Below are 55092 nucleotides of genomic sequence, written 5' to 3' on the forward strand. Positions count from 1 at the left end.
AGAGCTCGTACTGGCCGTCACGCTTGGAAAGCTCATAATCGGGCAGCCGGAAGCCTTCCAGCCAGGCGAGGAATTCCGGCTCGAAAATCTGCTTGCGGCCGTAGAAATTGTTGCCGGCCAGCCAGATCATTTCCTTCTTGGAGAAGCGCAAGGTGCGGGCATGGTCGAGCTGTTCGCGCAGCTCGCCTTCATCGATCTCGTCGGCGAGGCGGACCGAAGTCGTCCGATTGATCAGCGAGAAGGTGGTGTCGACCTTGGGGTACATGCCCCAGATCATCTGCAGCATCAAAAGCTTGTAGAAGTCGGTGTCGAGCAGGCTGCGCACGATCGGGTCGAGCTTCCAGGTGTGGTTATAGACACGCCGCGCAATATCGGTCTTTGCCATGCTTGCTGCCGCCTTCGCTGCCTGCCACCCACAATCGCGACAGGCCTCATAGCATCGAATTGGCAAAAACGCTGCCCGCTTTCAGGCTGGCCCGACAAAAAGAAAGCCCTGCATGCGGCTATGTGGGTTTGCCGCCCATCACCTTGAGCGCGGGACGTTTGCGGCGGGTGACGAGGCGGCCCGCAACCGGGGCGTCGGCGCGGCCGTCATCCCCGGCCTTCTCGGCAAACAGCCAGTCGATGAACACCTGCACGATCGGCGTCCCCCGCATTTCGTTGCGGCAAACGACATAGAAATCGTCGACCGCCGGCACCGACAGGCTGAACGGCGCGACCAGCATGCCCCTGGCCAGCAGCGCGCTTGCCGTCACCGAGTCGCCCAGCGCCACGCCATGGCCATGGACGGCGGCTTCCGCCGTCATGCGTGCATCGCCGAGATGATGGCGCCGGCCGCGCTCCAGGTCCAGCGCGTCGGCGGCGGCCAGCCAGGTGTGCCACTCGCGGCCATCGTCGCCATGCAGCAAGACATGGTCGGCGAGGTCGCGAACATTGCGGATCGGCCGGTTGTTGATCAGCGTCGGGCTGACCACCGGGAACAGCTCCAGGCCCGACCATTTGCGCATCCAGCAATCGGCCCAGCTGCCATCGCCATAATGCACGCAGACATCGATATGCGGCGCCCGGATATCCTTGGGATCGTTGGAGGGAATGAGCTTCAGCTGGATGTCGGGATATTGCGCGGTGAAGCTGCCCAGCCTCGGCGTCATCCACAAGAGCAGCAACGCAGGCACGCAGGACACCGACAGCGCGCCGCTGCTTGCCGGCCGCGTCAGCCGTTGGGTGGCGGCGGCGATACCGTCGAAGGCGACCGATACCGCCGGCAAAAGTTCGGCGCCGTGCGGGGTCAGCTTGACCCGCTGGCCGACGCGCTCGAACAGCCTAACGCCAAGCGATTGCTCCAGCGCCTTGATCTGGTGGCTGACGGCTCCGTGCGTGACATTCAGTTCGCTCGCCGCCTTGGTCAGCGAGGCATGGCGGGCCGTGGCCTCGAAGGCGCGCAGCGGGTTGAGAGGGGGCAGGCGCTTGGCCATGGATGCTCGGCTTTATTGTGAGATTTTCTCACAGGAACCACCCTAACAATATCAATTGCTTTTTCAAAGCGGCTGCCGGACACTTTGATCCGGAACAACATCAAGACGTGAAATCTGCAGACAGCCAGCGGGACAGCCGGCCCGGCCGGATGACGGTCGGTTCGCCCGAAGTCACCGCCGGCACCACTGCATCAGCCGAGGAGGAGCGGATATGGGATACGATCGCGGCAAGCTCGATGCGCTGCGTCGCAAATATGGCGAGAGCCATGGCGGCGAGATGTTCGACCCGAAATTCCGCAAGGTCGCCGACAAGATCTTTTCCAAGAGCGGCACGCGGCTGGCGCCCTATTCCGGCATCCCGACTTTCCTTGCCGCGCCCTACCGCGAAATCGCAGCGGACAATCCGGACTTCGGCGACCTGCAGGTGGCGATAACAGGCGTGCCGATGGATCTCGGCGTCACCAACCGGCCGGGCTCGCGCTTCGGGCCGCGCGCCTTGCGGGCGATCGAGCGCATCGGCCCCTACAATCATGTGCTGGAATGCGCGCCGACGCATGAACTCAGGGTCGCCGACATCGGCGACGTTCCGTTCCAGAGCCGCTACCGGCTGGAGACCAGCCACGAGGATATCGAGCGGCGCATCAACCAGATCGTCGGCGCCGGGGTCATCCCGTTGTCGGTCGGCGGCGACCATTCGATCACCCACCCGATCCTGAAGGCGGTCGGCAAGAAGGCGCCGGTCGGCCTGATCCACATCGACGCCCATTGCGACACCAGCGGCCTGTTCGACCTGACCAAATTCCACCATGGGGGCCCGTTCCGCAACGCGGTGCTGGACGGCGTGCTCGATCCGACGCGCACCATCCAGATCGGCATCCGCGGCTCGGCCGAATATCTGTGGGAATTCACCTACGAGTCCGGGATGACCGTGGTCCATGCCGAGGAAGTGACCGGTCTCGGCATTCCCGCCATCATCGAGAAGGCGCGCAGAATAGTCGGTGACGGCCCGACCTATGTGTCCTTCGACATCGACAGCGTCGATCCCGCCTTCGCACCGGGCACCGGCACGCCGGAAGTCGGCGGGCTGACGACGCGCGAAGTGCTCGAACTGCTGCGCGGCCTCAAGGGTCTCAACATTGTCGGTGGCGATGTCGTCGAGGTGGCGCCGCAATATGACGCCACCACCAACACGGCGCACGCCGGCGCGCAGGTGCTGTTCGAGATCCTGAGCCTGATGGTGTTCAGCCCGGCAGTATCAGGCAAGGGGGCCTGACAGAGAAAGGCGGCCGCCGCACTGGAGCCGGCGGCCGACCCAAACAATCAAAAGCTTCCAGAAGGGGAATGACAATGACAATCCACCGCAAATCATCCATCGCCGCCGTTCTGCTCGTGGGGTTAGCCGGCTTCGCCACGCAAGCCGCCAATGCCGACGCGCTGGCCGACATCACCAAGGCCGGCACCATCAATGTCGGCGTCTTCGCCGACTTCCCGCCTTTCTCCTCGGCCAGTGCCGACATGAGCCTCAAGGGCTATGACATGGATGTGGCGCAGTACATCGCCGACACGCTCAAGGTGAAGCTCAACACCGTTGCCGTCACCGGCCAGAACCGCATCCCCTATTTGAACGACCATCGCGTCGACATCCTGATGAGCGTCGGCTACTCGAAAGAGCGCGAGCAGGTCATCGACTTCGCCGCTGCTTACGCGCCCTATTACATCGCGGTGATCGGTCCGGCGGCAATGCCAGTCAAAGGCAAGGAAGATCTCGGCGGCAAGTCGATCGCCGTCAATCGCGGCACGCTGGAAGACACCTCGCTCACCGAGGCAGCACCGGCCTCGGCGGACATCAAGCGTTTCGACAACTACAATTCAGTGATCCAGGCCTTCATCTCAGGCCAGACCCAATTGATGGTCGTCGGCAACGATGTCGGCGCGCAGGTGCTGGCCAAGCAGGATGCGCTGAAGCCGGAGCAGAAGTTTCAGCTTCTGACCTCGCCTTCGCATATCGGCCTCAACAAGAATGAGGATGCCCTCAAGAAGGCGGTCAACGACGCCATTGCCAAGATGCTGGCCGACGGCAAGCTTGACGAAAGCTCGAAGGCCTGGCTGAAGACGCCGCTCAATCCCGACAACCTCAAGGATTGAGTTGCCGTGGCCTTCGGCTGGCTTCCAGGTGCCGTGGCCGACATCGCGCACGGCGCGGCGACGACGATCCTTTTGATCGCGGTCACCACGCTTGCGGGCACGCTGCTCAGCATCCTCGGTGCCGCCGGGCGACGAAGCGGCCCCGCGCTGCTGCGCCGGGCCATCGGCTGGTATGTCGAGGTGATGCGCAACACGCCGTTCCTGGTGCAGCTCTTCTTCATCTTCTTCGGCCTGCCGAGCCTCGGCATCAGGCTCGATCCGATCCTGGCCGCCATGCTGGCGATGACGCTCAACATGGCCGCCTACACGATCGAGATCGTCGGCGCCGGCCTTGACGCGGTGCCGCACGGGCAGACGGAAGCGGCCCTGGCGCTCGGGCTGAGGCCACGGCAGGTGTTCATCAAGATCGTGCTGCCGCAGGCGCTCAAGATCATCTATCCCGCGCTGACCAGCCAGATCGTCATCATGATGCTGGAATCAGCCGTGGTGTCGCAGATCGCGGTGCGCGAGCTGACCTATGAGGCCGACATGCTGCAGGCGCGCACTTTCCGTTCTTTCGAGACGTATTTCGTCGTGACGCTGGTCTATCTCTTGATGTCGATGGCCTTGCGGCGGCTGCTGGTTGCAGGCGGCCGCCGCGCGCTCGGAGCTGGCGTGTCATGATCGAATTCACCCTCTGGGACATCGTGCGCAACCTTCTGCTTGCCGCGCGCTGGACGGTGCTTTTGTCGCTGGCCGCCTTCGTCGGCGGCGCGGTGGTCGGAATGGCGGTGCTGTTCCTGAGGATCGCCAAGAATAAATGGAGCCGACGCGTTGCCTCCGGCTACATCGCCTTGTTCCAGGGGACGCCGGTCTTGATGCAGCTGTTCCTGATGTTCTTCGGCCTGCCGATGCTTGGTCTGCGCATCGAGCCGTGGACGGCGGCGGTGCTCGGCCTCACCTTCTTCGCCAGCGCCTATCTGGCCGAAATCTGGCGCTCTGGCGTCGATGCGCTGCCATTGGGCCAATGGGATGCCGGCGCCAGCCTCGGCCTGCACTATCTGCAGGAGCTCAGGCTGATCATCCTGCCGCAGGCGTTCGCGATCACCCGCGCGCCGACGGTCGGTTTCCTGGTGCAGCTGATCAAGTCGACCGCGCTGACCTCGATCATCGGCTTCGAGGAGCTGGTGCGAACCTCAAACGCCATCAACAACGCCACCTTCGAACCGTTCAAGGTCTATGGGCTGGTGGCGCTGATCTTCTTCGCCCTATGCTTTCCGCTGACGCAGTATGCGCGACGGCTCGAACAACGAGCGGCGGCTCGATGAGCCGAGAGCATGTTGCGCTGGCCAACATCGACGGCGGCCGCAAACTCCCGGTGCCTAGCGTTCGAACGCCTCTTGAAGGTCATTTGATCTGCTGGATGCTCAGCTTTCGACCGACGAGGACCCTTGCCCCTCGCCACTTCCAAATCCTCACGGACGAACGCGGATGATCGTCTTCCCAGTGCGTCGCCCGGTAGGGTTGAAGGCGGCGACGGCATCGTTGAGGGTCGAAACGTTGCCGATGTTCGTCCGCAGTCGTCCGTCCCGCACCCGCTGGACGATCTCGCTCAGTTGGGCACGATCGGACTCGACAACGAAGTCGACCGCCAGGCCGTCGGCAGGCCGCGCCTCTGTCGATCCGACGACGGACACCAGTGTTCCTCCGGCTCGAATCAGGCCGGCGGACCGCTTCCCGATTTCCCCGCCGATCACATCGAACACGAGAGCGACTTCGCCCACGTCTTCGAGGGCGTCGTTCTCGAGGTCGACGAACTCATTCGCGCCAAAGTCGAGCACCGTCTGACGGTCGGCGGCGCGTCCGGTGCCGATGACGTAGGCGCCCGCCTCTCGTGCAAGTTGCGTCACCATCGACCCGACCGCGCCGGCCGCACCGTGCGCGAGGACGCTCTGCCCCGCCTGAAGCCGGCCATGCTGGAAGAGTCCCTGCCACGCGGTGAGACCCGAGATCGGCAGGCTTGCGCCCACCGTGAAGTCGACGTCGCCCGGCAGCGGCGCGAGGTTGCGTGCTTCCATGGCTACATACTCCGCGAGCGTGCCGTCGCGATGCCAGTCGGCGAGGCCGAATACTCTCTGACCTACCGACAGTCCCGTTGTGCCGTACCCGAGTGCGATGACAACTCCGGCCAGCTCGTGCCCAAGGATCGACGGTGTTCGGTCAAGGCCGCGGCGGTCGGTCCAGGTCGAGGGCCATGCCAGCTCGGTCGGGACGAATCCCGAAGCATGAACCTGAACGACGACATCGTTTATCGCTGGCTGCGGCTCAGGCCGCTCCACCAGCTTCATCCCGGCCGTTCCCGCAGCCTGGTCCGTCACCACAATTGCCTTCATGATACTTCTCCTCGGTCATTTGTCTCTTGGTGGAAACGTTTGCCGCTTGGGAACCGTTCAATATCTTATGCCAGGGCCTTCTCTTAGCGGGCGTCCGTGGTCCGGTCTGAAGGCGTCGTTTTAATGGGCGGCAATGTTAGGACATGCCGGAAGGCTGGCAACCGGCCACCGGGTTCAATGTCCGAACGCGCCTGACGGCACGATGCGGTCGCGGCGCAGCCAGCGGGCAAGAAGCAGCGCTGCCACCACGGCCAGCCCCGAAGACAGGCCGATCCAGATGCCGACGCCGTGGAAGGCGAAATGGAAGGCGAGCAGCACGCCGAGCGGCAGGCCGACACCCCAATAGCCGATCGCGGCATAGATCATCGGGACCTTGGTGTCGTGCAGGCCGCGCAGCATGCCGGCGGCAACCGCCTGCGCGCCGTCGAAGACCTGGAACAGGGCAGCGAAAACCAGGAACGAACCGGCTAGCGCGATCACCCTGGCATTGGCGGGATTGCCAAGGTCGATGAAGGCGCTGATCAGGAGATGCGGCCAAAGCACCATCACCAGCCCCATCAGCGCCATGAAGGAAACGCCGATGACGAAGGCGGTCCAGCCGGCACGCGACACACCTTCGGGATTGCCGGCGCCATGGGCAAGCCCGACCCGCACCGTCACCGCTTGGTTGAGGCCGAGCGGCACCATGAAGGAAATCGAGGCGATCTGGATGGCGATGGCGTGCGCGGCCAGCGAATCCGCGTCGATCAGGCCCATCAGCAGGGCGGCGGCATTGAAGATCGTCACCTCGAAGGCAAGGATGCCGGCGATCGGCAGGCCGAGCCGCAGCAGGCCCTTGAAGCGCGGCCAGTCGGATCGCCAGAAGCGGCCGAACAGGTGATAGCGCCGGAATTTTTTCTCCCACATCACCACGACAGCCATGCCGGCGAACATCAGCGTTGAGGACAGCGAGGTCGCAAGGCCCGAGCCGGCGATGCCCATGGCCGGAACACCGAGATTGCCGAACATGAACACCCAGTTGGCGAACACGTTGAAGGCCACGGCGACGAAGACGATGACCAGCGCCCAGCCCGGCCGCTCCAGCGCCGAGATGAACGAGCGCAGCACGATGTAGCCGTAGAAGGGCAGCACCGCCCACTCCAGCCAGCGCAGGTAAATGCCGGCCTGGCGCGCCAGCGCCGGCTCTTGGCCCATGGCCAGCAGGATGGCCTCGCCGTGCCACAGCACGAGCCAGATCGGGACCGAGATCAGGATCGCCAACCACAGGCCCTGGCGCACGGTGCGGCGCAGGTCACGTACGGAATAGCGGCGGCGGCCAAGCTCGGTGGCGATCATCGGCGAGGTCGCCAGCATCAGGCCGAGGCCGAAGATCAGCGGCATGAAATACAGGTTGGCGCCGAGCGCGCCGCTGGCCAGCGTGTCCGCGCCGAGGCGGCCCATCATCATGACGTCAGTGGCGGTCATCGCCGTCTGGCCGAGATTGGTCAGCACCATCGGCCAGGCCAGCGCCAGCGTCGCCCTGATTTCCTGACGCCAAAGATTTTCCGGCGCGCGAGCGCCGGCTTCGATCGCGGACATTGTCCTGCTCTTTCAAGGTTGCGGCGCGTCGGCAAAGAGCCGGAAGCCGCATTGCAAACGGCAAAACCTTCGGTTTCGCGCGTTTGCGCCGTCTCTTGAACGAAATGCGACATGAAGGCAAGGGAGGGGCGCGAGAACAGATTGAGCCAGCGCCATTGCCGGGAGGCGTCGCCTCGTTCCCTTGCCGGCCCGGGCTGCTCCGGATTAAAACGTCGGCGGCGGGCGAATTACGGGAGGCAGGATGGCGTTCAGACGCAGAAAGAACACGGCGGCGATCCCGCGCACGGCGCCTTCCTTCGAGCATATCGTCACCGAGGCGAGCGACAGTTTCCTGTGGCGGCTGGACGACTATCCCTGGGAGCGCAACGTCTGGAACTTCCATCCGGAATACGAGATCCACCTGCTGCGGAAATCCTCCGGCGTGGTCCTGGTCGGCGACCATATTGGCGAGTTCGGGCCGGGCTACCTCACCATCGTCGGTGGCGGCCTGCCGCATGACTGGGTCACCGCGGTGCAGCCAGGCGAATTGATCGAGGGTCGCGACATCGTGCTGCAATTCGATGCCGAGCGGCTGCGAGGATCGGCTGACATGCTGCCGGAATTGCGCGAACTGGAGCCGTTCCTGAAACGGTCGCTGCGCGGCATGGTCTTCCACGGCGGGACCGCGCTTGAAGGCGCCGCGCTGATGGAGCGGATGGGTACGGTGCATGGGCTGGCCCGGTTCTGCCTGTTCCTCGAACTGGTCGACCTGCTGGCCCGGACCGATGAGTATGAGCTGTTGTCGTCACCGAACTTCCAGCCGGTTCTCGATGCCGCCTCGCTCGACATCATCCAGCGCACGCTGACCTATCTGTTTCAGCATTTCGCGGAGGATCTGAAGCTGCCTGACGTGGCCGAGCTGGCCGGCATGAGCGAAAGCACCTTCTCGCGGTTCTTCCAGAAGAACACCGGCAATTCCTTCAGCGACCATCTTGCCAAGCTCAGGCTGTGGCAGGCGTGCAAGCTCCTGGCTGATACCGATGTGCCGATCACCGACATCTGTTTCCAGGTCGGCTACATGAACATCTCCAACTTCAACCGCGCGTTCCTGCGCAAGCACAAGATGACGCCGTCATCCTATCGCAAGCTGTCGCGGCAGCGTCTGGCGATGCGCGCATAAGCGCATCCTGAATCACCCTTTTGGACCAGATCGATACTCGTGTGACGCGTCCCCTATGTGGGTGCCGTTTTTTGCGCTGCACAATGCATAAAAGTACAGGTCTGCTGCAACGGGGCTTCTAGCTTGGCCCATCGCAACTGCGCATTTTGGCGACGGGTGGCATGTCGTCCGGGCGATGGTGAGGATCGCGCAACCCGATGACCTGCGTTTCCTGCGACGTATTCCTGGAGGAGAAAAAGATCATGAAACCAGTTCGGCTCGCTGCCAGCCTTGGCGCAGCTTTCGTGCTTTCCGCTACCGTTTCAACCCTAGCCTTGGCGCAGGCGCCGGTCTGCTCGGCACCGGTCAAGGTGCTGGCGCAGCCACGCGACGGCCTGACGCTTCTGGAGGACTCAAAGGCCGAGTTCGAGAAGCTCTCCGGCGCGAGCTTCAAGATCGATTATCTCAACGAGAACGATCGCCGCGCCAAGTCGCGCGCGGACGCGTCCACAGTCGGCAACTACAACGTCTACTATGTCGATGAAGCAAATGTGGCGCTTTTCGCCTCGTCGAAGTGGATCGTGCCGCTGACCGATTTTTATCCGGCCGACTACGACTATGCCGACTTCGACCCGGGCCGCCAGAAGGTCGCCACCTATGACGGCAAGGTCTGGTTCGCGCCGCTGACCGGCGGCGGCGACCTGATGGTCTACCGCAAGGACGTGCTGGAGGCCGCCGGCATCCAGCCGCCCAAGACGCTGGACGAGCTGATCGCCGACGTGCCGAAGCTGACCAATGCCGACAAGGGCATGTATGGCATCGCGCTGCGCGGCGCACGCGGGTCGGGCGCAAATGTCTGGCGCTGGATGCCGTTCTTCAAGGCCTATGGCGGCAAGTGGTTCGACGGCGACAGGCCGGCCTTCAATTCCGAGGCCGCGGTCAAGGCGACCGAGACCTATCTGAAGCTGTTCAAGGATTCGGCTCCCGGCACGCAGACCGGCAGCTGGGACGAATCGACCGGCGCCTTCCTGTCGGGCCAGGTCGCGATCCTCGTCGAATCGACGCCGCTTTCGGGCATGGCGGTCGATCCGAAAACCTCGCAAGTGGTCGGCAAGATCGGCTTCCTGCCGCCGCCCTCGCCACTTCCCGGCGGCGGTTACGGCCATGGCCTCGCCATCGCGGCGAAGGCCAATGCCGACGACGCTTCGAAGAAATGCGCCGGCCTGTTCATCGCCTGGGCGACGTCGAAGGAAAACGAGAAGCGCCGGCTCGACGCCCACCAGTTCGGTGAGCTGAACCGCACCAGCATCCTGTCCAGCAAGGAGTTCGCCGATATCTACGGCGCCGATCTCGGCCAGGCGCTTGCCGAAACAGGCAAGGTGACGGCGGTGAACTTCTGGCAGGATCCACGCTGGCCGGATCTCGGCGACCGCTGGGGCATCATCCTCGAGGAATTGATCGCCGGCACGCGCACCGACGTCAAGGGCAGCCTCAACGAGCTCGAGGCCTATGCCAATGAGCTGGTGAAGAAGTAGGTCCCTCCCTCTTGCGGCGCGCGGTTCGCGGCAGTCTCGGGACCGCCGGAACCTGTGCGTCGCAGGAGGGCCTGCCCGTCATGTCCAGATATCAGAGACACAGCAAGGCCTGAGACCAATGCCTCGACGTTCATCCCTGCCGGTCACCTTTGTCGTGCCGACGCTGGTCATTCTGCTGATCCTGTCGATGGTGCCGACGCTCTACGCGATCATCATCGCCCTGCAGAACCGCGAGCTGAGCTCGACGGCCTATTCCTGGGTCTGGTTCTCGAACTTCTTTGATCTGTTCTCCGACCGCCGCTTCCTCAACGCCGTCTGGGTGTCGGTGAAGTGGGAGGTGGTCACCGTCGTGGCAACGATGGTGGTGGCGGTCGGGCTCGGCGTGCTGATGTTCGAGGCCGCCTCGCCGCGCCTGCGCAATCTCTACTGCCTGCTGTTCATCATCCCGGTGCTGCTGCCGCGCGTCTCGGCCGCCTTCGTCTGGAAGTTCGCCTACCATCCCCTCTACGGCATCGCCACCTACCCCTACCGGCTCATTACCGGCGGCTTGATCTTCGACCCGCTGTCCAAGCCCGCGACGGCGCTGTTCGCGGTGGCTTCGGTCGACGTCTGGCAATGGGGCCTGTTCTTCGCCGTCATCGTGCTGAAGCTGTTGGAGACCTTGCCGCCGCAGCCGATCGAGGCGGCCCGACTCGACCACGCCCGGCGCTGGCAGATCCACGCCTACGTCACCTTGCCGATGCTGAAGGCGCCGCTGATCAGCCTGATGTTCGTCAAGATGATCGAGTCGCTGCGCTCCTTCGACCTGATCTATGTGATGACCCGCGGCGGGCCGGGCGTGGCAACCGAAACGCTCGACATGTACGCCTTCTCGCAAGGCTTCATCGAGTCCGGCAAGGTCTCCTACGCCTCGGCGATGGCCGTGCTGATGATGATCGCCACCGTCATCACCTTCACGATGCTGTGGAAGCGGGTGCAGGCATGAGGCCCGGCCGCATCATCGCCAAGGCCGTCCTAGCCTTCGCCGGCTTCCTCGCGGTATTCCCGCTGCTGTGGACGGCGCTCAATTCGCTGAAGAACAGCGTCGACATCATCACCCGCGTTCCCCGCCTCGTGTTCACGCCGACGCTTGCCAACATCAGCTACATCCTTGGCCGCGACAGCGTCATCACGGGCCTCTACAATTCGGTCGTCGCCTGCGGCACGGCCGTGCTGATCGGCGTCGTGCTTGGCCTGCCCGCGGCCTACGCGGTGGCGCGCTATCCCAACCGCTGGGCCGGCGATATCCAGTTCTTCGTGCTGTCGCTGCGTTTCCTACCGCCGGTGGCGGTGGCGATCCCGCTGATGGTGATCTGGCTGCAGCTCGGCCTCTACGACACTTTGCCGGCTTTGATCGTCACCTATTCCCTGCTCACCATCTCGGTGATTATGTGGCTGGCCATCCCAGCCTTCCAGGCCGTGCCGAAGGAAGTCGAGGAAGCCGCCTTTGTTGACGGGTACGGCGCTTACGCGGTGTTCTGGCGGATCGCGCTGCCCGTGGCTGCCCGTTCGCTGATCGGCGCGATTGCCTTCAGCTTCGTGCTGGTCTGGAACGAGTTCCTGATCGCGCTGATGCTGTCGAGTTCCAATGCCAAGACCTTGCCGATCGTCGCCTCCGAACTCTCCCAGCAAGGCATGAACGTGCCGTGGGGGATTTTGAACGCCTCGGTCGTGCTCCTGTCGCTGCCGCCGCTGCTTTTCCTCGGCGTGCTCAGCGGTTTCCTGAATTCCATTTTCCGGCAAAAAAAGACTTGAAGTGAGGACGACCCGATGCGGGCTTTGGTACTTGAGAAAAAAGGCGAACTGTCGCTGCGCGAGATCGCGTTGCCGCTCGATGTCGGACCCGACGACGTCAGGATCGCCATCCACACGGTCGGCGTCTGCGGCAGCGACGTGCACTATTACACCCATGGCGCCATCGGCAGCTATGTCGTGCGGGCGCCGATGGTGCTCGGCCACGAGGCCGCCGGCACAATCGTCGAGGTCGGCGCTAATGTCAGGAGTTTGAAAGTCGGCGACCGCGTCTGCATGGAGCCCGGCGTGCCGAACCTGTCGTCGCGCGCGACAAAACTCGGCATCTACAATGTCGACCCGGACGTCACTTTCTGGGCGACGCCGCCGGTGCACGGCATTCTTGCTCCCTTTGCCGTGCACCCGGCGGCTTTCACCTACAGTCTGCCCGACAATGTCTCCTTCGCCGAGGGCGCCATGGTCGAGCCCTTCGCCATCGGCATGCAGGCGGCAAGCCGTGCCCGCATCATTCCGGGCGATGTCGCCGTCGTCGTCGGCTGCGGCCCGATCGGCATCATGATCGCGCTTGCCGCCCTTGCCGGCGGCTGTTCGAAAGTGCTGATTTCCGACTTTTCCGCGCCCAAGCTGACGATCGCAGCGCAATATGCCGGCATCGTGCCGGTCAATATCGGCGAGCAGTCGCTTGTCGACGCCGTCGCGGCGGCGACCGACAATTGGGGCGCCGACATCGTCTTCGAGGCGAGCGGGAGCCCCAAGGCCTTCGCCGACCTGTTCGATGTCGTGCGGCCAGGTGGCGCGGTGGTGCTGGTCGGGCTGCCGGTGGAGCCGGTGGCCCTCAACGTACCGGCGGCGATCTCGAAGGAAGTGCGCATCGAGACGGTGTTCCGCTATGCCAACATTTTCGACCGCGCCCTGCAGCTCATCGCCTCCGGCAAGGTCGACCTCAAGCCGCTGATCACCGGCACCTATGATTTCGCCGACAGCATCAAGGCGTTCGAACGAGCCGCCGAAGGCAACCCGCAGGACGTCAAGCTGCAGATCCTGCTTACAGGCGAAAAGGGCTGACCATGTCCGCGATTGTTTGCTCCCATGTCGACAAGGCCTATGGCGCCACCACGGTCATCCGCGATCTCAACCTCAGCATCGAAGAGCACGAATTCGTCGTCTTCCTAGGCCCGTCCGGCTGCGGCAAGTCGACCTTGCTCAGGATGCTGGCGGGTCTGGAGGACATCAGCGGCGGCGAGGTCTCGATCGGCGGCAAGGTGGTCAACGACCTCGATCCGGGGGATCGCGGCATCGCCATGGTGTTCCAGAACTACGCGCTCTATCCGCACATGACGATCTTCGACAACATCGCCTTCGGGCTGCGGCGCCAGAAGGTGCCGGCGGCCGAGATCCGCAAGCGGGTCGAAGCGGTGTCGGGGACGCTGGGGCTCGACCCTTATCTCGGCCGCAAGCCAGCCGAACTTTCCGGCGGCCAGCAGCAGCGCGTGGCGATCGCCCGGGCCATGATCAAGACGCCCAAGGTGTTCCTGTTCGACGAGCCGTTGTCCAATCTCGACGCCAAATTGCGCAACCATATGCGCGTCGAGATCGCGCGGCTGCACCAGTCGCTGAAGACCACCACCGTCTATGTCACCCACGACCAGCTGGAGGCGATGACGCTTGCCGACCGCATCGTGCTGCTCAAGGACGGCGTCATCGAGCAGATCGGCTCGCCAGCGGAAATCTACCGGCGGCCGGGCAATATTTTCGTGGCCGGCTTCATCGGCACGCCGAACATGAATTTTGCCGATGTGACGGTCGCCCGCGCCGGCAACGGCTGGACGCTGACCGGCGCCGGAACGGTGCTTTCGATAGACGGGGCGGGTTTTCATCTCCAGCCGGGCGATCGCGCCGTGCTGGGCATCCGCCCGCCGGACCTGAAGACGGCCGGCGCCGGCGCCGCCGGCATATTGCAAGGCACTGCCGATCTCATCGAATTCCATGGCAATGACGCGCTGGTGACCTTCGGCTCCGGCGGCAAGGAGATCAGCGCACTGGTTCCGGCACGCGAATGCCCGGTGCTGCATGCGCCCGTCCGCTATACGTTCGAGGAGGAAGCGATCCACCTGTTCGACGCGACATCGGGCGCGTCCCTGCGCAAGCAGTAGAGCGCTGAGACCTACCGGATGGCGTCGAGCACCTGCCGCTGCCGGTGCATTTCCAGGAAAATGCGGTAGTCGCGATCGAAGCGGGCGCCGGCCGCCGGGTTGGCGGCGCGTGTCTTGCCGCCCTGCTGCATGGCAAGGCAGGCGGCGTTGAGGTCGGGGAACAGCCCGGCGGCGGTCGCCGCCACCATGCCGGTGCCGAGCAGCACCGCCTCGTCGGCCAGCGGCTCGACCACCGTGCAGCCGGTGGCGTCGGCATAGAGCTCCATCAGAAGCGGGTTCTTGGTGTGGCCGCCGGTGACGTGCAGCGTGTCGATCAGGTAGCCGTTCTCGTTCAGCGCCTCCAGCACATGGCGCACGCCGAGCGCGATGCCGACGGCGGTGCGCCAGTAGAGCTTGCACAGGCTGTCGAACGACGAATCCAGCGTCAAACCGCTGACGACGCCGACGGCGTGTGGGTCGGCCAGCGGCGAGCGGTTGCCGTGGAAATCCGGCAGGACATGCAGCCGCGCGGCAAGGTTCTCGCCCTCGGCGGCGCGCAGTTCGGCGACGCGCCCGGCAATCCTGGCATGCATGGCCGCGTTCGGCTCGCCGCCGGCGCCGTGCCAGCGGATGATGTGGTCGAGCAGCGCCCCGGTCGCCGACTGGCCGCCTTCCGATAGCCACAGCTTCGGCAGCGCGGCGCCGTAGTAAGGGCCCCAGACGCCGGCGAAAGGCTGCGGGTCGGGCGACATCGCCATGACGCAGGAGGACGTGCCGGCGATCAGCGCCAGATGGCGGCCGATATTCTGGTCGTCGCCGGCAAAACCGCCGAGCACGCCAAGCGCCCCGGCATAGGCATCGATGACGCCTGCGCCCACGCGGCAGTTTTCGGTCAGGCCGAGTTCCGCCGCTGCCTGCGCTGTCAACGGGCCGATATCGGCGCCGACCGGGCTTGCCTTTTCGGGCAGATTGCCATGGTCAAAAAGGTCGTCGAGGCGGACGAGTTCGAAGAAATCGCGCTGCCATGCGCTGTCCTGGTGCGCCAGATAGGTCCACTTCGCTGTCAGCGTGCATTGCGAGCGGGCCAGCGAGCCCGTTGCCTGCCAGGTCAGGAAATCGGCCAGGTCGAACAGATAGCCGGCTTCATTCCATGTCTTCGGTACATTTCGCTTCAGCCACATCAGCTTCGGCGTCGCCATCTCGGGCGACATGACGCCGCCTATATAATTCAGCACCTCGTGGCCGCTCGCCGTGCATTCGTCGGCTTCGGCGATGGCGCGGTGATCGAGCCAGACAATGGTGTCCCAGCGCTTGTCGCCGGTGGTCGACACACTGAGCTGGCCGCCTTGCCTGTCCCGCACGACCAGAGAACAGGTGGCATCGAAGGAGATGCCGGCGATATCCCCGGCGGCGACGCCGGCCTTTTCCCGCGCGGCACGCACGGCGGTGCAGACGGCGGACCAGATATCGCGCGAATCGTGCTCGGCATGATCCGGCTTCGGCTGGTTCATGGCGATCGGCCGCTCGGCACGGCCGAGCAAGGTGCCACTGGCGTCGAGAATGCCCGCGCGAGCGCTCCCGGTGCCGACATCGACCGCGCAGACAAACTGTTTCGTCAAGATGCTCTAACTCTCGCTCCCAGGCCTGCAATCAGATCGGGCAATTGCAGCATGTCAGCGAATATAAAGTCCGGTTCGGTCGACGCAAGCCGCGCTTTCAATCCCGGATTGCCGGCGTGCGCGCCGCCGGTAAAGGCAAGGACGCGCATGCCTGCCGCGCGTGCGGCGGCGATACCGGCCGGGCTGTCCTCGATGACGAGACATCTGCGCGGATGGGCTCGCATGGTTGCGGCGGCGTGGAGGAAAAGGTCGGGCGCCGGCTTCCCCTTGGCAACCATGGCCGCGCTGAACAGATGCGGCTCCATCAGCGTCAGCAGACCGGTGACGTCGAGCGCGTAACGAATGCGTTCCAGCGTGCCGGAAGAGGCGACGCAGTACGGCAGGCCGAGCTTCGGCAGCATCTCCTTGACGCCGGGGATCGGCTTCAGCTCCTCGCGAAACTTTCGCATGAGGTCGACGCGCATGGCGGTGAGATGCTGATCGGTGATCTCCAGGCCGAAGTCGCGGCCAAGGATCTCACGCACGCTCTTCATGCTCTTGCCTAGGAAATACTCGTAGGCAGCGTCCTCGCCGAGACTGCCGCCGGCGAGTTCGATCATGCCGAGCAGCGCCGAGACGGAGAGCGCCTCGCTGTCGACCAGCACGCCGTCGCAGTCGAAGATGACCAGTTCAGGCGTCATGATGCCGGCTGGCTCTCAGAGCTTGCCGGCGAGGTAGCGCGTCAGCGTGGCGCGCGTGCCATCGGCCCAGAGCACGTTGAGCGCGTGGGCGAAGGCCTCGACGAAGGCGGCGGCGCGGCCGACGTCGCCATAGATATCGTCCATCTCAAGCCACGCGGCGGGCGCGTCCTTTGCCGCCTTCGCCGTTACCTTCAGCCGGTCCCAGCTCGGGTCGTTGGGCTCGATGACGGCGCCGCTGTCCGTCGCGCCGAAGCAGTAGCGGCACCAAAGGGCCGATTCCAGCGCCAGTCCGGCAACGCCTTTGCCGGTCTTCAGCCGGTCGGCGATGGTCGGGATGATGAATTTCGGCTGGCGATTGGACCCGTCGAGGCAGAGCCGGCGCACCGTGTCGCCGATCTTGGGATTGGAGAAGCGCTTCTCGATGAGCTGGTAATAGTCTTCCAGCACCGTGTCCGGCACCGGCGGCACGGTCGGGATGATCTCGTCGTGCTCGAGCTTGTCGAGGAACCCGCGCACCAGCGGCTCCTGCATCGCCTCATGCACGAAGTGGATGTCCATCAGCCCGGCCGGATAGGCGATGGTGGCGTGGCCGCCATTGAGGATGCGGATCTTCATCAGCTCATAGGGCGCAACATCCTTGACGAACTGCACGCCGACCTTTTCCAGCGCCGGGCGGCCATCGGTGAAATGGTCTTCCAGCACCCATTGCCGGAACGGCTCGCAGAACACCGGCCAATTGTCCTCGAGGCCAAAATCGTCGGCGAGGATCTTGCGCTCGCGGTCGCTGGTGGCCGGCGTGATGCGGTCGACCATGGCGTTCGGGAAGGCGACGGTCTCGCTGACCCAGCTCGCCAGATCCTCGTCGATCACGCGGGCAAGGCCGATAACACCATCCGACGTGACATGGCCGTTGTGGGGAATGTTGTCGCAGGACATCACGGTGAACGGCACGATACCATCCTGGCGGCGTCGCACCAGCCCGGCCAGGATAATGCCGAACACGGTTTTCGGTGTGGCGCCCGGCTGCGCGTCGGCGACGATGTCGGGATGGGTCGGGTTGAAGACGCCGGAGGCCGGGTCGATGAAATAGCCGCCTTCGGTGATGGTCAGCGAAACGATCCTGATCGCCGGATCAGCCAGCCGATCGATGATGGCGGCGGCATCTCCCGGCATCAGGAAATCGATCATCGCGCCGGTGACGCGGGCGCTCATATGGCCCTCGTCCTGCTCGACCACTGTGGTCAGCCAATCCTGCTCTTCAAGCTTGCCGCGGCCGATCTTCTCGCCGTCGAACACGCCGGCGCCGACCAGCGCCCAATCATGACCGATGCCCTGACCGAACAGGTCGTCGAGATAGACGGCCTGGTGCGAGCGGTGAAAATTGCCGACACCGAAATGCACGATGCCGGCTTTCAGCGCCGAGCGGTCATAGTTCGGACCTGCGACCTTGGGCGGAAGCCTGACGAGGCTCGAGGACGAGAGTTTCACGGTCATCTGCTTTACCCTTTGGCCGATTTGCAGCCCGACTGTTTCGCCTCCTTCGGGAGGGCGAGGATGAGGGCCGCACCTGGTGTTCCAGCATGCGGCCCCTCACCCGCCCCCGCGGCACCTTCTCCGGAGGAAAGAAAGAGGCGCCGTCCCCCTCAATCGTTCTTTTCAACTCATCCATTGGCCGCCATCGACATTGTAGGTCTGGGCGACGATGTATTCGGCCTCGTCACTGGCGAGGAACACGGCCATGCCGGCGAGGTCTTCCGGCTTGCCCATGCGGCCGTAAGGCACGCCTTCGCCGACCAGCCGCTTTTTCTCGCCCTTCGGCCGGTTCTCGTATTTGGCGAACAAGGCATCGACTTCGTCCCACATGTCGCTGTCGACGACGCCGGGCGCGATGCCGTTGACGTTGATGCGGTGCTTGATCAGATCGAGCCCGGCCGACTGGGTCAGCGAGATGACCGCGGCCTTGGTGGCGCAATAGACCGCGACCAGCGGCTCGCCGCGACGCCCGGCCTGGCTTGCCATGTTGATGATCCTGCCGCCCTTGCCCCGCGCGATCATCGACCGGGCGGCTGCCTGCAGCATGAACAGCGTGCCCGCGACATTGACGGAGAAAAGCTTTTCATAGCTCGCCCGAGATATCTCCACGATCGGGGCCAGGTCGAACAAAGCGGCGTTGTTGATCAGGATGTCGAGACCGCCCGCCTTGTCCTCCACCGCCTTCACCGCCGCATCGATGGATGCCTGGTCGGTGACGTCGAGTTTCACGGCATAGGCGTTGTCGCCGATCGCGGCGGCCGTCTTCTGCGCTGCTTCAAGGTTGATATCGGCGATCGCGACAGTGGCGCCCTCGCGCACATAGGCTTCGGCGAAAGCCCTGCCGATGCCTCGCGCCGATCCCGTGACCAGCGCCGATTTGCCTTGCAGCCTCACTGTCCCATCCTCACTGGCCCACCCTCACTGGGCCATCGCCTTGCCGTCAGCGCCGAAGCGATGCAGCTTGGCCTTGTCAGGGGTGAGATAGATCGTGTCGCCATGGCGGACCGCCAGTTCGCCGTCGGCGCGCACCGTCAGCGGCCCGACGCCGTCGGCTTGAACGTGCAGGAACGTGTCGGAGCCCAGATGCTCGGCCACGCCGACCGTCGCCTTCCAGTCGCCCGCCGTGGTCGATATCTGCATATGTTCGGGCCGGATGCCGATGGTCTTGGCGGTGTATTTGCCAGCCGGCGCGCCTTCGATCAGGTTCATCTTGGGCGAGCCGATGAAGCCGGCGACGAACAGGTTCTTCGGCGTCTTGTAGAGTTCCATCGGCGAGCCAACCTGCTCGATATTGCCGGCGTTGAGCACGACGATCTTGTCAGCCATGGTCATCGCCTCGACCTGATCGTGGGTGACGTAGATCATCGTGGTTTTCAGCTGATGGTGCAGTTCGCTGATCTCCAGCCGCATGGTGCCGCGCAGTGCCGCGTCGAGGTTGGACAGCGGTTCGTCGAACAGGAAGGCCGAGGGCTGGCGCACAATGGCGCGGCCGATGGCGACGCGCTGGCGCTGGCCGCCGGAGAGCTGGCCGGGGCGGCGTTCGAGGTAGTTGGTAAGGTTGAGCACGCGCGCCGCGTCCTTCACCTTCCTGTCGATGGTCGCCTGGTCCTCGCCCGCCATCTTCAGCGGGAAAGCGATGTTCTTGGCCACCGTCATATGCGGGTAGAGCGCGTAGGACTGGAACACCATGGCAAGCTTGCGCTTGGCCGGCGCCTCGCCGGTGACGTCGCGGCCATCGATGTTGATGGTGCCGCCGCTGGTGTCCTCAAGGCCAGCGATCAGCCTGAGCAGCGTGGACTTGCCGCAACCCGACGGGCCGACGAAGACGACGAACTCGCCGTTTTCGATCACCAGGTCGAGGCCGGGGATGATGGACGTCGAACCAAAGGACTTGGAGACGTTCTTGAGCGTGATGTTTCCCATGGTTTCCTCCCCGAGGGCTGTTTTTCGCCGATTGCTTCAGGCAATTTCCGTCACTTCACCGCGCCAAATGTCAGGCCGCGCACCAGCTGCTTCTGGCTGAACCAGCCCATGATCAGGATCGGCGCGATGGCGAGGGTCGAGGCGGCCGAAAGCTTGGCCCAGAACAGGCCTTGCGGGCTGGAGAAGGAGCTGATGAAGGCGGTGAGTGGGGCGGCTTCCGTGGTGGTCAGCCGGATCGTCCAGAACGCCTCGTTCCAGGCCAGGATGATGTTGAGCAGCATGGTCGAAGCAATGCCCGGCACCGCCATCGGCGTCAGCACGTACCAGATTTCACCCCACAAGGATGCGCCGTCCATACGCGAGGCTTCCAGGATTTCGCCTGGGATTTCGCGGAAGTAGGTGTAGAGCATCCACACCACGATCGGCAGGTTGATCAGCATCAGCATGATCATCAGGCCGATGCGCGAGTCGAGCAGGCCGAGATTGCGGAAGATCAGGTAGATCGGGAACAGCACGGCGACTGCCGGCATCATCTTGGTGGACAGCATCCACATCAATATGTCCTTGGTCCGCTTGGTCGGCGAAAACGCCATCGACCATGCCGCCGGAATGGCGACCAACAGCGCCAGGATGGTCGAGCCGACAGAAAGCAGCACCGAGTTCAGGAAGAACTTGAAGTAACCGCTCTGCGCCTGGACCTCGGCATAGCTCTCGAAAGTCCCGGACGGGATCAGGTTGAAGCCCTGGATTGCCTCCTGTTCCGACTTGAACGAGGTGATGATCGTATAGAGGATCGGAAAGAAGATCAGCAGCGCGACGGTCCAGGCGGCAATTGTCGCGATTGTCTTGTGCTGGGTGGTGACTGAGCGTGCCATCGTATCCTCCCTTACTTGTCCAGGTTCTTGCCGACGGCGCGCATGGCGAAGAAGGCGACGATGTTGGCGAGAATGACGGCGATCACACCGCCCGCGGATGCCTGGCCGATTTTGAATTCCAGCAACGCCTTCTGGTAGACGAGGAAGGGCAGGTTGGTGGAGGCGTATCCAGGGCCGCCATTGGTGGTGACCAGGATCTCGGCGTAGACCGAGAGCAGGAAGATCGTCTGGATCAGGATGACGACGGTGATCGCCCGCGACATGTGCGGCAGCGTCAGATAGATGAAGCGGCTGATGAAGCCGGCGCCGTCCATCTCGGCGGCTTCCTTCTGCTCGCCGTCGAGCGACTGCAGCGCGGTCAAGAGGATCAATGTCGCGAAAGGCAGCCACTGCCAGGCGACGATGATGATGATCGCCGTCATCGGATGCTGGCCGAACCAGTCGATCGGCTGTGCTCCGAAGAAGCGCGCTATGTCGGCGAACACGCCATATTGCGGGTGCATGATCATGTTCTTCCACACCAATGCGGCCACCGGCGGCATGACGAAGAACGGCGAGATGACGAGGATGCGCACGATCCCCTGGCCCCACATCGGCTGATCGATGAGCAACGCCAGCAGGATGCCGCCGATCACCGTGATCAGCAGCACGCTGACCACCAGGACAAGCGTGTTGAGGATCGACTGCAGGAAGGCCGGATTGGAATAGAACAGCGCGTAGTTGGATAAGCCGACGAACCCGTCGCGCATTGGGTTGAGCGGATTGTACTGCTGGAAGGAGAACCAGATCGTGATGACCAGCGGCACGATCATCCAGACGAACAGCAGCACCACGGAAGGCGCCATCATGAATCGGGCAAGCGAACGGGTCTGCTGAGTAGCCATGACGGTCACCCTTCAAGGATCAGGCTGAATTTTCACAGGCTCTGGAAAGGCGGCCGCCCGAACTGGGTTTCGGGCGGCCGGTGCCGGTCGAGGAGGTGACCGGCGTTCGGCACCGGGAGGAGCCTTACTTGATGTAGCCGCCCTCGGTCATCGCCGCGGTGGAGGCGTCCTGGGCCTGCTTCAGCGCATCGTCGACGCTCGACTGGCCGGCAAGAGCCGCCGAGAAGAGCTGGCCGACGGTGGTGCCAAGGCCCTGGAATTCAGGGATGGCGACAAACTGCACGCCGACATAAGGCACCGGCTTGACGGTCGGATGCGTCGGGTCGGCGGCATTGATGGAGTCCAGGGTCATCTTGGCGAACGGAGCCGCCTTCTGGTACTCGGGATTGGCGTAGAGCGAGGAACGCGTGCCCGGAGGCACGTTTGCCCAGCCTTCCTTCGACGCGACGAGCTCGGCATAGTGCTTGCTGGTCGCCCAGGACACGAACTTCTCGGCGGCGTCGGCCTTCTGCGTGCCGGCCGGGATCGCCAGCGACCACGCCCACAGCCAGTTGCCCCGCTTGCCCAAGCCATTATCCGGCGCCAGGGCATAGCCGACCTTGTCGGCGACGGTAGAGTTCTTCGGGTCGGAGACGAAGGAGGCGGCGACGGTGGCGTCGATCCACATGCCGCACTTGCCCTGCTGGAAGAGCGCCAGGTTCTCGTTGAAGCCGTTGGACGAGGCGCCCTCGGGACCGTCGGCCTTCATCAGGTCGACATAGAACTGCAGCGTCTTCTTCCATTCCGGCTGGTCGAACTGCGGCTTCCAGTTCTCGTCGAACCAGCGGGCGCCGAAGGAGTTCGACATGGCGGTCAGGAAGGCCATGTTCTCGCCCCAGCCGGCCTTGCCGCGCAGGCAGACGCCGTTCACGCCATTGGCGCGGTCGGTCATCTTGTCGGCCGCCTGCTTGATGAAATCCCAGGTCGGGGCGTCGGGCATTTTCAGCCCAGCCTTCTCCATCAGGTCCTTGCGGTACATGACGAAGGAGCTCTCGCCGTAGAAGGGCGCGGCATAGAGCTTGCCATCGACCGAAAGGCCGCCGGCAATTGCCGGGATGATGTCCTTGGCGTCATAGTCGTCGCCGAGCTTGTCGAGCGGCAGGAGCCAGCTCTGCTTGGCCCAGATCGGAACCTCGTAGGTGCCGATGGTCATCACGTCATACTGGCCACCTTTGGTGGCGATGTCGGTGGTGACGCGCTCGCGCAGCACGTTCTCTTCGAGCGTGACCCAGTTGAGCTGGATGTCCGGGTTAGCCTTGGTGAAGTCGTCGGTCAGCTTCTGCATGCGGACCATATCGCCATTGTTGACGGTGGCGATGGTGATGGATTCGGCGTGTGCGGCGAACGCAAGCGTGCTGGCCGACAACAAGCCCAGGGTGAGCGTGCGAAGTTTCATCAAATTCCTCCCATAAACCAAGTTGAGCATTTGCCTTGGTTGTGAGCAATTACTCACTTAGTCTTAATTATGTCAAGCCGGATTCGATGCTGCAGCGCAGCACACGGCCGGCGAATGGGGCGGAGGTTCGGCGACAGGGCTCGGGTTGCCGCCGTCTGGAGTCCAGGCGGCGGGGCCAAAGCCTCTCGAACGGGATGTCGTTTGTTGCCCCGGTCTGACGTCAGCTTATGTGCCGGTCAGCAGGCGATCTCGGCCAGCAGCCAGTCGCGGAAGGCGCGGATCTTGGGCACGTTGCGGCGCGCCTCGGGGTAGACCAGCCAGTAGGCGTGCCCGTCGTCGCCGACCAGCTCGAATGGCTGGATCAGCCGGCCGTCGGCGAGTTCGGCCTTGAACAGCGCCCGGGTCAGGATCGCCACGCCATGGCCCGATATGGCCGCGTTGGCTTCATAGGCCTGCGCGCCCATGCTGCTGCCGGGCCGCCTGGCAAGGTCGTGGCTGTGCACGCCGGCGGCCTCGAACCATTGCGTCCACCAGATATCGCTGGGATCGAGGATCGGCAGCTTGAGCAGGTCGGCCGGTTCGTTGATGCCGCCGACGCTCGCAGCGAGCTTCGGGCTCAGCATGGGCGTGAAATCGGCATCGAGCAGCTTGTGGGCTTCCAGCCCCGGCCATTTGCCGCCGCCAGAACGAATGGCGAGGTCGACATCCTCGCGGGCGAAATCCGTCAGCCGGCTCGACGTGTCGAGCCGCACGGCAAGCGAGGGATGCGCGATCTGGAATGCGCCCAGATGGTGCGCCAGCCAGTTCGAGGCAAAAGTCAGCACCGTGGTGACGCACAACAACCCGTCCGCCCCGCCGCGCGCGGCGGCATAGGCCTGGCTAAGAATGGCAAAGGCCTCGCTGACCGCCGGCGCCAGGCGCTGGCCGGCTTCGGTCAGTTCGATCTGCCGCGGCCGGCGCAGGAACAGCGGAGCGCCGACGCGCTCCTCCAGCACCTTGATTTGATAGCTGACCGCCGCTTGCGTCATGGCGAGTTCGCCGGCGGCCTTGGTGAAGGAAAGATGCCGCGCCACCGCCTCGAACACCCGGATCGCCTGTAACGGCGGCAGCTGCGAAACCTGCGGCGCGCTGAGATCAGGCATAAAGCCTCCTTATGGATCGTTATCGACGTTCGATTGGCAAAAGCGGCCGGCAAGGCCGACATTCATCCTCAACCCGTCATTCGGGTTCAAGATAACGAAGGTTGACGATCATGACCATGGCGCAGCAAAAATGCACTCCCGCCCCCGATCATCGCTGGATTTCGTGGCTTGCGGACGGATTCGGCTGGTTCGCGACCCGAAAAAGGGCGCATCTCGACGTCAGGGACCTGTCGCCGCATCTGCAGCGCGACCTCGGTTTCCTCGATGGCAACGACCCTTTCGGCCGGCACCAATAGCCTTGCTGGCTTTATCGCGAAGCCGTCAGATACTGGCTAGCAGGGCGGCCGCCGTCCGCTCGTCGGTGATGAGCCCGTTGACCAGCCGTCGGTTGACCGCCGCCAGGATGCCGGGCAGCTTGCGCTCCCCCATGGCGAGCGCGATCACCAGCGACTTCTCCCGCGACGGCAGCGCCGCCGACGACACCCGGTCATTGGTGATGCCGTCGATCATGCGGCCCTCGCGGTCGAACACCCAGCCAACGATTTCAGCGACGCCGCCGGCCTTCTGCAAGGCTTTCAGTTCGCTTTCGGAAATGAAGCCATCCTCGTAGAGCGGCGCCTTCGGGCCGAGGTCGCCGATACCGATGAAGGTGACGTCGGCCTCCGCCGCAAGCACCAGTGTCGGCTGGATCATCGGCTGGTTGAGCAGCATCTCGCGCTCCTGCGGCGAAGAGGCGATGACCGGCAGCGGCATCGGGAAGGACCGCGCCTTGACCCTGTCCGCCATGGTGAAGATGACGTTGTAGAAGGCAGCGGACCCGTCCGGCGAGATGTTGCCGGTCAAGGACACCACCTTGTGCTGCGGGCATTCCATCGGCGGCAATTGTTCGATCGCCGCCTTCAGCGTCCGTCCGGTGCCGATGCCCATGACGATCGGCGTCGGCGACCGCAGCCGCCGCTCGATCTCGGCGGCCGCCGCTTCGGCGATGCCGATGGTGGTGGAAGATGAATTGGGATCGCTCGGCACCACCTCGACCAGGTCGAGCGCGAAGCGCGATTTCAGCCGTGCAGCGAGATCAAGGCAGTTGGCGATCGGATGATCGACGCGGACCTTGATCAGGCCTTCCGACACCGCCAGCGACACCAGACGCTGCGCCGTCTGCCTCGATATGCCGAGCGTAGCGGCGATCTGGTCCTGTGTGTTGCCGGCAACATAATAGAGCCAGCCGGCGCGCGCCGCGTCGTCCAGCCTGTTGCTGCCGCCATCCTGCCGGGTATTCACGTCCTGCCTCCCCAAACCGCCAATCATCAGGCGGTCGTATCAGTTTCGCAGGGAATGACCGCCTGCGCAATTGTCAATCTAAAGAGCGAATGCTTGCGCCGAAGCAGCGGTGATTTCTCCGCAAACATCCTATCGGAGAAAGCGTCGCGGGTCCGTTTCCCCATCTGAAGGCATGTTCAATGGCCGCCAAAGGTTTATCTCGCGGCGCAAACCCTTTAAGGGATCGAAAAAAGGAGCGCTGCATGACACCGAAGGCGGTTTTCTGGGACATGGACGGGACGCTGGTCGACAGCGAACCGCTGCATGAGGCAGCCCTCATCGCAGCGATGCGCAATGCCGGCCTCACGCCGCCAGCCGATCTGCACGAACGCGTGCTCGGCGTCGCCGCCTGGCCGGTCTACGAAATGATGCGCGACGAGTTCGGGCTGCAACTGCCCTTCGACGAATGGATCGTTCACAAATACGAGCATTACCTGCCGCTGGTCGAGGGGCTGAAGCCGCGCCCAGGCGCCATCGAGATCTTCAAGGAGTTGCGCGCGCTCGGCGTGCAGCAGGCGGTGGTCTCAAACTCGGATCGGATGATCGTCGACGCCAATCTGCATATGGTCGGGCTGACCTACCCCGGCATGAAGACGATCAGCCGCAACGATGTGCGGGAGGGCAAGCCGCACGCGGAGCCTTTCCTTCGCGCCGCCTATCTGGCAGACGTCGATCCCGCGCACGCCGTCGCGGTCGACGACAGCTGGCCGGGCGCCATGGCGGGCCTGGCGGCGGGAATGAAGACGATCTTCTGGCCTGAAAAGCCGATGGAAGGACCGCCCGGCGCCATTGTCATCAACAGCGCCGGGGAATTGCGGGCTCAGCTCGGACTGTAGCGTTCAGTTCCGGTACACCGGCTCCTGCTCGTCGAGGATCGCCTTCAACTCGGCGAGATGACGTTCGGCCTGGCCGGGATAGTTGTCCATCTCGCTCGCCGCCTTCTCGGCGATCGCGTCGGACAGGGTGCGCAGCGGCCGGCCCGTCCACAGGGCCTTGATGTAGGTCTCGGCGGCACGCTCGAAATAGAACATGCGGTTGAAGGCGTCGGCGACGGTGTCGCCGATGACCAGCACGCCATGGTTGCCCATCACCATCACCTTGACCTTGGGGTCGGCGAGAAGCTGCGAGCAGCGCTCGCCCTCTTCCTCGAAGGCCAGTCCGCCATAATGGGCGTCGACGACGTGACGGTTGAAGAACATCGCCGAATTCTGGTCGATCGGCGGCAGCGTCGAGTCGGCAAGCGAGGCCAGCACGGTGGCGTGGATCGAATGGACGTGCATGACGCAGCGCGCGTGCGGCACGTTGCGATGGACGGCGCCGTGCAGGCCCCATGCCGTGGGGTCGGGTGCATTCGGCCCGGAAAGCGTCTCGGGGTCGTTGGCGTCGATCTCGATCAGGTCGCTCGCCTTGATGCGCGAGAAATGCACCTGGTTCGGGTTCATCAGGAACCTGGTGCCGTCGTCGTTGACCGCCAGCGAGAAATGGTTGGCCACCGCCTCATGCATGTTGAGCCGCGCCGTCCAGCGGAAGGCGCAGGCGAGATCGACGCGCTCTTCGTAGAATGGCAGGTTGGTGAGCGTTTCCTTCTGCAGGCGGGCGATGCTCATCGAAAATATCCTCCGGTTTGGCCCAGAATGCCGCGCGCCGCTGGTGCCCGCAACCGCTTTCGCTTGGTGCAGAAGGCCAGTTATGCCGCGGTGCTTGCGGCGCCAACGGTTCGCAGTCCGCCGTGCTCGATGATGAAATCGATTACCTCCCGCAGGCCCTTGCCGCGCGAAAGATCGGTGAAGCCGAACGGCCGCTTGCCGCGCATGCGGCCGGCGTCGCTCTCCATGACGTCGAGATTGACGTTCACATAGGGCGCAAGATCGCTTTTGTTGATGACCAGGAAATCGGACCGCGTGATCGCCGGGCCGCCTTTGCGCGGAATTTCTTCGCCCTGGCAGACCGAGATGACGTACAGCGTGAGATCCGCAAGGTCCGGCGAGAAGGTGGCGGCAAGGTTGTCGCCACCGGATTCGATGAAGATGATGTCGAGGTCGGGAAACTTGCGGTTGAGCTCGGCGATCGCCTGCAGATTGATCGAGGCATCCTCACGGATGGCGGTGTGCGGGCAGCCGCCGGTCTCGACGCCGACGATACGGTCCTCCGGCAGCGCCTGCAGCCGGGCCAGCATCATGGCGTCCTCCCTGGTGTAGATGTCGTTGGTGACGACGGCGATGGAGAACTCGTCGCGCAGCGCCTTGCAGAGTTTTTCGGTGAGCGTCGTCTTGCCGGAACCGACGGGGCCGCCAATGCCGATACGAAGGGGGCCGTTGGGTTGTGTCATGTCGGAAACTCCGTGATGGCAAGGACTGCGAAGCCGAGCCCGATCAACAGGCAGAGCGGCGAATAGAAACTGGAATCGAGCCGAGCGAAAGGCTGTTGCGGCGCCAGCCGGCGCCACCAGGGCGTGAAACCGGCAATGCCGCGCCCCAGGAACACCAGTCCGATCAGCATCGCGGTAGCCGCGAGGCCCTGCTTGGGAAACGGCGAGGCAAAGAAACCGATGAGCGCCAGCGGCCACAGCGTTGCCAGGCCGAGGCAGGCGGCAACGGCGAAACTGGCGAACGGCGTCGGCATTTCGTTGACGCAGCGAAAGCCGACGACAGCGTGGGCGCAGGACGCCGCGTCCCTGCCCGGCCAGACGCCGCCTATGCCCCAATAGACATGCAGTGCCGTGATCAGCAGCAGGACGAAGGAGAGGACGAAGGCGAGGAGGATCATGAGCGGAACAATCGCGAATACTGGGTTTCGTGCTTCATGGCCATGACGTCGGAGACGAAGGCGCAGCCGCCGAGGTCGTCCAATGTCGAGCGGGACGCGCGGGCAGCGGTCGAGAGCGCCAGCGGCTCGAAACCCGCGAGCAGCGTCGTCGCCTCGTTCTGGCCGATCATGCCGAGCCGGATCGCGGCCTGGACGAGGTTGGAGAAGAAGGCTTGCGCGAAGGCGCACAGCGCGTCCTCAAGCGCGATGCCATTGCCGCCGGCCACGGCTCCGACGGCCACGCAATAGGCGCAATCGGCCGGCAAGCGCTCCAGCACGGCAGTGGGCCAGGCGGCGGCTGCTTTGAGGAAGGCCGCGCCTTGCAGCATGGTCTCGGCGTGGCGTTCGCGCGAGCCGGCCAGTGCCTCGGCCAGTGCGACAACCTCGGCCAGATCGCCACCTTCACGGGCGCGGCGCCAGCTTTCGGCGAACAGCACGGCATCGTTCCAGCCCGAGCCCATCTCGACCAGCGCCTCCAGCCAGCCGGCAAGGCCGGCGGCATTGGTCACCAGCCCATCTTGCACCGCGCGCTCGAGGCCATGGCTGTAGGCAAAGCCGCCGACCGGAAAGGCCGGCGACAGCCACGCCATCAGCCGTAGCAGGGCGATGCCGGACGGCTGGTCAGTCATGATCATGGTGGTGATCGTGCGAATGCGCGTGGCTGTGCGCATGCGCTTCGCTATGGCTGTGCGCATGCGCATGGCCGTGATCATGCCCGCCGGAATAGGCGCCGCGCACCGGCTTGAACGGCTGGGAGACGTCGCGCACCGTGGCGCCTAGCCCCTCCAGCATCGCCTTGATGACGTGGTCGCGCAGGATGAGGATACGGTGCGCCTCGATGCCGGCGGCGAGATGGCGGTTGCCGATATGCCAGGCGAGTTCGGCGAGATGCACGGCGTCGCGGGCGCGGATGTCATAGACCTCTTCGGGCGCCGCGATGATCTCGATATGGCCGCCATCCTCCAGCACCAGCCGGTCGCCATCGTTCAGAGCGACAGGCTCGGGCAGGTCGACCAGCACCTTGCTGCCGTCGGCAAGTTCGATAGCGCGGCGGCGCAGATGCCGCTCGTCATGGGCGAGAACGGCACGGCCGGACGGCGCGGTGGTTGCGGCCGTGCCGGCGGGCAATACGGAGACGGCGCGCGGGAATTTGGTGAAGTCGGTGTTGAGGTTGAGCTTCATTTCATGGAACCTCCATCAGAGCGCCGCGCGTCCCCTTAGACGTGCAAAGGACGCTCTAACACGTTTGAACCTATGCATCGTGCTTTCCGAAAATCGATTCCGATTTTCGGGCCGATGCATTGGCTTGCGCCCGGGTCCGGGCCGGCCGCGCCAGAAGGCGATCGAAATAGCTATTGACGCGCTCGGAGTCGATCGGGAAACGGCCGGCACGCGCCCAGCCGCCCATGTCGCCGAGCAGCACGTCGACGGCGGAAAACCGGTCGCCGAGCGCGAACGGCTTGTCGCCGAGCCGGCGCTCCAGCGCCTTGACCTCCGTGGCGAAGTCAAAGGCCGCGGCAGGACCGACATCGACCCGCACCTCCCTGGGCAGGAGGAAACGGTGGCGCAATTTGTTCCACAGCGGCGCCTCGAACTCGCTCTGGGCAAAATGCATCCAGGAATCCATTTCGGCGCGGCCAGCGAGACCGGGATTGGCGCCCATACCTTTATCGGCGTGCTTGTCGGCGAGATAGACGCAGATCGCCGCCGAATCCGTCACCGTCAATTCACCGTCTATGAGGATCGGCACCTTGCCCGACGGATTGAGCGCATAGGCTTCGGGCGAGCGCAGCTTGACCTCGACGAACTCATAGGGCTGGCCGAGTTCCTCCAGCATCCAGAGGACGCGACTGACCCGGGATCCGCGCGATCCGACGGCCTTGTACATCGTTGAACCCTGCCTTTCCCGAGCAGCCTAGTGCATCCGCGGCCGTCATACGATCGTGTCGAAGAGCCGCAGGATGAACGATATCTGGTAGATCAGCGCTGCCGCGACGAAGGCGATGTGGAACCGGCGGTCGCGCACCAGGATCGCGACGACGCACAGCACGACGAAGACCGGCGTGCGGAACAGATACTCGCTGCCGAAGCGGGCGAAATGCTCAGGCCCCTTCAGCAAAGTGTCGACCACGTCGAGCAGGTAGGTCGCCGCCAGCAGGCCGAAGAACCAGGCGCGGCGCGAATAGAAGAAATCCTCGTAGCTGGTGTAGTCCAGCATCGAATCCGGAAACAGCAGCGCGCAGAGCAGGAACAGGGTGATCGCGTAGAAAATGATGAACAGGTACTTGCCGAAGGTCCATGTTTCGATGGTGTAGAGGCCGAACTCCCACCACCAGAAATGCACCAGCATCAACAGCACCGAGGCGACCCAGGCCAGATGCACCGTGTAGAGCCGGTATTGGCCGGGATGCTGGACAATGCGCGCCACCCCCGACAGCAGGCGCGCGACGCCAAGCCCGATCACCATGCCCATGACGATGCGAATATGCGGGAAAATGTCGTGGGCGGAGGCTATTTGCTGGTCCATAGATAGCTAATAATGCTCTCGATGCTATGAAAAAGCTCTAGCGGACCACGTGGTGCTATTCGCGAATAAGCTGATCCGATGACCACGGCGTGCCGGGAAAATAGTCATGGTCGAGAATTTCCCTGATCGAATACGGACAGTCCGCGGGGAAATTGCCCTCCCTCAGGCCGGTCTCGTCCGCCGCCTTCAATCTCGCTATTTTGAATTCTCGTCCGAGCCGCCGTCCCGGATAGGCTTTCAAGCTAGGGCTTTCATCGAGCAGATCTTCGATCTGAAATCGCTGCTCGCGGATGGTCAGCAACCATCCAGCTTTGCGCCTTTCGGCCTGAAATTCCCATTTGAGCAAATGCAGGAGCAAGGTGCCAAGTCTACTCGCAATTTCTCTTTTGTCGCTCCGCCCCAAGCTCTCGATCTCCTCCGCCAGGTTATCGCGATCGAGGTCTGAGAGGCGACCTTCGCGCAACAGCGCGCCTTGCTCGGCGCACCACTGAGCATAATCGGCCTCATAGGGCGTCAATTGCTGTTTTCGAAAAATCTTGTTCATTTAAGTGATATTGCTCTCAAAGCACGTAATTTCCAAGCCAGACGGAAAAGGTAGACCCTTATCCGAACCCTTCGGCGCAACATTCCGCTGCCGCAGTTGACGAAGCGCATGCGCTTTCATGGCAGTTCATTGCCCATTCATGAATTTCAGCGGAACGTCTCAAAACAGAAAGTACCTTTGCGCCATCGGCAGCACGGTCGCTGGCTCGCAGGTCAAGAGTTCGCCATCGGCGCGAACGTCGTAGGTTTCCGGATCGACCTCGATATGCGGCGTGGCGTCGTTGAGCACCATCGAGTGCTTGCCGATGCCGCCGCGCGTGTTTTCGACGGCGACGAACTGCTTGTCGACGCCGAGCCGGCCGTGCAAACCGGACTCGAGCGCGGCCTTCGAAACGAAGGTCACCGACGAATTGGTCCGGGCTTTGCCATAGGCGCCGAACATCGGCCGGTAGTGCATCGGCTGCGGCGTCGGGATCGAGGCGTTGGGGTCGCCCATCGGGGCGGCCGCGATCATGCCGCCGATCAGCACCATGTCCGGCTTGACGCCGAAGAAGGCCGGGTTCCACAGCACCAGATCGGCGCGTTTGCCGACCGCGATCGAGCCGATGTCCTTCGACAGGCCGTGCGCGATGGCCGGATTGATGGTGTATTTGGCGATGTAGCGGCGGACGCGGAAATTGTCGTTGTCGCCCGTCTCCTGAGGCAATGACCCGCGCTGACGCTTCATCTTGTCGGCCGTCTGCCAGGTGCGGATCGCCACCTCGCCGACCCGGCCCATGGCCTGGCTGTCCGACGAGATGATCGAGAAGGCGCCGATGTCGTGCAGGATGTCCTCGGCCGCGATGGTCTCCTTGCGGATGCGGCTTTCGGCAAAGGCGATGTCCTCGGGGATCGACGGCGACAGGTGGTGGCAGACCATCAGCATGTCGAGATGCTCGGCGAGCGTGTTGACTGTGTAGGGCCGCGTCGGGTTTGTCGAGGACGGGATGACGTTGGGCAGGCCGCAGACCTTGATGATATCAGGCGCATGGCCGCCACCGGCGCCCTCGGTGTGGAAGGCATGGATGGTGCGGCCCTTGATCGCCGCCACCGTGTTCTCGACAAAGCCGCTCTCGTTGAGCGTGTCGGTGTGGATCATCACCTGGACATCGTAATCGTCGGCCACCGACAGGCAGCAGTCGATCGCCGCCGGCGTCGTGCCCCAGTCCTCGTGCAGCTTGAGCGAGCAGGCGCCGCCCAGCACCATCTCCTCGAGCGCGGCCGGCAGCGAGGCATTGCCCTTGCCCGACAGGCCGATATTCATCGGGAAGGCGTCGAAGGACTGGATCATGCGTGCCATGTGCCACGGCCCCGGTGTGCAGGTCGTTGCCAGCGTGCCATGCGCCGGACCGGTCCCGCCGCCGAGCATGGTGGTGATGCCCGACATAAGCGCTTCCTCGATCTGCTGCGGGCAGATGAAGTGGATATGCGCGTCGAAGCCGCCCGGGGTCAGGATCTTGCCCTCGCCGGCGATGATTTCCGTGCCGGGGCCGATGATGATGGTGACGCCGTCCTGCGTGTCCGGATTGCCGGCCTTGCCGATGGCCGCGATGCGGCCATCCCTTAAACCTATATCGGCCTTGAAAATGCCGGCGCTGGCATCGATCACCAGCGCATTGGTGATGACGGTGTCGACCGCACCTTGGGCACGGGAAACCTGGCTCTGACCCATGCCGTCGCGAATGACCTTGCCGCCGCCGAATTTCACCTCCTCGCCATGGATGGTGAAATCCTTCTCGACCTCGATGAAGAGTTCGGTGTCGGCAAGCCGCACCTTGTCGCCGACCGTCGGGCCATACATCTGGGCGTAGGCGGCACGCGTTAGTCTGGCCATCAGCGATTGCTCCCGAAATGCGGTGTTGGTAAAGCCGGGCTGCACATTGCCGCCCTCCAATGGTCACGCAATGACCCGCTGGGCGACACCTTCCGGACCCATTTGGCGGTTGAGGTGGAAGGGTCACCCCAAAACGACCGTTTGCCAAATCGATGGAAGGAAAATCCATGCGCAAAGCGATAATTCTTGCAGCCGCCGCCAGCCTGATGCTGGCGGGTGCCGCCAGCGCCCAGCAGCAGCCCGCGCAACAGCCCGCCCCGACTACGCCGGCTCCAGCCGCGCCCGGCGGTCAGCAGGCCGCGCCGGCGATCCAGAGCGTCAACGTGATCGACATCAGCGAGTTGCCGAAGGACACCCAGACGCAGGTCAACCAGGTCATTGCCCAGCGTGGCGATGCCGGCCTGCAGAAATTGCGCAGTTCGATCGATGCCACCCCCAAGGTGAAATCCGCCCTCCAGGCCAAGGGCATGACGTCGGCCCAGGTGGTCGCGGCCAGCATGGAGCCGAACGGCGCGCTGACCCTGATCACCAAGAAAGCCAGCTGACGAACCGGCGCGGCGGGCCGGTATCCGGTCCGCCCACCGAACCGGAGAGGGAACCGTGACAGGGCTGGGGACGTTTCGTTTCAAAGGCCTTGAAGCAAACTGCGAAAGCGAACGATGACCCTCACCACCCTGCCCGATCCCCGATGCCATGCGCGATGGTTGCATGTCATTGCCGCGGCTGCGTTTCTGGCGGCGAGTGTCCCGCGGGCGGCGCTCAACGCGCAGGGCCTGGAAAGTCCCGAGACCGTCGACCGCATCGTCGGATCGCAAGTTAACCAGGAAGAGGCCAAGACGACCGCTGAAATCGGAAAAGTCAGTTCGGCGATCGACCGCACGCGCGAAAACATCAGCACGGTGCGCAAGACGTCCAAGCTCGACAAGGTCGATATCGTGTTCCTCACCGACGCGGCGCGCAGCGAAGGCGGCCCGCCGCCAGCCATCGAGAACAAGGTTCGGCAGCATCAGGACGATGTCACTGAGCTGCGCAAGGAGATCGAGGCCAACGCCCTGCTTTTCAATGCCCTCGATTCGCGGCGCGTCCTTGCACAGGACGTTCTCGCCGTGGAGTTCGACGATCCGGGAAAGATCGTCATCTATGCGGCCGCCAAGCCCTCGGGCTGAGCCCCACGCAGCGCTTGCGCGCGCTGGCCTTGCCGGCCACGCATAAGAAGCCCTCACAGCTTGCCCATCACCTTCTGCTGGAAGCCATGGATTTCACGCTTGCCGCCAAGCGGCACCAGCGTGACGTCCCGTTCCTGCCCCGGCTCGAAGCGCGTTGCGGTGCCGGCGGCGATGTCGAGGCGCATGCCGCGCGCCCGTTCACGATCGAATTTCAGCGCCTCATTGGTTTCGTAGAAATGATAGTGGCTGCCGACCTGGACCGGTCGGTCCCCACTGTTGGCCACTTTCAGGATGACGGTCGGCAGACCCTTGTTGAGCTCGATGTCGCCTTGAACGGGGATGATTTCGCCTGGGATCATGGGTCCTCACACGACGCCGAAGGCGAGGCCGATGCCGATCGCCGCGCAGGCGGCGCCCATGACGCGGGCCACGCCGCGGGACCTCATGCCGAGGCCAAGCCCGACGGCGATGCCGATCGCATGGAGCAGCACGGTGGCGACGGCAAAACCGGCCATATATTCGAGGCCGCCGGCATTTTCCGGCACGTCCGTGCCATGGGCATGGCCGTGCAACAGCGCGAACAGGCCGATGATGGCGACACCGGCCGAAACAGGCAGATCGACCGCCAGCGCCACCAGCAGGCCGAGCGCCACGACGGAGGCCAGTATACCCGGCTCGACGAAGGGCAGCGGCACATGGGCCGTGCCCAGGGCCGCGCCACCGAGCATGACGCCGACGAACGCCGCCGGCCAGACCCAGATCGCCTTACCGCCCTTGAGGGCCGCCCACAGACCGACGGCGAGCATCACCGTCATATGGTCGAGGCCCGACAGCGGATGCGTGAAGCCGGCCATGGCGGAGGAGGTCGTGCCGATGCCGACATGGGCGTAGGCAGGCATCGCCGCGGCCACGAGCAGGATCGCCGAGAGGCACAGGCGTTTGACAGGGATCATCTAACTTGCCTTTCGTTTTGCGGTGTCAGGCGGCCTTGCGGGGGCCGCAGCCCTCGGCCTTGAGCACGCGTTTGGTCGAAGCCGGATGTTTCTTCAGCATCGCGGCGGGGCGGATCGGCCGGGCCGTAAAATTGCCGCCGCAGTTCGGGCAGACGCCGCCAAGCACGCTTTCGACGCAGCCGGCGCAAAAGGTGCACTCGAAAGTGCAGATCCGCGCATCCGTCGCTTCCGGCGGCAGGTCCTTGTCACAGCATTCACAGTTCGGGCGCAGTTCAAGCATGTCTCTCTCCTCACCGGATCGGGTCGTGCACGGTCACCAGCTTGGTGCCGTCGGGAAAGGTCGCTTCCACCTGTACGTCATGGATCATCTCGGCAATGCCTTCCATCACCTGCGCGCGGCTGACGACATGGGCGCCGGCCTCCATCAGCTCGGCCACCGGGCGGCCATCGCGGGCGCCCTCGACGACGAAATCGGTGATCAGCGCGATCGCTTCCGGATGATTGAGCTTGACGCCGCGCTCCAGCCGCTTGCGCGCCACGATCGCCGCCATGGCGATCAGCAGCTTGTCCTTTTCCCTTGGCGTCAGGTTCATGCGTCTTCCTGAAGTGATGCGGACACAGTCACAGTGACCATAATTTGGGCAGCCCCGCTTTTCCGTTGAGCAATCCGACGAGCGGGACCAGCCGCTGGCGCAGCTGGTAGCCGTCCTCGGCGTAAAGCCTCGCAAGAAGCTTGCCAGATGTCTTCACGGTCCAGACGCTGGCGCCACCCCGGTCGCCAATGATCTCCCTGGCCTGGTCGAGCAGGGCTTCCGCGCGCGGCGACACCAGCAGCAGCGTAGCCACGGCGATCGCGCCATTTGCTATCGCCGGACGGGCCATGATGTCGGCGATATCAGGTCCGATGCGGAAATCCTCGGCGTGGATGAGGGTTCCTTCCCTGCGGATACGCCAGCGGTCGCGAAAAGTGCCCTGTGTGGCACGTTCGCCCATGGCCAGGCGGCCGAAGACGGCCGCTTCCAGCACCAGCGCCTCGGCCCCCGCGGCAAGCTCGACGTCCAACGTACGGACAAACGCGGCGCGATCGAAGACGATGGTTTCCTGCGGCAGCCAGGCGATGCTGCCGTTCTCTCCGACGGTCAGCCTGACCCGGACTTCGGCATGGTCCGATGCGGCGCGATAGACTTTTTCGCAGGCCTGGGTCGTTATCCCCGCGCTGGCATGCGGGCCGACATCGACATCCCAGCCGAGGCGGTCGCCGCCGGTCAGCCCGCCGGCGGTGTTGATCAGGACGGCCTCCAGCGGGCCGGCCGAAACATACGGCAGCCTTATCTTGGCGGAGCCGTCCTGATAGAGGCGCCGCAGCCGCGTGCGGCCGTCAATGCTGGCGCAACCTAGCCGCGCCTTGCCCGCCGCGCGCTGGGCCAGCTGACCTGAAAACCTGGTATTTTCGATCGTATCCACGCCGTCAGGTTAAGCACTGTGGCGCTTTTGTCGACATATAGCTTGTTGCTTGATGGCGTTTCCGTTTCTATAGAGGGAACCACCTTGGTACGGTCAGGCGACGCTTGGCGGAGGGATAAGGCGAAGATCGCGGCCTGATATCGAGGACAAGAAGGCGCCGTTCAGTTGGCGTCGGGAAACGACACAGTGGGGAAGAAACCGAATGGCTGACCAGCTGGCAGCGGACATCATCGAGAAGATCAAGGCCCATGCCGAGCCGGGCGGCGAGGAAATCACCACCACAACCGAATTGACGGCGCTCGGCATCCATTCGCTGGAGCTGACCGAGATCATCTTCGACCTCGAGGAGCAATATGGCATCGAGATCGAGATGAACACGGTCGACGCCTGGAGCAACCTGAAGAACGTCGGCGACATGGTCGAGGCCGTTCGCGCGCTGATCGCGAAAAAAGCCTGACCGAATGCTGAAGCGCGTCGTCATTACCGGCATCGGTGGACTGTGCGGATTGGGCACCGATGCGCAGGCAATCTGGGCCGAGATGCGGGCCGGCCGGTCGGCGATTGGCCCGATCGACAACCCCTTCCTGCACGACCTGAAGGTCAAGACCGGCTGCGAAATCAAAGCCCTGCCGGATCACGGCATCGAGCGCAAGCAACTGGTGTCGATGGATCGCTTCAGCCTGCTGGCGGTGCTAGCGGCGAAAGAAGCCATGCGGCAGTCCGGATTGGTCCCGCATGCGGACAACACCTATCGGATGGGAACCATTGTCGGTGTTGGCGTCTGCGGCTTCGAGACCGTCGAGGAGAATTATCGCGCCATCCTGCTCGAGGGCAAGAATCGCGCCGGTATCTTCACCGTTCCAAGAGTGATGCCGGGCGCCGCCGCCGGTCAGGTCAGCATGCATCTGGGTTTGCGCGGACCGGTGTTCGGCGTCACTTCGGCCTGTTCGTCGGCCAATCATGCCATCGCATCGGCGGTCGACCAGATCAGGCTCGGGCGCGCCGACGTGATGGTGGCCGGGGGCACCGATGCGCCGCTCGTGTGGGGCGTGCTGAAGGGCTGGGAGGCGCTGCGTGTGCTTTCGCCCGACACATGCAGGCCGTTCTCGGCCGACCGCCAGGGGCTGGTGCTGGGCGAAGGCGCCGGCATGGCGGTTCTGGAAAGCTACGACCATGCGATGGCACGCGGCGCCACCATTTTGGCTGAAATCGCCGGCGCCGGCCTTTCGGCCGATGCCTCCGATATCGTCGCGCCGACCGTCGAGGGGCCGGAAGCGGCGATGCGCTTCTGCCTGGCGGATGCCGGGCTCAATCCCGAAGACATCGACTACCTTAACGCGCACGGCACCGGCACCAAGGCCAACGACCAGATCGAAACCCTCGCGATCAAGCGCGTCTTCGGCGACCATGCGCGCGCGCTATCCGTCTCCTCGACCAAGTCGATGCACGCGCATTGCCTCGGCGCCTCGGGCGGGCTGGAGATGATCGCCTGCGTCATGGCGATCCGCGAAGGCGTCGTGCCGCCAACGGCGAATTACCGCGAGGCCGATCCCGACTGCGATCTCGACGTGACGCCGAATGTCGCGCGCGAGCGCAAGGTGCGCGCCGCCATCAGCAATGGCTTTGCCTTTGGCGGCACCAATGCCGTGCTGGCCTTCAAGGCAATCTGACCCCGGGCGGTTACCACCGGCCGGGCGGTCACCACCTGGCCGCGCGGTCACCACCGTTCGCGCGGTCCGAATTGGGTGACTGTCCGTGCGTGGTGAAAGCGGCGCCGCCATATTGATCCGGCCTCGCCGCAGCCCTAATTCTTGGCCGACCCGCCAATATCGCGCCGCTTGGTGCGCATCCCCCCGATCAGGAGTTCCCGATGGCCGACCTGTCCGCCTTTCCGATCGCAAGCCGCTGGCCGGCCAAGCATCCGGACCAGATCCAGCTCTATTCGGCAACGACGCCGAACGGCGTGAAGATCTCGATCGCGCTGGAGGAAATCGGCCTGCCCTATGAGCCGCACCTGATCAACATCGGCAAGAACGAGAGCTGGACCCCGGAATTCCTGTCGCTCAATCCCAACGGCAAGATCCCGGCGATCATCGATCCCGACGGACCGGACGGTGCGCCGATCGGCCTGTTCGAATCCGGTGCGATCCTGCTCTACCTGGCGGAAAAGACCGGCCTGCTCATGCCTGTCGACGCGGCGCGGCGCTACGAGACGATCCAGTGGGTCTTCTTCCAGATGGCGGCGATTGGGCCGATGTTCGGCCAGGTCGGGTTCTTCCACAAATTCGCCGGCCGCGAGATCGCCGACAAGCGGCCGCTGGAGCGCTACCGCGACGAATCGCGCCGCCTGCTCGGCGTTCTCGACGTCAGGCTGAAGGGCCGCAAGTGGATCATGGACAATGACTACACCATCGCCGACATCTCGCTGCTCGGCTGGGTGCGCAACCTGATCGGCTTCTACGAAGCCCGCGATCTGGTCGGCTTCGACGATTTCGCCAATCTGGCAGCCTGGCTGGAGCGAGGCCTGGCGCGGCCGGCGGTGCAGAAAGGCCTGACCATTCCGGCGCGAGGCTGAACCCGTCAGCCCACGGGAAGAGCGGCCTACTTTGCTTTCGCCTTGGGTCCGCCCCTGCCGACCACGGAGGCGGCAAGGGATGCCACGCCACGCGCCGTGGCCACGACCGCGCCAGCGGCGACATTGGCCGCGGTGCGAACCTTCGAGCCGCCGCCTGCTTTCGAGCCGCCGGCCACGGCCGGCTTCTTCGCCTGGGCGGGCTTGGCGGCCGATTTCGGCGTGGCCGCTTTCGACCCTGGCACGACTTTTTTCGGCGCCGCCTTGCCGAAGGCCTTCGCATCCTTGGAGCGCTGGGCGATCGCCGGGCCAGCCCCGGCCGTCGACCGCGGCGCTCTCGGTTGTGCTGACTTGCCCCTGGCGGGCTTTTTTGCGTTTGTTGCCATCGGACGGAATCCCTCTTCTGGCATGATTGCCTGATCGGGATAACGCGTTGTAAGTCTTAAGGTTCCCGCCGAAAAATACTGAAAATTAACCGGGTTGACCAAAGACCAGGTCGGCCGCCCGGCGCCGCGCAAGCACGCGTTCGATGTTGGGCATGTCGTTGGAGGCGATCCAGGCGCGCGCATCCGCGTCGGAACGTCCATGCTCGTGCCAGCGTTCCATCAGGCGGCGTTCGAGCTCGTTGCGCGGCACGTCGACGAAGATCGAGAAATCGAACAGCGGCGCCAGGCGCGACCACGGCTCCTCGTCGAGCAGCAGGTAATTGCCTTCCACCAGGATGAACTTGGTCTCGGCGCCGACAATCGCCGCGGCGGCGCGCGACAATTCCATGCCGCGGTCGAACACCGGAATGGCAATCTCGGCCTCGCCGGCGCGGATGCGCTTCAAAAGCGTCTCGAAGCCGCCAAAGTCGAACGTGTCGGGCGCGCCCTTTCGCGCCCGCAGACCGCGCCGCTCGAGCACGATGTCGTCATAGTGGAAGCCGTCCATGGGCACGACCTCCACCGCGCCTTCCGGCAAAAGGTCATGCAGGCTTGCCGACAGTGTCGACTTGCCGGCGCCCGGCGGCCCGGCAATGGCGACGATGAAGCGATTTGCCTTGCCGGCACGCTTGAAGATGGTGGCGGCGAGGTGGGCGATTTCGGACATTTTTCGGCTCCTTCCGCGGATTTTGGACGCATCTTGTCGGCGGTCGCTTGAAATTTCAAACCGCGATTTGCACGATTTAGAGCGACCGGTTGTGGAGTCAGCAGTGGCGACTGCGATTAGTCCCTTGCGGCTTTGTCTTCAGCGCGCCGCTGGCTGGCCGATACGCAGAAATTCGCTATCGAACGGGACCTCCGATGCCGCGGCGCCAGCCAACCGCAGGTGGCCACCCGCCGTGGTGATCGCGCGCGGAGGCCCGCCACCCGACAGGGGCAACGCACCGATGACATGGCGGAACGAGACGCGATCCTGGCCGAGCGCGAACGCGGTCGCCACGCCCTCGCGCTTCAGCCAGTTGTCGCCCAGCGAGGCGGCGTGGCCGACCGCGGTGCGCCCATCCTCGATGCCGAGCACGCCGAGATGGCGGCCGCTCCACGGCGCGTAGTCGCGCCCGCCATTGCTGAACCAAAGCATGGTAACAGGCAGTTCGGCCGGGTTCTTCAGCACCAGCACCAGATCGTCCTCGGCCTGGCGCGCCAGCGCGGTCCAGCCCGGCCCGCCATGGTCGGCCTCGACCAGGGTGAGGAAATCCTCGCGCCGGTCATCCATGCGGTAATCCGCCAGATCGAGCGTGCCGCCGCCGGCAGCGGGGAAATGCCCGAGGTCCGAAGACCGACCGGGGTAGGCCAGCATGAAGCGGCCGCGCGCGGGGTCCGGCTCCAGCGGATCGGCTGGCGTGGCGGCAAACCGCTTCGGCGAGAAAGCCAGCCTGCCGCCGCCTTTCATTGCCGTCATCGGGTGATGGGCGACCGAGATCGCGCCGGACCCGCCGGAAAACACATGTTCCTGGTAGAGAAAAGGATGGTCGTCGCGCAGCGTGAAAATCTTGTCGACGCTGGCGCCCATCACCTTGTGGCGCAGCCGGAAAACCGCGCGCCAGCCGCCATCCGTGGCGCCGCTGTCGACCACATCCCAGGCGCTGTTGGCCGGCCAGCCATGCAGCGGCGCCTCCTCGACATCGCTGCGCGAAAACGGCGCGCACAGAAAGTCGCCGGAGAGCCGGACGGTGCCCCGCGGCAGGTCTGGAGGCAGCGTCTCGCCCGCGTCGACCCAGGGTGCGCGGTGCAGCGGCTTCAATCGGCGCGCGCCGCTCTCGATGATCATGTCGGCGATGTGGCCGACCGTGAGGTCGAGCGAAACCGAAATGCCCTTGGCGTTGATCGTGACTGTATCCATGGCTCTCTCACCCGAATCCGAAGGGTGCCAAGAAGAACCCGTTCGGCGCACCGCGCAAGCGCGCGGGCGCGTATTTTGCATCGGTTTCGCGCTCGCTTCGTCGGAAAATGCCAGCCCTATTGCCGCTTGTAGTCCCGCACCGGCGATTTCGTCCCGTCGGTATAGGTCACCTGCACCGACATCGAGGTCACGCCTTCGGCGACCTTGAAATAGGGCTGGAAATCATCGGGGATGGCGTAGGGATCCCTGGCATTGCAGGGCGGCATGGGAAGGGTCTTGTCGAGCGCGGCACCATTCAGGCTGTAATGCACTTCCTTGATGGCGCAGCGGTAGGACAGCATCTGCGTGAAATAGACCAGCCCATGATTGCCGCTGGCGTCGAAGGCGATCCATGAGGTCCAGAACTGGTCGAGGATCTGCTTGTTGCCCTGTTGCAGGGCGGCATCCGGGTCGAAGCCTATGTCGAACGGGCCTGTCTCGCGCCCCCTGATGTCGAGGTATTTGATCGCGATCGTGGTCTGCGCCGTGCTGTCGGGCAATTCGAAGCTCGGATTGGGCATCGGCTTGCCGGTTCGCTGGTCGTTGAGCGCCAGCAGGCCGGTGTCGGTGAAGGGACCGCTGCCGCCAAGACGCCAGGATATCGCGGTCGCCGGCTCGGGCAGCGAAATGGTCATCGACCAGCCCTGGTTGGAACGCATCGGCGTCAGCGACGGCGCAAAGCGGGCGGGGTCGAGCACGTCGCCAAGGGCCGCCAGCCGGCCGCGGCCGCGGTCCAGCCAGTCGGCAAGCTGGGTCTGGTCGACGAAATATCCGAGCAGCCCGCCATCCTTCTCGTAAGAGACGAACTTGGTCAGCGCCTGGGCTTCGCTGCGCTTATCGGCCAGCGTCTGGCTGCCGAGCCGATCCTCCGAGAACTCCTGCGCCAACAGGAAATAGGCCGGCGCATAGTCCGGATTGGCCACGATGAAGGCGTTGAGCTTGTCGAGCCGCTGGGTATCGTCGAACTGCAGCAGGTGGACGAGCTTGATCGATGGCGCCTTGGCTTTCTCCGCGAGCTGGCCGAACACCTCGCGGGCGCCGGCCTTGCCATCCTGGACCCGCAGAAGTGTGGCAAAGCGCGTATAGGGGTCGATGGCGTCGACATCGAAGCCGGCAAAGGCGAGGTAGGAGCGCCGCGCGTTGAGCATGTCGCCCGAGAGCTCGTAGACGCGGGCATTGTGGTAGAACTCGTCCGGCCGCTTCGGCTCGGCGATGGCGCCGCCTTGCGCGGCCAAGGTGGCAAACCCCTTGGCTATCGTGTCGATCGAGGCGGCGATCTGCTCAGTCGTCGCCTGAAGCTTTTCGGCCTGGGCCACTTGCTGCTGCTGGCCGCCCACGAGTGTCTCGGTGGTTTGCTTGACCGCTTCGACGGTCCTTTGCGTCGCGGCGCCTTGGGCCGCTTGCTGCTGCTGGGCGGAGGCGATCTGATCGGTTTTCTGGGCAACCGTGTCGGTCGATTTCTTGACCTCTTCGACGGTCTTCTGGGTTTGCGTGACCGTCTGCTCGATCCTGGCCACCTTTTCGGCGACGATGCCCATCGACTGCTGCAGTTGCGCGACCGCCGGCACCAGGCTGGCGATGATGCCGTTCTGCGAATTGGTCTCCTTCTGCACGGCGTAGACGCCGCCGGCAACCGCCGCCGCACTGGTGGCGAACACCAGCGCCGGCAGCGCCTTGGCCGCCAGCACGAGCCTGAGCACGATGGCAATGGCGATGATGACGGCCGCGATCGAGGCAGCCAGCGCGATATAGGCGGCGAACGGCGCCAGCGGGTTGAGGATGTCGGAAACGGCGCCGCCGATGAAGGCGATGCTGCCGGCCCATTTGCCGGTGCGGCTGAGCGACGCCCTGATCAATGACGGCGCGGCGCCAGCCCCAATGTCAGCCATTTTGCGAGCCCCCCTGCCGCCAGATGCCACGCTCCTTCCCACGGGAAACGCTGCTTTGGCAAGGAAAGACAGGAAACGGGCGATTTCGGGGCGGTGGCAAGGCCTGGTTCCTCTTCCCCGCTTTGGCGGGTGGGGAAACAGGTCGCGCCGGCACTCGACATTCCCGGGGCTAACCGGCATTAACCAAATGGACGCACCCGCCGCGTTACGTTAGCTTCGCCTTATCTCAGCAACAGCATCGCCAGAACAGTCCAGCCCTTGTCCTTGCCGCGTCTCTTTCCGCTCTTCCAGAAAATCCTGGCTGTCCTGGCCCTGGCGGCCCTGACGGCCGGCTGCTCGACCACGGCCCCGCCCGACAGCGTTCTGGCCGTGCCGGCGCCGCCGCAGAAATACGCGGCCATCGTCGTCGACGGAAAGAGCGGCAAGCAGCTGTTCGAGGTCAATTCGACGGCGCAGCGTTATCCGGCCTCGCTGACCAAGATGATGACGCTCTATCTGCTGTTCGAGGCGATGGAGACCGGCCGCGTCACCAAGGAAACGCAGATCCCGGTTTCCGACCACGCCGCCTCGCAGCCGCCGACCAAGATGCGTTTCCGGCGCGGGGAGACGATCGATGTCGATTCCGCCGTCCGCGCCATCGTCGTCAAATCGGCCAATGACGTGGCGGTGGCGGTGGGCGAATATCTCGGCGGCTCTGAAGACCAGTTCGCCGCCATGATGACATCCAAGGCGCGCCAGCTCGGCATGAGCAGCACCACCTTCCGCAACGCATCGGGCCTGCCCGACGACGGCCAGATGACGACCGCCCACGACATGGCGGTGCTCGGCATGTCGCTGCAGCGGCGCTTCCCGCAGCACTTCCATTATTTCTCCGAAAGCGACTTCATGTTTCGCGGCCGGCTGGTGCGCGGCCATAATGACATGCTCGGCCGCGTGCGCGGCGTGAACGGCATCAAGACAGGCTATATCAGGGCTTCCGGCTTCAACATCGTCACCTCCTACGATGCCGACGGCCGCCAGCTGATCGTGGTGGTGATGGGCGCCGACAGTGCCCGCCAGCGCAACGACCATGTCGAAGCGCTGATCCAGCGCAGCCTGTCGCCCACCATGGCCGACACCAAGACCAGGCTGATGTTCGCCGAACAGCAGTGAAGTGAGGCGTGATCCGCGCAGCGGACAAAAAGCCACTTGCCTGGCTTTTTGAACGATGAACGGTGAAGACACGGTCCGCCCTTGGGCGGACGCCGACCCAAGTCGTGCCTTGGTCACTGTAAAAACCTCACAGCCGGCTACCATCTTGCGACTGTCACGCAATCGTGCGGAAGACGTGGCATAGGCTGCGAAATCCGACAGTGGATAAGCGCCGTCGCCTCAGCGTATCCTAACTTACAGCGCAGGAGCCCATCATGAGCACCGTTCCCAAGGCATCCGAGCAGAAGTCGGCCGACAATGAGAACGACAGCGGCGGCGAATATTTCGAGGCGCCGACCACGCAAGAGGATTTGCACGAGGTTTCCGACGAGCATTTCGACACGCCCGAAGTGCCGGACTCCGAACCGTCAGGCCCCGGCGCATCACGGCTGAAGCCGAAGAAAAAGCCATCGGCGATCTCGGGCCGCAAATTCCGCAAGCGCGACCTTGTGCGCATCGACACGCTGCGCCCGAGCCTCGCCGACCGCATTCATTCGGACCACCCCGACCTGCCCAAGGGCGCGCGCATCAGCCGCGAGGAGCTCGGCCGCTACCGCATGCGCTACATGGAGGAGCTCTTACAGCAGGAGCACGGCGAATTCTCCGAGCTCGACCGCCAGGTGGTGGAATCGATCGCCCGGCAGGACACGATCTCGGAGAACAGTGAAGAAGAATTCGAGGAGCACCGCTCCTTCGCCGACCGCGTTTCCGACAACATGGCCGCATTCGGCGGCAGCTGGTGGTTCCTGATCTCGTTCGCCAGTGTGCTCCTGGTGTGGATCGGCATCAACCTGATCGCGGGCATGGCGGGCGCCTTCGACCCCTACCCCTTCATCCTGCTCAACCTGCTGCTCTCCTGCATCGCCGCCGTCCAGGCGCCGATCATCATGATGAGCCAGAGACGGACGGAGGCCAAGGATCGGCTGCGCTCCTTCAACGACTACCGCGTCAACCTCAAGGCCGAACTGGAAGTCCGCCACCTGCACGAAAAGCTCGACTACCTCATCTCGCGGCAATGGACGCGGCTGGCCGAGATGCAGCAGATGCAGCTCGATGCCATGCATGAGCTGGCGAGCGCCAAGAAGGCAAAGCGGGCGGTGCGCGGGCGGCGGGCGGTGAAGAGCCCGGTAGAGCAGTGAAGGGGTGAGGAGTGGTCCGTGTAGCGGACGAAAAGCCAACTGCTTGGCCTTTCGAGCTTCGAACGCCCTGAGCCTGCGAAGAGCAGGATGCCGTACGCGAGGCCCAGACGCATCAAGCCAAGTTCGCAACGCCGCCAATTGCCCGTTGAAGCCCGCGCCCGCTTCCGCTAAGAAGCCGTGACTTGCCGGTTCGGCCGGCTGGTTCGTTTTCCGGGCTCTTCGCCTTGAAAGCACCCGTAGCTCAGCTGGATAGAGCGCTGCCCTCCGAAGGCAGAGGTCACAGGTTCGAATCCTGTCGGGTGCGCCATGCTTCCAAGGGTCCGTTCCGGACACATAGGTTACGGTTTATACCGGAGACATGGGTAACACTTCTGACCCGAACGGGTTTTGGAGCCAGACTTGGCCACAACCACCACCAGACGTGTCCTGATTACCGGCGCCGGCGCGGCTGACGGCATCGGCTTTGCCATTGCGCGGCAGTTTGGCCGGGCCGGGCATGCGGTTTTCCTGACCGGCGCCAGCGCGCGGGTGCTGGAGCGCGCTGGCGAGCTTCGCGGCGATGGCGTCGATGCCACGGCCGCGGTCGCCGATCTTACCATCGCGACGGAGGTGGAGCGGCTGCGGGCCGAGGTCGGCGCTGTCGCTATCCTGGTCAACAATGCCGGCATGGGATCGCTGGCGTCGCCGTCCGTGGACAAGACGTTCCTGGCGATGAGCGAGGCCGAGTGGGACCGGGGCATCGAGACCAGCCTGAAGACCGCGTTTCTCGTCACCAGGGCGTTTCTGCCGGCGATGGTCGAAACGGGGTATGGGCGCATCGTCAACGTCGCGTCGGTGACCGGGCCGCTGGTATCCTACCAGGGCACCGCCGCCTATTCCGCGGCGAAGGCCGGCATGGTCGGCCTGACCCGGACATTGGCGCTGGAAGCGGCGCGCCACGGGGTCACCGCCAATGCCGTCGCGCCCGGCTGGATCGAAACCGGCGCGTCGAGCGAGGCGGAGCGGATGGCGGCCCTGCATGCGCCGCCGGGCCGCGCCGGCCGGCCCGACGAGGTCGCGGCGGCGGTCGTGTTCCTGGCTTCCGAGAGCGCCAGCTATGTCAACGGCGCCTTGCTGGTGGTCGATGGCGGCAACAGCCTTGAAGAACGCAAGGGATAGACGGCGCGGCCAGTCTCATGCCCTGGCGGATTTCACCTTGGCGCAACTCCTTCCACCGTAATGAGGTGTAACCTCTATCTCGTGAGAAATTTCCCCGCCGCCACTTGGCCGCTGGCACCGTCACTTGACTCAACCATCAGCCTGCACTAATCATAAGTCATGACTGTTGATAGCGCACAGCTTGCCGCCCTGGGCGATCCGACCCGAAGGCAGATTTTCGAGCTGATCGCGGAGCGTCCGCGCTCGGTGGCGGAGGTCACGCGGCAGGTCAGCGTGTCGCAGTCCGCGGTGTCGCAGCATCTCAAGGTGCTTCGCGACTCGCGGCTGGTGCGCGCGGAGCCGAAGGGCGCCAGCAACGTCTACCACATCGATCCGCACGGGCTTGGTCAGATGCGCGCCTGGCTCGACCGGTTCTGGAGCAAGACGCTCGCGGCCTACAAGCTGGCCGTCGAGACCCCACCAGAGGAGTGACCATGAACACCCAGATCCCCATCGCCTCCGTGAAACAATCCGTCGTCGTCGAGGCGCCGATCGAGCGCGCCTTCAAGGTCTTCACCGAGGATTTCGGCAGTTTCAAACCGCCCGAGCATAACCTGCTTGCAGCCCAGATCGCCGAGACGGTGTTCGAGCCTCGCGTCGGCGGCCACGTCTATGACCGCGGCGTCGACGGCAGCGAGTGCCGCTGGGCGCGCGTGCTGGCCTATGAGCCCCCCAACCGCGTGCTCCTGAGCTGGGACATCAGCCCGCACTGGCGCATCGAGACCGATCCGGCCAAGACCAGCGAGTGGGAAGTGCGGTTCACCGCCGAAACGGCTGGGCGTACCCGCGTCGAGATCGAGCACCGCAACCTGGAGCGCCATGGCCAGGGCTGGGAAGGTGTGCGCGACAGCGTCGCCGGCGATCAGGGCTGGCCGCTTTACCTGCAGCGCTATGCCGATCTGGTTGCTCGGCAGGCCTGATCGCGGTTCAAAGGCGCTTCGCCGCCTGGGTGGTCAGGGCGCCACGCCCCTGCACGCCCAGGCGACATTGGCGAACGACCTCGGGCCGTCCGGTCGCCCGGCCTGATAGGCATCGCGGACGGCAGCCTCGGTGCGCTCGCGCTCGGCTGCCTCCAGCGTGGTCACGTATTTGCCGAGCGAGCCCTCGCCGGCTGAAATCGGCGTCCAGTAATCGGCGAAGTCCTGGTAATCCATACGGATCATCAGCTCGGTTTCGGTCACGTCGGCCAGCCCCTGCTCGATGAAGGTCCGCTTCATTTCGCCGGGCTGCATCATCGGCTGGAAGCAATAGCGGCCGCGCAGCTGGCGCCCGCTCTCGCTGAGCGCGGCGACCGTGTCGATCATCATGCGCATGCCCGCCATGCCGCCGAGATGGTCCCACACCACGGCCGCGACCACGCCGCCCGGCCGCGTCACCCGGCGCATTTCGGCAACCGCCTTGCCGGCTTCCGGCACGAAGTGAAGCACCAGCAGCGCCAGCGCGCGGTCGAACGCATGGTCGGCGAACGGCAAGGCGGTGGCGTCGGCCTGCGATATCTCGATGCGCGGATCGGTGTTGCGTCGCTTTGCGGCCTCGACGAAAACAGGCGAAAAGTCGATGGCCGCGATCGCCGCGAGGTCGGCGGATTTCGCCAGTTCGAACGTCAGGCTGCCGGTGCCGCAGCCGACGTCGAGGATCTTTTCGCCAGGGGCGAACCCGGCGAAACCGATGAAGCTGGGCGCGAGCTTTCGGCTCCAGCGGCCCATGAGTTGCTCATAGCCGGACGCGTCATGAACGGTGAAACTCGACGTCATATGCGCCTCCCTTGGCTGCGGGCGCAGGCTAGACCTCTATCAGGATGAAGCCAAGGCAGGGGAGCGCACGGCGGACGCCTGCCTCCGAGTGCGGGAGGAAAAGTCCGGCTCTTTATGCGACACCCTTGAATGCCGCCACGCTCTCGCGCTCCACCAGCGGGCATTCCAGCTTGGTGATTGGATATCGCCCCCGCCCCACTATCGCAGGCGCTTCCAGCTGCTCGATCGCCCATTGGCCCATGGCCATGTGCGGAAGGATCGACGTCGTCAGCGGCGGGAACAAATGCCGGGCGATTTCCTCGTCGTCATAGCCAACGACCGAGATGTCGGCGGGAATGTGCAGGCCGGCTTCCTTCAGGGCTTCGTAGCAGCCGATCGCGGTGCGGTCGTTCTGGCAGAAGATGGCGGTCGGGCGGTCCTTCAGGGCCAAGAGCTTCACTGTCGCGGCGTAGCCGGCGCTGGCCGACCAGTCGCCCTCGACCACCAGTTCGGGGTCGAAGGGGATGTCGGCGGTGGCGAGCGCGCGGCGGTAGCCTTTCAGCCGGTCCTGTGCTGCCTGCATCCAGGGTTCGCCCGTGATGGTGGCGATGCGGCGGTGGCCGTGGCTGATCAGGTGTCGCGTCGAGCTCTGGCCGCCGGCGATTTCGGAGGGCACCACGGCGGGGAAGGCATAGTCCGCCGTGTAGCAGTTGAGCAGGATGACTGGGATGTCGAGGCCGTAGAGGAAATCGGGCGCCGTGATTTCGCGGGTGAAGATGGTCATGTAGATCAATGCCGAAATGCCGCGCCTAGTCAGCGCCGAGATGGCGCGCGGCTCCATCACGGCGTCGCCCATGGTCTGCGCCACCAGAAGCACGTTGCCGGCATTCCACGAGGCCTGGCGCGCGCCTTCGATGGCGACCACCGCTTCCGGGCTGGTGGCGAGCTGGTCGACGGCGAAGCCGATCACGCCGTCGAGTCCGTCGAAGGCGGGGCCATCAAAAGCCCCCTCGAAAGCCGCAACGGGCTTCAGCGCGGAGAAGGCGGGGGCGCTGTAGCCGAGCGCGCGCGCCGCCTCGATTACCCGCTCCCGCGTCTGCCGCGACAGGCGAATGCCAGGCGAATTGTTGAGCACGAAGGAAACCGTCGCCTGCGAGCAGCCGGCGGCGCGTGCGATGTCGGTCATGGTGACGCGGCCCTTGGGCTTTGCCGCCGCCTTGCGGCGCTTCCTGATGGCCTGGTCCGTCGTCTCGCTCATGCCGCCCCCAAATCCCCAGCCTGTCTAGCCGCAGCCCCCCGGTCCAACAAGATGAGGCGGCGCTTCCGATTCACATGCGCATCGACCGCACTAATAATTATTACCATCCTTGAGACCCATCCCCGACACACCGGCTCGAGCCCCCGCAAAAACCAGAGGTCGCAAAGGCCCTGGCGTGCGATCAGCCATCGCCGCGTCGGTAGATCGATTCGGCCATGACACCCGAGCGCCACCGGACCGGTCGTTTGCTAATAGTGTTTACTAATACAAGGATGCGCTATACCGTCAATCCATCGCCGCCGGCCCCGATTGGTCCGGCTGCGATGGAAGTGTCTGTGAATGGCCTCATGGGGGGCGGATATGACTTCCGCAAACCATGTCTCAGATATGTGATATGTCAGACAAATCGGACTATTTACGAACGAAGAATGAGTCTCTAAAGTCCGTGGCCGTGGCTGGTAACGACGCCATTCTTTCAATGCCGGGAACCCCTTGAGGAGGAGGGCGTCCACGCCGCAGACGGCAATTCAGGTGAGCAAGACAAATTTAGTGTGCAAGACAATCCAGTGAGCAAGTCCGGCCAGTCCTACGACTGACCAAAACGGGAGGTTGAACATGAAATCCTTGATACGCAATGCATCCGTGGCCGCCGCGGCCCTGGCTGTCGGCCTGACGGCGACGGCAATCGCGCGCGCCGACGACAAGCCGACGCTGGCCTTCGTCGTCAACGGCGCTTCCGACTTCTGGAAAGCGGCCGAAGCCGGCGTCAAGAAGGCGCAGGGCGAACTGCCCGACTATACGCTCGAACTCAAATATCCCGAACAATCCTCCGTCGCCATCCAGCAGCGGCTGATGGACGATCTGGTGACCGCCGGCGTCAAGGGCATCATGGTCTCGGCCGTCGATCCCAAGACCTCGACGGATGGCCTGAACAAGATCGCTTCGCAAACGGCGCTGTTCACCACCGATAGCGACGCCCCGCAGACCAAGCGTGTCGCCTATATCGGCTCGTCCAATGTCGACGCCGGCAAGCAGGCGGCCGAAATCGCCAAGAAGGCGATGCCGGACGGCGGCAAGTGCCTGGGCTTCGTCGGCCTGCTCGGCGCCGACAATGCCAAGGAGCGCATCCAGGGCATGAAGGACGGCCTCGCCGGCACCAAGATCGAACTCGTCGACGTACGCGGCGACGACATTGACCAGGCGCGTGCCAAGAAGAATGTCGAGGACGCGCTGGTCGCCAGCCCCGACGTCACCTGCATGGTCGGCTTCTACTCCTACAACACGCCACGCATCTATGAAGCGCTGCGCGATGCCGGCAAGCTTGGCTCGATCACCGTCGTCGGCTTCGACGACGATCCGATCACGCTGGGCGGCGTCAAGGAAGGCACCATTGCCGCCACCGTCGTGCAGCAGCCCTTCGAATGGGCCTATCAGGGCATGAAGCTGATGGCCGCCTATCTCAAGGGTGACAAGTCGGGCATCCCGGCCGGCAATTTGATCATCATCCCGACCAAGATCATCGGCAAGGATGACGTCGACGCTTACGCCGCCAATCTCAAGGCGATGGCTGGAAACTAAGACCAGAAGCAGTTCAGCCGGCTCAACTTCGCTTGAGCCGGCTGTTCGCATTGACGAACCCTGCCGGGGTCGTCAGTCTGCAGAATGGGCATTTCGGCCCACCGGCTGCTGTCAGGCATGATGAATTATTCCGACACATCCATCGCGGCGACCACCCCGTTTCTCAGCCTCGAGAACGTGCGCAAGACCTATCCGGGCGTCGTGGCGCTCGACGGGTTTTCCATGGAGGTCAGGCCGGGCGAGGTCATCGGCCTGGTCGGCGAGAATGGCGCCGGCAAATCGACGCTGATGAAGATCCTCGGCGGCGTTACCACGCCCGATAGCGGCGCCATCACGGTCGACGGCGCCGCCCACAAAGGCCTGAGCGTGGAGGGGAGCCTGGGTTCGGGCATCGCCTTCGTCCACCAGGAACTCAACCTCTTCGAAAACCTCGACGTCGCCGCCAACATCTTCTTCGGCCGCGAGCCGCTGCGCGCCGGACCGCTGAGACTGGTCGACCGCGCGAAACTGCGCGACATGGTGGCGCCGCTGCTGAAGCGCGTCGGCGCCAACTTCTCCGCCGACACGCAGGTCGCAGATCTGTCGCTGGCGCAGCAGCAGATGGTCGAGATCGCCAAGGCGCTGTCGATCAAGGCGCGCCTGGTGATCCTCGACGAGCCTACATCGAGCTTGCCGCTGGCCGAGACCGACAAGCTGCTCGACGTCATCAAGGCGCTGAAGGCCGACGGCATCAGCGTCATCTTCATCTCGCACCGCCTGCACGAGATCGAGCGCGTCGCCGACCGCGTCGTGGTGCTGCGCGACGGCATGCTGGCCGGGACGCTCGGCAAGCGCGACATCAATCACGACCAGATGGTCAAGCTGATGATCGGCCGCATGCTGAAGGAGCGCGAGAAAGCCTCCGAGGCGGCGCGTGCCCCCGGCGCCGTTGCGCTTGCGGCCAAGGCCGTCCGCACCCCCACCTATCCCAGCCGGCCGGTCGATCTCGACGTCAGGCGCGGCGAAATCCTCGGCCTTGCCGGCCTTGTCGGCTCCGGCCGAACCGAACTGGCGCGGGTGTTCTTCGGCATCGAAGCCAGCCTTGGCGGCACGCTGGAGCTCAACGGCAAGCCGTTAACGCTGGCCAGCGCGGCGGACGCAGTCGCGCAAGGCATCTTCCTTGTGCCGGAAGACCGCAAGCTGACCGGCATCCTGCTCGACCTATCGATCGCGCAGAATATTTCACTCCCCAATCTGCCGGCGCATGCCAGGCGCTCGCTGGTCTCCGCAAGCGCCGAGACCGCCACCGCCGAGAAGCAGAAGAAAAACCTCGGCATCAAGGCGCCCTCGGTGCAGACGCGCACCGGCACGCTGTCGGGCGGCAACCAGCAGAAGGTCGTGCTCGGCAAATGGCTGGCCATGAACCCGAAGGTGATGATCCTCGACGAGCCGACGCGCGGCATCGATATCGGCGCCAAGGCCGAGATCTACGGGCTGATGCGGGCGCTGGCCGACGCCGGCGTCGCCGTGCTGATGATCTCCTCCGACATGGAAGAGGTGATCGGCGTCTCCGATCGCATCGCCGTCATGCATGAGGGCCAGATCTCGGGCATTCTCGACAAGGATCAGTTCAGCCAGGAAAACGTGCTTTTGCTCGCGGTGGGCAAACCGGCGAACAGGCCGTAAGCGGAGACGACGATGACAAAGAAAGATCTCGGCCTGCTGATCCTGATCCTGGTGGTCGGGGCGATCGTCGCCATCATCAATCCGCGCTTCCTCTTGCCGATCAACCTCGCCAACACCTCGAACCTGATCGGCCTGTTCGGCATTCTCTCCATCGGCCAGGCCTTCGTCATCATCACCGGCGGCATCGAACTGTCCGTCGGCTCCGTTGTCGCGTTGCTGGGCACGCTGTTCATCGACTTCATCGCCGTGCGCGGCATGGGATGGCCTGTTGCCTTCGTGCTCATCCTGGTGCTCGGCGCCATCATCGGCCTGGCGCATGGCTGGCTGATCACGCGGCTCAAGCTGCAGCCCTTCGTCGTCACCTTGTGCGGGCTTTTGATCTATCGCGGCGTCGCGCGCTTCTACACCGCCGACGGCACCGCCGGTTTCGCCTTCGGGCAGAATTTTCCCGATCTCGAATTCCTGACCGCCGGCCGCTCCTGGGGCGTGCCGAACTCCTTCTTCGCGCTGATCGTCATCGCCATCGTCATGTGGGTGGTGCTGCACCGCTCGGTGTTCGGGCGCTATCTCTACGCCATCGGCAAGAACGAGGAAGCGGCGAAATATTCCGGCATTCGCACCGGCCGCGTCGTCATGGCGGCTTACGTCATCTGCGGCGTGCTTACCGCGCTGTCGGCGATCTATTTCGCCATGTACACGCGCTCGATCTCGCCGGCCAGCCACGGCCAGTTCTACGAGCTCTACGCCATTGCGGCCGCGGTGCTTGGCGGCTTCTCTCTGCGCGGCGGCGAGGGCTCGCTGATCGGCGTCATCCTCGGCACGGTGCTGCTGCAGGAACTGCAGAACCTCGTCAACCTGCTCGGCATTCCTTCCTCCCTCAACTTCGCGGTGATGGGTGGCGTCATCCTCATCGGCGTGCTGGTCGACCAGCAATGGGGTGTGTTCCGGGCGCGCCGGCGGATGGTCGATGCCGCCCGCAAGGGCGCGGTCGGCGCCGCTGCGGAATAGGTCAGTCCCGGCAGAAATAGCTTACCGGTGCTGGGCGCTGACGGGGTGGCGTGCCTTTCGCGGCCACCCTCTGGTGATCCGCCATGCGGCTTTGGCTGAAATTACCTGCCGCTCTGGCGTGCGGCGCGGCGAACGCTTTGCAATAGGATGGCAAGGCAGCCGACCAGCAACAGCCCACCGCCAAGCAGCGGCGGCAGCGCGAGCAACTTCACCGCCGCGGTCACGGCGGCCACCAGGACCAGCGCCAGCAGCGCCAGATTGCCGTCATCGACGAACATGCCGAAGACCTCCCTGGCAACGAGACGAAGGACGTTCATCGGGCGACCCCTCCAGCTGCCGTTGGACTGATGCCGCGCAGCCAGCGCACCATGGCGAAGGCCGCCAGCGCGACGATGGCGAAGATGGCGAGCAGGGCAAGATCGGCGCCAGGCCAATCGGCGCCGATGCCTTCGCCGGTCCAGAAGATGCCAAAGCTGGTCAGCATCAGCCCGACCACGAATTTGAGCGCATTCTCGGGCACGCGCGCCAGCGGCCGGTGGACGGCCAGGCCGACAAGCATCACCACGACGAAAGCCGCCAGCGCACCCATG

Annotated in this window: 61 protein-coding genes and 1 tRNA gene (2 of these 62 only partly in view); 26 read left to right on the top strand and 36 right to left on the bottom strand. The window is 64.3% G+C overall.

The window, feature by feature from the left end:
* Window positions 1-385, bottom strand: the start of a protein-coding gene (gene pncB / locus FJ954_RS01360) for a nicotinate phosphoribosyltransferase (protein WP_140660174.1). The gene continues 920 nt to the left of window position 1, outside the view; 385 of the gene's 1305 nt are visible here — the first part of the coding sequence; the start codon lies at window positions 383-385; its stop codon lies off the left edge, out of view.
* 118 nt (window positions 386-503) lie between these two features.
* Window positions 504-1475, bottom strand: coding sequence for a transcriptional regulator GcvA (gene gcvA / locus FJ954_RS01365; RefSeq protein WP_140660175.1), 972 nt, complete (start codon window positions 1473-1475; stop codon window positions 504-506).
* Between the two features lie 211 nt (window positions 1476-1686).
* Here gcvA (FJ954_RS01365) and speB point away from each other — a divergent pair, with 211 nt between their 5' ends.
* The 4 genes from speB (at window position 1687) to FJ954_RS01385 (ending at window position 4927) form a co-directional block, all read left to right on the top strand.
* Window positions 1687-2748, top strand: a complete 1062-nt coding sequence (gene speB / locus FJ954_RS01370; protein WP_140660176.1) for an agmatinase — start codon at window positions 1687-1689, stop codon at window positions 2746-2748.
* Between the two features lie 68 nt (window positions 2749-2816).
* Window positions 2817-3620 (top strand): transporter substrate-binding domain-containing protein, encoded by an 804-nt coding sequence (locus FJ954_RS01375; RefSeq protein ID WP_181177727.1) that lies wholly within the window; start codon window positions 2817-2819, stop codon window positions 3618-3620.
* A gap of 6 nt (window positions 3621-3626) precedes the next feature.
* Window positions 3627-4283, top strand: a complete 657-nt coding sequence (locus FJ954_RS01380; protein ID WP_015314474.1) for an amino acid ABC transporter permease — start codon at window positions 3627-3629, stop codon at window positions 4281-4283.
* The gene (locus FJ954_RS01385; RefSeq protein ID WP_140660178.1) at window positions 4280-4927 is read left to right on the top strand and encodes an amino acid ABC transporter permease; all 648 of its coding nucleotides are present in this window, start codon (window positions 4280-4282) and stop codon (window positions 4925-4927) included. The genes FJ954_RS01380 and FJ954_RS01385 overlap by 4 nt, the downstream gene beginning before the upstream one ends.
* 147 nt (window positions 4928-5074) lie before the next feature.
* Here the strand turns inward: FJ954_RS01385 and FJ954_RS01390 are convergent, their stop codons facing one another.
* Window positions 5075-5992, bottom strand: coding sequence for an NADP-dependent oxidoreductase (locus tag FJ954_RS01390; protein WP_015314476.1), 918 nt, complete (start codon window positions 5990-5992; stop codon window positions 5075-5077).
* Window positions 5993-6166: 174 nt separating this feature from the next.
* A complete protein-coding gene (locus tag FJ954_RS01395) occupies window positions 6167-7570 on the bottom strand; it encodes an MATE family efflux transporter (protein WP_015314477.1) in 1404 nt (467 codons plus the stop codon).
* A 241-nt stretch (window positions 7571-7811) separates the two neighbouring features.
* On the opposite strand from FJ954_RS01395, the gene FJ954_RS01400 reads away from it, so the two are divergent.
* The 6 genes from FJ954_RS01400 (at window position 7812) to ugpC (ending at window position 14187) form a co-directional block, all read left to right on the top strand.
* The gene (locus FJ954_RS01400; RefSeq protein WP_140660179.1) at window positions 7812-8729 is read left to right on the top strand and encodes an AraC family transcriptional regulator; all 918 of its coding nucleotides are present in this window, start codon (window positions 7812-7814) and stop codon (window positions 8727-8729) included.
* 242 nt (window positions 8730-8971) lie between these two features.
* Window positions 8972-10243, top strand: a complete 1272-nt coding sequence (locus FJ954_RS01405; protein WP_140660180.1) for an extracellular solute-binding protein — start codon at window positions 8972-8974, stop codon at window positions 10241-10243.
* A 118-nt stretch (window positions 10244-10361) separates the two neighbouring features.
* Window positions 10362-11228, top strand: a complete 867-nt coding sequence (locus FJ954_RS01410; RefSeq protein ID WP_140660181.1) for a sugar ABC transporter permease — start codon at window positions 10362-10364, stop codon at window positions 11226-11228.
* On the top strand, window positions 11225-12037 hold the full coding sequence (locus FJ954_RS01415; RefSeq protein WP_140660182.1) for a carbohydrate ABC transporter permease: 813 nt from the start codon (window positions 11225-11227) through the stop codon (window positions 12035-12037). The genes FJ954_RS01410 and FJ954_RS01415 overlap by 4 nt, the downstream gene beginning before the upstream one ends.
* 15 nt (window positions 12038-12052) lie before the next feature.
* Window positions 12053-13099, top strand: a complete 1047-nt coding sequence (locus tag FJ954_RS01420; protein ID WP_140660183.1) for an NAD(P)-dependent alcohol dehydrogenase — start codon at window positions 12053-12055, stop codon at window positions 13097-13099.
* A 2-nt stretch (window positions 13100-13101) separates the two neighbouring features.
* A complete protein-coding gene (gene ugpC / locus FJ954_RS01425; protein ID WP_140660184.1) occupies window positions 13102-14187 on the top strand; it encodes a sn-glycerol-3-phosphate ABC transporter ATP-binding protein UgpC in 1086 nt (361 codons plus the stop codon).
* Between the two features lie 11 nt (window positions 14188-14198).
* Here the strand turns inward: ugpC and FJ954_RS01430 are convergent, their stop codons facing one another.
* From FJ954_RS01430 to gcvA (FJ954_RS01470), 9 genes are all read right to left on the bottom strand, one after another.
* Window positions 14199-15785, bottom strand: a complete 1587-nt coding sequence (locus FJ954_RS01430) for an FGGY-family carbohydrate kinase (protein WP_140660185.1) — start codon at window positions 15783-15785, stop codon at window positions 14199-14201.
* Window positions 15782-16465 (bottom strand): HAD family hydrolase, encoded by a 684-nt coding sequence (locus FJ954_RS01435; RefSeq protein WP_140660186.1) that lies wholly within the window; start codon window positions 16463-16465, stop codon window positions 15782-15784. The genes FJ954_RS01430 and FJ954_RS01435 overlap by 4 nt, the downstream gene beginning before the upstream one ends.
* 15 nt (window positions 16466-16480) lie before the next feature.
* Window positions 16481-17959: a mannitol dehydrogenase family protein gene (locus tag FJ954_RS01440; RefSeq protein ID WP_140660187.1), complete on the bottom strand. Its 1479-nt coding sequence runs from the start codon at window positions 17957-17959 to the stop codon at window positions 16481-16483.
* 162 nt (window positions 17960-18121) lie between these two features.
* Entirely contained in the window at window positions 18122-18892 is a 771-nt protein-coding gene (locus FJ954_RS01445; protein WP_140660188.1) for an L-iditol 2-dehydrogenase, read from the bottom strand.
* Between the two features lie 24 nt (window positions 18893-18916).
* Entirely contained in the window at window positions 18917-19921 is a 1005-nt protein-coding gene (locus tag FJ954_RS01450; RefSeq protein ID WP_015314488.1) for an ABC transporter ATP-binding protein, read from the bottom strand.
* A gap of 50 nt (window positions 19922-19971) precedes the next feature.
* Entirely contained in the window at window positions 19972-20796 is an 825-nt protein-coding gene (locus FJ954_RS01455) for a carbohydrate ABC transporter permease (protein ID WP_015314489.1), read from the bottom strand.
* Window positions 20797-20807: 11 nt separating this feature from the next.
* Window positions 20808-21680, bottom strand: coding sequence for a sugar ABC transporter permease (locus tag FJ954_RS01460; RefSeq protein WP_015314490.1), 873 nt, complete (start codon window positions 21678-21680; stop codon window positions 20808-20810).
* A 124-nt stretch (window positions 21681-21804) separates the two neighbouring features.
* Window positions 21805-23115, bottom strand: a complete 1311-nt coding sequence (locus tag FJ954_RS01465; RefSeq protein ID WP_015314491.1) for a sugar ABC transporter substrate-binding protein — start codon at window positions 23113-23115, stop codon at window positions 21805-21807.
* Window positions 23116-23351: 236 nt separating this feature from the next.
* A complete protein-coding gene (gene gcvA, locus FJ954_RS01470) occupies window positions 23352-24257 on the bottom strand; it encodes a transcriptional regulator GcvA (RefSeq protein ID WP_140660189.1) in 906 nt (301 codons plus the stop codon).
* A 110-nt stretch (window positions 24258-24367) separates the two neighbouring features.
* Between gcvA (FJ954_RS01470) and FJ954_RS01475 the strand changes: the two genes are divergently transcribed.
* On the top strand, window positions 24368-24553 hold the full coding sequence (locus tag FJ954_RS01475; protein WP_015314493.1) for a hypothetical protein: 186 nt from the start codon (window positions 24368-24370) through the stop codon (window positions 24551-24553).
* 25 nt (window positions 24554-24578) lie between these two features.
* Here FJ954_RS01475 and FJ954_RS01480 read toward each other — a convergent pair whose 3' ends face one another.
* Window positions 24579-25538 (bottom strand): sugar-binding transcriptional regulator, encoded by a 960-nt coding sequence (locus tag FJ954_RS01480; RefSeq protein WP_140615310.1) that lies wholly within the window; start codon window positions 25536-25538, stop codon window positions 24579-24581.
* A gap of 242 nt (window positions 25539-25780) precedes the next feature.
* On the opposite strand from FJ954_RS01480, the gene FJ954_RS01485 reads away from it, so the two are divergent.
* Window positions 25781-26413, top strand: a complete 633-nt coding sequence (locus FJ954_RS01485) for an HAD family phosphatase (protein WP_015314495.1) — start codon at window positions 25781-25783, stop codon at window positions 26411-26413.
* A gap of 3 nt (window positions 26414-26416) precedes the next feature.
* Here the strand turns inward: FJ954_RS01485 and FJ954_RS01490 are convergent, their stop codons facing one another.
* The 9 genes from FJ954_RS01490 to ureC all read right to left on the bottom strand — a co-directional run bounded on the left by FJ954_RS01490 (window position 26417) and on the right by ureC (window position 33328).
* Window positions 26417-27184 (bottom strand): class II aldolase and adducin N-terminal domain-containing protein, encoded by a 768-nt coding sequence (locus FJ954_RS01490; protein ID WP_015314496.1) that lies wholly within the window; start codon window positions 27182-27184, stop codon window positions 26417-26419.
* 80 nt (window positions 27185-27264) lie between these two features.
* Window positions 27265-27906, bottom strand: a complete 642-nt coding sequence (ureG, locus tag FJ954_RS01495; RefSeq protein WP_015314497.1) for an urease accessory protein UreG — start codon at window positions 27904-27906, stop codon at window positions 27265-27267.
* The gene (locus tag FJ954_RS01500; protein ID WP_140660190.1) at window positions 27903-28343 is read right to left on the bottom strand and encodes a DUF3995 domain-containing protein; all 441 of its coding nucleotides are present in this window, start codon (window positions 28341-28343) and stop codon (window positions 27903-27905) included. Before FJ954_RS01500 ends, ureG begins: the two co-directional genes overlap by 4 nt.
* On the bottom strand, window positions 28340-29011 hold the full coding sequence (locus FJ954_RS01505) for an urease accessory protein UreF (RefSeq protein WP_015314499.1): 672 nt from the start codon (window positions 29009-29011) through the stop codon (window positions 28340-28342). The genes FJ954_RS01500 and FJ954_RS01505 overlap by 4 nt, the downstream gene beginning before the upstream one ends.
* A complete protein-coding gene (gene ureE, locus FJ954_RS01510) occupies window positions 29004-29564 on the bottom strand; it encodes an urease accessory protein UreE (protein WP_140660191.1) in 561 nt (186 codons plus the stop codon). Before ureE ends, FJ954_RS01505 begins: the two co-directional genes overlap by 8 nt.
* A 70-nt stretch (window positions 29565-29634) precedes the next feature.
* Window positions 29635-30270 carry a glutathione S-transferase family protein gene (locus FJ954_RS01515; protein WP_140615321.1) on the bottom strand — a complete coding sequence of 212 codons (636 nt, stop codon included), beginning with the start codon at window positions 30268-30270 and terminating at the stop codon, window positions 29635-29637.
* Window positions 30271-30315: 45 nt separating this feature from the next.
* Entirely contained in the window at window positions 30316-30909 is a 594-nt protein-coding gene (locus FJ954_RS01520) for a hypothetical protein (RefSeq protein WP_140660192.1), read from the bottom strand.
* A gap of 55 nt (window positions 30910-30964) precedes the next feature.
* The gene (locus FJ954_RS01525; RefSeq protein ID WP_140660193.1) at window positions 30965-31453 is read right to left on the bottom strand and encodes a DUF29 domain-containing protein; all 489 of its coding nucleotides are present in this window, start codon (window positions 31451-31453) and stop codon (window positions 30965-30967) included.
* 159 nt (window positions 31454-31612) lie between these two features.
* Window positions 31613-33328, bottom strand: coding sequence for an urease subunit alpha (gene ureC, locus FJ954_RS01530; RefSeq protein WP_181177738.1), 1716 nt, complete (start codon window positions 33326-33328; stop codon window positions 31613-31615).
* A 164-nt stretch (window positions 33329-33492) separates the two neighbouring features.
* Here ureC and FJ954_RS01535 point away from each other — a divergent pair, with 164 nt between their 5' ends.
* The gene (locus FJ954_RS01535; RefSeq protein ID WP_140615327.1) at window positions 33493-33870 is read left to right on the top strand and encodes a hypothetical protein; all 378 of its coding nucleotides are present in this window, start codon (window positions 33493-33495) and stop codon (window positions 33868-33870) included.
* Window positions 33871-33984: 114 nt separating this feature from the next.
* The gene (locus FJ954_RS01540; protein ID WP_140660195.1) at window positions 33985-34491 is read left to right on the top strand and encodes a hypothetical protein; all 507 of its coding nucleotides are present in this window, start codon (window positions 33985-33987) and stop codon (window positions 34489-34491) included.
* Window positions 34492-34544: 53 nt separating this feature from the next.
* On the opposite strand, the gene FJ954_RS01545 is transcribed toward FJ954_RS01540, so the two are convergent.
* From FJ954_RS01545 to FJ954_RS01565, 5 genes are read right to left on the bottom strand one after another with little or no spacing between them, the layout of a single operon-like run.
* Entirely contained in the window at window positions 34545-34850 is a 306-nt protein-coding gene (locus tag FJ954_RS01545; protein ID WP_015314507.1) for an urease subunit beta, read from the bottom strand.
* Window positions 34851-34856: 6 nt separating this feature from the next.
* Window positions 34857-35444 carry a HupE/UreJ family protein gene (locus tag FJ954_RS01550; protein WP_140660196.1) on the bottom strand — a complete coding sequence of 196 codons (588 nt, stop codon included), beginning with the start codon at window positions 35442-35444 and terminating at the stop codon, window positions 34857-34859.
* Window positions 35445-35469: 25 nt separating this feature from the next.
* Entirely contained in the window at window positions 35470-35724 is a 255-nt protein-coding gene (locus tag FJ954_RS01555; RefSeq protein ID WP_140660197.1) for a DUF1272 domain-containing protein, read from the bottom strand.
* 10 nt (window positions 35725-35734) lie between these two features.
* On the bottom strand, window positions 35735-36037 hold the full coding sequence (locus FJ954_RS01560; protein ID WP_140660198.1) for an urease subunit gamma: 303 nt from the start codon (window positions 36035-36037) through the stop codon (window positions 35735-35737).
* Window positions 36038-36065: 28 nt separating this feature from the next.
* Window positions 36066-36908 (bottom strand): urease accessory protein UreD, encoded by an 843-nt coding sequence (locus tag FJ954_RS01565; protein WP_140660199.1) that lies wholly within the window; start codon window positions 36906-36908, stop codon window positions 36066-36068.
* 202 nt (window positions 36909-37110) lie between these two features.
* Here FJ954_RS01565 and FJ954_RS01570 point away from each other — a divergent pair, with 202 nt between their 5' ends.
* The 3 genes from FJ954_RS01570 (at window position 37111) to FJ954_RS01580 (ending at window position 39483) form a co-directional block, all read left to right on the top strand.
* Window positions 37111-37365 (top strand): acyl carrier protein, encoded by a 255-nt coding sequence (locus FJ954_RS01570; protein ID WP_015314512.1) that lies wholly within the window; start codon window positions 37111-37113, stop codon window positions 37363-37365.
* 4 nt (window positions 37366-37369) lie between these two features.
* Window positions 37370-38578 carry a beta-ketoacyl-[acyl-carrier-protein] synthase family protein gene (locus FJ954_RS01575; protein WP_015314513.1) on the top strand — a complete coding sequence of 403 codons (1209 nt, stop codon included), beginning with the start codon at window positions 37370-37372 and terminating at the stop codon, window positions 38576-38578.
* Between the two features lie 200 nt (window positions 38579-38778).
* On the top strand, window positions 38779-39483 hold the full coding sequence (locus FJ954_RS01580; protein WP_140615337.1) for a glutathione S-transferase N-terminal domain-containing protein: 705 nt from the start codon (window positions 38779-38781) through the stop codon (window positions 39481-39483).
* 26 nt (window positions 39484-39509) lie between these two features.
* Here FJ954_RS01580 and FJ954_RS01585 read toward each other — a convergent pair whose 3' ends face one another.
* From FJ954_RS01585 to FJ954_RS01600, 4 genes are all read right to left on the bottom strand, one after another.
* On the bottom strand, window positions 39510-39866 hold the full coding sequence (locus FJ954_RS01585; protein ID WP_140660200.1) for a hypothetical protein: 357 nt from the start codon (window positions 39864-39866) through the stop codon (window positions 39510-39512).
* Between the two features lie 85 nt (window positions 39867-39951).
* A complete protein-coding gene (locus FJ954_RS01590; protein ID WP_140660201.1) occupies window positions 39952-40572 on the bottom strand; it encodes a nucleoside triphosphate hydrolase in 621 nt (206 codons plus the stop codon).
* Between the two features lie 138 nt (window positions 40573-40710).
* Entirely contained in the window at window positions 40711-41805 is a 1095-nt protein-coding gene (locus tag FJ954_RS01595; RefSeq protein ID WP_140660202.1) for a hypothetical protein, read from the bottom strand.
* Between the two features lie 116 nt (window positions 41806-41921).
* A complete protein-coding gene (locus FJ954_RS01600; protein WP_181177728.1) occupies window positions 41922-43733 on the bottom strand; it encodes a methyl-accepting chemotaxis protein in 1812 nt (603 codons plus the stop codon).
* A 258-nt stretch (window positions 43734-43991) separates the two neighbouring features.
* On the opposite strand from FJ954_RS01600, the gene FJ954_RS01605 reads away from it, so the two are divergent.
* The 6 genes from FJ954_RS01605 to FJ954_RS01630 all read left to right on the top strand — a co-directional run bounded on the left by FJ954_RS01605 (window position 43992) and on the right by FJ954_RS01630 (window position 48180).
* Entirely contained in the window at window positions 43992-44885 is an 894-nt protein-coding gene (locus tag FJ954_RS01605) for a D-alanyl-D-alanine carboxypeptidase family protein (RefSeq protein ID WP_140660203.1), read from the top strand.
* A gap of 254 nt (window positions 44886-45139) precedes the next feature.
* Window positions 45140-46063: a DUF1003 domain-containing protein gene (locus FJ954_RS01610; protein WP_140660204.1), complete on the top strand. Its 924-nt coding sequence runs from the start codon at window positions 45140-45142 to the stop codon at window positions 46061-46063.
* 230 nt (window positions 46064-46293) lie between these two features.
* A tRNA-Arg gene (locus FJ954_RS01615) sits at window positions 46294-46370 on the top strand.
* A 92-nt stretch (window positions 46371-46462) separates the two neighbouring features.
* Window positions 46463-47221, top strand: a complete 759-nt coding sequence (locus FJ954_RS01620) for an SDR family NAD(P)-dependent oxidoreductase (RefSeq protein ID WP_140660205.1) — start codon at window positions 46463-46465, stop codon at window positions 47219-47221.
* A gap of 159 nt (window positions 47222-47380) precedes the next feature.
* A complete protein-coding gene (locus FJ954_RS01625; protein ID WP_015314540.1) occupies window positions 47381-47692 on the top strand; it encodes a metalloregulator ArsR/SmtB family transcription factor in 312 nt (103 codons plus the stop codon).
* 2 nt (window positions 47693-47694) lie between these two features.
* A complete protein-coding gene (locus FJ954_RS01630) occupies window positions 47695-48180 on the top strand; it encodes an SRPBCC family protein (protein WP_140660206.1) in 486 nt (161 codons plus the stop codon).
* A 33-nt stretch (window positions 48181-48213) separates the two neighbouring features.
* Here the strand turns inward: FJ954_RS01630 and FJ954_RS01635 are convergent, their stop codons facing one another.
* Both FJ954_RS01635 and FJ954_RS01640 read right to left on the bottom strand, forming a co-directional pair.
* Window positions 48214-49014, bottom strand: a complete 801-nt coding sequence (locus FJ954_RS01635; RefSeq protein WP_015314542.1) for a class I SAM-dependent methyltransferase — start codon at window positions 49012-49014, stop codon at window positions 48214-48216.
* Between the two features lie 112 nt (window positions 49015-49126).
* Entirely contained in the window at window positions 49127-50251 is a 1125-nt protein-coding gene (locus FJ954_RS01640; RefSeq protein WP_181172844.1) for a LacI family DNA-binding transcriptional regulator, read from the bottom strand.
* A gap of 615 nt (window positions 50252-50866) precedes the next feature.
* Between FJ954_RS01640 and FJ954_RS01650 the strand changes: the two genes are divergently transcribed.
* From FJ954_RS01650 to FJ954_RS01660, 3 genes are all read left to right on the top strand, one after another.
* A complete protein-coding gene (locus FJ954_RS01650; RefSeq protein WP_015314544.1) occupies window positions 50867-51829 on the top strand; it encodes a sugar-binding protein in 963 nt (320 codons plus the stop codon).
* 120 nt (window positions 51830-51949) lie between these two features.
* Entirely contained in the window at window positions 51950-53494 is a 1545-nt protein-coding gene (locus FJ954_RS01655; protein WP_015314545.1) for a sugar ABC transporter ATP-binding protein, read from the top strand.
* Between the two features lie 12 nt (window positions 53495-53506).
* Window positions 53507-54502 carry an ABC transporter permease gene (locus tag FJ954_RS01660; protein WP_015314546.1) on the top strand — a complete coding sequence of 332 codons (996 nt, stop codon included), beginning with the start codon at window positions 53507-53509 and terminating at the stop codon, window positions 54500-54502.
* Between the two features lie 101 nt (window positions 54503-54603).
* On the opposite strand, the gene FJ954_RS01665 is transcribed toward FJ954_RS01660, so the two are convergent.
* Window positions 54604-54819 (bottom strand): hypothetical protein, encoded by a 216-nt coding sequence (locus tag FJ954_RS01665; protein ID WP_015314547.1) that lies wholly within the window; start codon window positions 54817-54819, stop codon window positions 54604-54606.
* A protein-coding gene (locus tag FJ954_RS01670) for a COG4280 domain-containing protein (RefSeq protein ID WP_140660207.1) crosses the window boundary here: on the bottom strand, window positions 54816-55092 show its end. The gene runs 479 nt beyond the window's last position; only the last 277 of its 756 coding nucleotides appear in the window; the start codon falls outside the window, past its right edge; the stop codon is at window positions 54816-54818. Before FJ954_RS01670 ends, FJ954_RS01665 begins: the two co-directional genes overlap by 4 nt.

This window comes from Mesorhizobium sp. B2-3-15 (assembly GCF_006442875.1).
Lineage (GTDB): Bacteria > Pseudomonadota > Alphaproteobacteria > Rhizobiales > Rhizobiaceae > Mesorhizobium > Mesorhizobium australicum.

Excerpts from the sequence above, each read along its gene's own strand:
- gcvA (WP_140660175.1), bottom strand. The coding sequence starts at position 1,475 with ATGGCCAAGCGCCTGCCCCCTCTCAACCCGCTGCGCGCCTTCGAGGCC.
- speB (WP_140660176.1), top strand. The coding sequence starts at position 1,687 with ATGGGATACGATCGCGGCAAGCTCGATGCGCTGCGTCGCAAATATGGC.
- FJ954_RS01375 (WP_181177727.1), top strand. The coding sequence starts at position 2,817 with ATGACAATGACAATCCACCGCAAATCATCCATCGCCGCCGTTCTGCTC.
- FJ954_RS01385 (WP_140660178.1), top strand. The coding sequence starts at position 4,280 with ATGATCGAATTCACCCTCTGGGACATCGTGCGCAACCTTCTGCTTGCC.
- FJ954_RS01390 (WP_015314476.1), bottom strand. The coding sequence starts at position 5,992 with ATGAAGGCAATTGTGGTGACGGACCAGGCTGCGGGAACGGCCGGGATG.
- FJ954_RS01395 (WP_015314477.1), bottom strand. The coding sequence starts at position 7,570 with ATGTCCGCGATCGAAGCCGGCGCTCGCGCGCCGGAAAATCTTTGGCGT.
- FJ954_RS01400 (WP_140660179.1), top strand. The coding sequence starts at position 7,812 with ATGGCGTTCAGACGCAGAAAGAACACGGCGGCGATCCCGCGCACGGCG.
- FJ954_RS01405 (WP_140660180.1), top strand. The coding sequence starts at position 8,972 with ATGAAACCAGTTCGGCTCGCTGCCAGCCTTGGCGCAGCTTTCGTGCTT.
- FJ954_RS01410 (WP_140660181.1), top strand. The coding sequence starts at position 10,362 with ATGCCTCGACGTTCATCCCTGCCGGTCACCTTTGTCGTGCCGACGCTG.
- FJ954_RS01415 (WP_140660182.1), top strand. The coding sequence starts at position 11,225 with ATGAGGCCCGGCCGCATCATCGCCAAGGCCGTCCTAGCCTTCGCCGGC.
- FJ954_RS01420 (WP_140660183.1), top strand. The coding sequence starts at position 12,053 with ATGCGGGCTTTGGTACTTGAGAAAAAAGGCGAACTGTCGCTGCGCGAG.
- ugpC (WP_140660184.1), top strand. The coding sequence starts at position 13,102 with ATGTCCGCGATTGTTTGCTCCCATGTCGACAAGGCCTATGGCGCCACC.
- FJ954_RS01435 (WP_140660186.1), bottom strand. The coding sequence starts at position 16,465 with ATGACGCCTGAACTGGTCATCTTCGACTGCGACGGCGTGCTGGTCGAC.
- FJ954_RS01440 (WP_140660187.1), bottom strand. The coding sequence starts at position 17,959 with ATGACCGTGAAACTCTCGTCCTCGAGCCTCGTCAGGCTTCCGCCCAAG.
- FJ954_RS01450 (WP_015314488.1), bottom strand. The coding sequence starts at position 19,921 with ATGGGAAACATCACGCTCAAGAACGTCTCCAAGTCCTTTGGTTCGACG.
- FJ954_RS01455 (WP_015314489.1), bottom strand. The coding sequence starts at position 20,796 with ATGGCACGCTCAGTCACCACCCAGCACAAGACAATCGCGACAATTGCC.
- FJ954_RS01460 (WP_015314490.1), bottom strand. The coding sequence starts at position 21,680 with ATGGCTACTCAGCAGACCCGTTCGCTTGCCCGATTCATGATGGCGCCT.
- FJ954_RS01465 (WP_015314491.1), bottom strand. The coding sequence starts at position 23,115 with ATGAAACTTCGCACGCTCACCCTGGGCTTGTTGTCGGCCAGCACGCTT.
- gcvA (WP_140660189.1), bottom strand. The coding sequence starts at position 24,257 with ATGCCTGATCTCAGCGCGCCGCAGGTTTCGCAGCTGCCGCCGTTACAG.
- FJ954_RS01475 (WP_015314493.1), top strand. The coding sequence starts at position 24,368 with ATGACCATGGCGCAGCAAAAATGCACTCCCGCCCCCGATCATCGCTGG.
- FJ954_RS01485 (WP_015314495.1), top strand. The coding sequence starts at position 25,781 with ATGACACCGAAGGCGGTTTTCTGGGACATGGACGGGACGCTGGTCGAC.
- FJ954_RS01490 (WP_015314496.1), bottom strand. The coding sequence starts at position 27,184 with ATGAGCATCGCCCGCCTGCAGAAGGAAACGCTCACCAACCTGCCATTC.
- ureG (WP_015314497.1), bottom strand. The coding sequence starts at position 27,906 with ATGACACAACCCAACGGCCCCCTTCGTATCGGCATTGGCGGCCCCGTC.
- FJ954_RS01500 (WP_140660190.1), bottom strand. The coding sequence starts at position 28,343 with ATGATCCTCCTCGCCTTCGTCCTCTCCTTCGTCCTGCTGCTGATCACG.
- FJ954_RS01505 (WP_015314499.1), bottom strand. The coding sequence starts at position 29,011 with ATGACTGACCAGCCGTCCGGCATCGCCCTGCTACGGCTGATGGCGTGG.
- ureE (WP_140660191.1), bottom strand. The coding sequence starts at position 29,564 with ATGAAGCTCAACCTCAACACCGACTTCACCAAATTCCCGCGCGCCGTC.
- FJ954_RS01515 (WP_140615321.1), bottom strand. The coding sequence starts at position 30,270 with ATGTACAAGGCCGTCGGATCGCGCGGATCCCGGGTCAGTCGCGTCCTC.
- FJ954_RS01520 (WP_140660192.1), bottom strand. The coding sequence starts at position 30,909 with ATGGACCAGCAAATAGCCTCCGCCCACGACATTTTCCCGCATATTCGC.
- FJ954_RS01525 (WP_140660193.1), bottom strand. The coding sequence starts at position 31,453 with ATGAACAAGATTTTTCGAAAACAGCAATTGACGCCCTATGAGGCCGAT.
- FJ954_RS01535 (WP_140615327.1), top strand. The coding sequence starts at position 33,493 with ATGCGCAAAGCGATAATTCTTGCAGCCGCCGCCAGCCTGATGCTGGCG.
- FJ954_RS01540 (WP_140660195.1), top strand. The coding sequence starts at position 33,985 with ATGACCCTCACCACCCTGCCCGATCCCCGATGCCATGCGCGATGGTTG.
- FJ954_RS01545 (WP_015314507.1), bottom strand. The coding sequence starts at position 34,850 with ATGATCCCAGGCGAAATCATCCCCGTTCAAGGCGACATCGAGCTCAAC.
- FJ954_RS01550 (WP_140660196.1), bottom strand. The coding sequence starts at position 35,444 with ATGATCCCTGTCAAACGCCTGTGCCTCTCGGCGATCCTGCTCGTGGCC.
- FJ954_RS01555 (WP_140660197.1), bottom strand. The coding sequence starts at position 35,724 with ATGCTTGAACTGCGCCCGAACTGTGAATGCTGTGACAAGGACCTGCCG.
- FJ954_RS01560 (WP_140660198.1), bottom strand. The coding sequence starts at position 36,037 with ATGAACCTGACGCCAAGGGAAAAGGACAAGCTGCTGATCGCCATGGCG.
- FJ954_RS01570 (WP_015314512.1), top strand. The coding sequence starts at position 37,111 with ATGGCTGACCAGCTGGCAGCGGACATCATCGAGAAGATCAAGGCCCAT.
- FJ954_RS01575 (WP_015314513.1), top strand. The coding sequence starts at position 37,370 with ATGCTGAAGCGCGTCGTCATTACCGGCATCGGTGGACTGTGCGGATTG.
- FJ954_RS01580 (WP_140615337.1), top strand. The coding sequence starts at position 38,779 with ATGGCCGACCTGTCCGCCTTTCCGATCGCAAGCCGCTGGCCGGCCAAG.
- FJ954_RS01585 (WP_140660200.1), bottom strand. The coding sequence starts at position 39,866 with ATGGCAACAAACGCAAAAAAGCCCGCCAGGGGCAAGTCAGCACAACCG.
- FJ954_RS01590 (WP_140660201.1), bottom strand. The coding sequence starts at position 40,572 with ATGTCCGAAATCGCCCACCTCGCCGCCACCATCTTCAAGCGTGCCGGC.
- FJ954_RS01595 (WP_140660202.1), bottom strand. The coding sequence starts at position 41,805 with ATGGATACAGTCACGATCAACGCCAAGGGCATTTCGGTTTCGCTCGAC.
- FJ954_RS01600 (WP_181177728.1), bottom strand. The coding sequence starts at position 43,733 with ATGGCTGACATTGGGGCTGGCGCCGCGCCGTCATTGATCAGGGCGTCG.
- FJ954_RS01610 (WP_140660204.1), top strand. The coding sequence starts at position 45,140 with ATGAGCACCGTTCCCAAGGCATCCGAGCAGAAGTCGGCCGACAATGAG.
- FJ954_RS01625 (WP_015314540.1), top strand. The coding sequence starts at position 47,381 with ATGACTGTTGATAGCGCACAGCTTGCCGCCCTGGGCGATCCGACCCGA.
- FJ954_RS01630 (WP_140660206.1), top strand. The coding sequence starts at position 47,695 with ATGAACACCCAGATCCCCATCGCCTCCGTGAAACAATCCGTCGTCGTC.
- FJ954_RS01635 (WP_015314542.1), bottom strand. The coding sequence starts at position 49,014 with ATGACGTCGAGTTTCACCGTTCATGACGCGTCCGGCTATGAGCAACTC.
- FJ954_RS01640 (WP_181172844.1), bottom strand. The coding sequence starts at position 50,251 with ATGAGCGAGACGACGGACCAGGCCATCAGGAAGCGCCGCAAGGCGGCG.
- FJ954_RS01650 (WP_015314544.1), top strand. The coding sequence starts at position 50,867 with ATGAAATCCTTGATACGCAATGCATCCGTGGCCGCCGCGGCCCTGGCT.
- FJ954_RS01655 (WP_015314545.1), top strand. The coding sequence starts at position 51,950 with ATGAATTATTCCGACACATCCATCGCGGCGACCACCCCGTTTCTCAGC.
- FJ954_RS01660 (WP_015314546.1), top strand. The coding sequence starts at position 53,507 with ATGACAAAGAAAGATCTCGGCCTGCTGATCCTGATCCTGGTGGTCGGG.
- FJ954_RS01665 (WP_015314547.1), bottom strand. The coding sequence starts at position 54,819 with ATGAACGTCCTTCGTCTCGTTGCCAGGGAGGTCTTCGGCATGTTCGTC.